This window comes from Thioalkalivibrio sp. ALJ12 (assembly GCF_000378305.1).
Taxonomy (GTDB): domain Bacteria; phylum Pseudomonadota; class Gammaproteobacteria; order Ectothiorhodospirales; family Ectothiorhodospiraceae; genus Thioalkalivibrio.
In genome coordinates, this window is sequence record NZ_KB899538.1 from 337,265 (window position 1) to 394,935 (window position 57,671).

Consider the following 57,671-nt stretch of genomic DNA (forward strand, 5'->3'; position numbering starts at 1 on the left):
GGGAGGACGCCGCGGTCGACCATGGCACCGCCCGCGAATATGGCCTGCGCTACCGCCTGACGCGAGAGCTGGAGACCTATGCCCTTAAGCGCGTGGGACATGTCACCACCATCTGCGAGGGACTGCGCCGCGACATCATCGCGCGCGGCATCCCGGCCGAGCGGGTCACCGTGATCCCCAATGCGGTGGACGCGGATGACTTCCACCTGGGCGGCCAGCCCGATCCCGCCCTGAAGGCCGAACTGGGTCTGGGTGACGCCCGTGTGCTCGGCTTTCTCGGGTCTTTTTATGCCTACGAGGGACTGGATACCCTGCTCGAGGCCTTTCCGCTTATCCAGGCCCGGGCGCCCGACGTGCGCATCCTGCTGGTCGGGGGCGGCCCGCAAGCCGAGCGCCTGAAGGCCCAGGCCGAACGCCTCGGCATCCAGGACCGCGTCATCTTCACCGGGCGCGTCCCGCATCACCAGGTGCAGCGCTACTACGACCTGGTCGACCTGCTCGTGTATCCACGCCATTCGATGCGCCTGACCGACCTGGTCACGCCGCTGAAACCACTGGAGGCAATGGCCCAGGGGCGCCTGCTGGTGGCATCGGACGTGGGCGGGCACCGGGAGCTGATCCGGGATGGCGAGACCGGCTGGCTGTTCCCGGCCGACAACCCCGAGGCCCTGGCCGCCCGGGTGCTGGAGACGCTCGAGCACCCCGAACACTGGCCACGGGTGCGGGAGAACGGACGGCGTTTCGTGGAACAGGAGCGCACCTGGGCGGCGAGTGTCGCACGCTACCAGTCGGTCTACGACGGGCTGCGCGCCCGCCCGGAGGTGCTGCGTGCCGGATGACGGGCGCCCACGTCTGGTGGTCTACACGCGCGTGTACCCGAACGCGGCGCAACCCAATCTGGGACTGTTCGTGCGCGAGCGCATGCGCCGTGTCGCCGAACATCTCGACCTGGTCGTCGTGGCCCCGGCGCCCTGGTTCCCGTTCCAGAACTGGCTGGGGCGCCTGCGTCCGCACGCCCGACCACCGCTGCCGGCCTTCGAGCGGCAGGGGTCGATTCACGTCTACCACCCCCGTTTCCTGTGTATCCCGGGCCTGTTCAAGTGGACCGACGGCTTCTTTCAGGCGCTCGGCAGTCTGCGCCTGATGCGTCGGCTGCAGCGCGAGTTCGGCTTCGACGTAATCGATGCCCATTTCATCTATCCCGACGGGGTCGCCGCGCGCTGGCTGTCACGCTGGTTGAACCGCCCCTGCACCATCACCCTGCGCGGCAGCCTGAACCGTTTCCGCGACCGGCCGCTGCACCGGACGCAGATTCGCCGGGCACTGGAGGATGCGGCGCGGGTGTTCTCGGTGGCCGGCGCGCTGAGGGACGAGGCGCTGGACTGGGGCATCGAGCCCGACCATGTGCAGGTCGTGGGGAACGGGGCCGATCTCGACCGCTTCAAGCCTGAGGACCGGGCCGAGGCCCGGCAGCGCCTGGGCCTTCCCGCCGAGGGGCGGTTCCTGATCTCCGTCGGGGGGCTGTCCGAGCGCAAGGGCTTCCACCGGGTGATCGCGACCCTGCCGGAACTACTGCAACAGCACCCGGACCTGCATCTGGTGATTGCCGGAGGCGGCACCCCCGAAGGCAACAACGAAGCCGAACTGCGCCAGCAGGTCCAGTCGCTGGGGCTGCAGGACCGGGTATGGTTCCTCGGGCCCGTCGCGCCCGACGAGCTGCGGTTCGTGTACTCCGCGGGGGACTTGTTCGTACTGGCCACGCGCTTTGAAGGCTGGGCGAATGTCTTCCTGGAGGCCTCGGCCTGCGGGCTGCCCATTGTCACCACGGATGTGGGGGGCAACGCCGAGGTCGTCGCCTCGGAGCAGGTGGGGCTGATCGTCCCGTACGGGGATCATGACGCACTGCGCGCGGCGATCCACGAGGCCCTGGGTCGCGAGTGGGACCGCGCGGCGATCCTGGCCCATGCGCGGGCGAATGACTGGCGGGTGCGGATCCCCGAACTGGTCGCGGCCTTCGAGACGATCGCCGGGCCCGTCGGACATCGCCTGCCACGGCGCGCCTGAAGATGGGACTGTACACCTCGCTGGTCGCGCATGGCGCGTTTCCCGTGCACGAACGGCTGAAGGGGCACCCGACGGTGCCCCTGCGCAAGGCGCTGGAGGCGACCCAGTGGTGGGCACCCGAGGCACTGGAGAACCTGCAGCTGACCCGCCTGCAGCTCCTGCTCGAACGCGTGGCCCAACAGATACCGTTCTACCGCCAGTGGTTCGCCGACCAGGGCTGGTCACCCCGCGCACTGACGAGCCTTGCGGATCTTGAACGCCTACCGGTCATCGACAAGGCCGTGCTGCGCCAGGCAGGCCATGAGTGGCGAGCGGACGGAGCACAACACCTGGTCGCGCAACGTACCAGCGGTTCGACCGGCGAACCGCTGGCCTTCTGGCTGGGGCGCGAGCGCATTGCGATGGACATCGCCGCCAAGTGGCGCGCGACCCGCTGGTGGGGCGTCGACATTGGCGATCGCGAGCTGGTCCTGTGGGGCGCACCGAACGAGACCGACGTACAGAATCGCCTGCGGTCCTGGCGCGACCGCGTGCTGCGGTCGCGCCTGGTCCCGGCCCGCGACCTCGACCGGGCACGGGTCGATGCCATCATTGACCAGACTCGCGAGTTCCGCCCGCGCATGATCTTCGGCTATCCCTCCGTACTGGCACGGGTCTGCGCGCACGCGCGGGAACAGGGCCGGCGCTTGGATGATCTGGGTATTCGGGTGGCCTTTACCACGTCGGAGGTCCTGCGCCCGGAGTGGCGGGCGATCATCACCGACGTACTGGGCTGTGGGGTCGCGAACGAGTATGGCGGCCGGGATGCCGGCCTGATCGCACGCGAGTGCCCGCATGGCGGGCTGCACCTGACGGCCGAGGCGCTGATCGTCGAGATCCTGGACGATGCCGGGCGACCGCTTCCGGCCGGCGAGACCGGGCAGATCGTGGTGACCAACCTGATGGGCCCGGAGTATCCCTTCATCCGCTACCGCACCGGTGATCGTGGCGCGCTGGACCCGGCGCCCTGCCCATGCGGGCGCGGCCTGCCGCTGCTGCGGGAGATCGAGGGGCGGGCCAACGACGGCCTGATCGCGCTCGATGGCCGCTGGGTGCACGGCAGTCATTTCAACTACTGCCTGCGCGAGATCGCGGGCCTGCGCTCGTACAAGATCATCCAGCACGCGCCGGACCGGGTCGAGCTGTTGCTGGTCCTCGACGAGCCCCTGGCCGAGACCGTGGAGCAGCGCCTGCGGCGTGCCTTCACACAGGCCCTGGGGGAATCCTTGACGGTGGAAATCCGCCAAGTCGAGGCGATCGCCCCGGAAGCCGGCGGCAAGCACCGGCACGTGGTCTGCCGGGTTCAGTAACCGCCCGCCTGGGCGCGCGCTTCGGCTGGCATCTCGCTCGGCGGGGCGTGCAGCCAGAGATCCAGCATCATCAGCACCCACACCATGTCGCCGTAATAGGCCGCGTGTCCGTCGCGGTGCAGAGAAATCAGTTCGTCGATGAACTGCGGCCGCAGAAAGCCCTGCCCCTTGAGCCGCAGCAGGCTGTCATAGGCCAGTTCGCGCAGCGGCGCGTGGTCGTGCATCCACACCCCGAAGGGCAGGCCAAAGCCATGTTTCTTCTTGTCGATGATGGCGTCGGGCAGAAAGCCCTGCATCGCCTCCTTGTAGAAGTGGCGCAGCCGCTGCCCGCGCAGTTTCTGGTCGGACGGGATGCCCAGGGAGAACTCCACCACGTCGTCGTCCAGCATCGGAAAGACGACATCCACGCCGGCCAGCTCGCACATGCGGGTCACCTTGCGCAGATCGTTGTCGGCCAGGGTCTGCTGCCAGTCCAGGTACATCATGCGATTGAGCGGCGAGGCGTGTGCCGGCTGGTCGTGGATCTCGCGCATCAGATCCCACGGGGCCTGGGTATCCACCGCCGAGAGAAAGTCCGGCTCGAACATCGCCGTGGGCGAGAGGTGATACAGGTAGTTGTAGGTCTGCAGCCGATCGGGCAGCGGGATGCGCGCCTGCTCCACGTAGCGGCGCGCCTTGCTCAACCAGCCGGCCCCCTGCGGGATGCGGGTCGCCAGGGGTTCCAGCATGCCCTGGCGCAAGGGGCGCGGCAGGCGCTGCCAGTGCTCGAACAGGCCCTGCTTGGCATAGCGTGCGTTGCCGGCAAACAGCTCGTCGCCACCATCGCCGGCCAGCATCCGTGTCACGCCCGCCTGTGCCGCCATGCGTGCACAGAAATAGGCAGGCAGCGCCGAGGAGTTGCCAAAGGGCTCGTCGTAACTGCCGGCAATCAGGGGGACAGCGGCGACGACATCGTCCGGCGTCACGTAGTACTCGTTCGCCTGGGTCGCAAAGTGCCGGGCCGCGATGCGGGCGTACTCCATCTCGTCGTAACCCGGGGCATCGAAACCGATGCTGAAGGTCGGCGGCGGCTCGGGGGTCGTCTCGGCCAGGAGCCCGGCCACGGTCGAGCTGTCCAGCCCACCGCTGAGAAAGGCCCCCGGCTTCGGCGTCTCCCGCTGCTGCTTGACGGCATTGCGCAGCTGATCCCGCAGGGCCGTCCCCATCTCGGCGGCATCGCCCATGCGCGCCTCGCGGAAATGCGGGAGCCAGTAGGGCTTCACGCGGATTGTGTCCGCCTGACCGTCCAGGTAATGCGCGGCGCGCAGCTTCTCGACGCCCGCGAACACACTGACCGGTGCGGGCAGCATGTGAAAGAAGAGATAGTGATAAAGCCCCGAGGGGGTCGGATCGCGGCTCAGACCGGGATAGCGAACTACACTGCCGGCCGTTGTCCCGAAGGCCACCCCGCCCGGCACCGCCGCCCAGTGCAGCGAGGCCTGCCCCATGCGGTCCACGCCCGCGAGCAGGCGCGGCCGCTGCGGGTCCAGGATCGCCACCACGAAATCCCCCGCCACCTGGCTGAACAGGGCATCGCCGAAACGCCGGTAGGCGTCGAGCAAGGCATGGGCGGGCGACTGCTCCAGCGCCAGGCGCTGCAGGCCGCGCTCCCGCCACCGGGGGTGGCCGGCGATGGCCGCGATCAGCCCATCCGGGGCCTGGGCCACCCAGCCGCCCTGGACCAGACACCCGCCCCGGGGGCCATCGCAGCGCGCGCTGGACTCACCCGGGACCGAAGGGAGCCCCGCCTCCTGCAGGCCGAGGATATCGCCCGCCTCCCCCCTGGGCGCTCCAAACCATCCACATAGTCCCGCCATTGGCCTTCCTGTCGCCTGAAGCGGCGTTCAAGGAAACAGCAGCAAGTGCCCGCCTGTGATGGCTCCCGTGGGCATGCCGATATTCAAGTTTCCGCGTTTACCTTCCAGCAAACCAAAAATCCCGGCAAAAGGTAAAACTCAATGATGGAGGGACTGCCGACCACTTTAAAGTATTGATTATTTGGTACCCGCAAGGTCTCCAGTTGTCGGCCACAAACTTTCACAATAGGGCTTCTGGAAGTATGTGGAATGCGCCACCAGGGAACAGGAGATCTGCATCATGTCGACGCTCGAGCACATCAAGGCCTTGCTTGACAGCGCCCTCGGCCTGAACGGCCGCGCCCAGCACTTTGACCGCTCCACCCCCCTGCTGGGCGGGGTCCCCGAACTGGACTCCATGGCGGTGGTTTCCTTGATCAACGAGATGGAAGAACAGTTCGACATCGTGATCGATGACGATGACGTCAGTGCGGAGACCTTCGAGACCGTCGGCGCCCTGGTCGATTTCGTTGAACACAAGAATGGTGCCTAGATGGACGCCAGTTTCCTGCCGGGCTGCGCCGGACCGATCTTTTATGTCCTGCACCCGGCCGCCCGGGCCCCTGCCCGCGGGCGGGTCCTGTTCGTACCCCCGTTTGCCGAGGAGCTGAACAAGGCCCGGCGCATGGTGGCGCTGCAGGCCCGGCGCATGGCCCGCGAGGGGTACACCGTCCTGCTGCCGGACCTGTACGGCTGCGGCGACAGCGGTGGCGATTTTGGCGATGCGCGCTGGGAGATCTGGCTCGACGACCTCTCGCGCTGCCTGGATCACCTGGAGGCGGCATCCGACGGCCAGGGCCCCCTGATCCTCTGGGGACTGCGCGCGGGCGCCCTGCTGATCAGCGACCTTCTGGCCACACGCGCCCCGTCGGTGGCGGCGACCGTGTTGTGGCAACCGGTTACCAACGGCGAACAGCACCTGACGCAGTTCCTCCGCCTGCGCATGGCCGCCGCCATGATGGGCGGGGAGAAGGAAAGCACGGGGCAGTTGCGCGGCCGACTGGAGGCGGGAGAAGCCATCGAGGTCGCGGGCTATACCCTGGCGCCGGCACTGGCAGAGGCACTGGCAAAGGCCCGCCTGGCACCACCTCCACACGTGCCGGTGTACTGGTTCGAGGTCAGCGACAGCGAGGGCGCTGCTCTGTCCCCGGGGAGCACCCGGACGCTGGATGCGTGGCGCGAGCAGGGGGTGGAAGCTCACGCCTCCGTTGTCCTCGGCGAACCCTTCTGGAATGCGCCGGACATCCTCGAGGTCCCGGCCCTGCTGGAACACACCATGGATTGCCTGGAACACACGGTATCCCTGGGGCAGGCGGCGTGAACGAGCGCGCGGTCGTCTTCCGGCTGGACAGGGATGAGCTGCTCGGCATCCTTCACCCTGGCGCCGCCGGGGCCGCACGGGGCGTCCTGATCGCCGTGGGCGGTCCGCAGTATCGCGTCGGCAGTCATCGCCAGTTTCTGCTCCTGGCCCGCGACCTGGCGGCTCGGGGGATCCCGGTGTTCCGCTTCGATTTTCGCGGCATGGGCGACGCGTCCGGCGCCCAGCGCGATTACGAAGAGGTGCACGATGACCTGCGCGCGGCGATGGATACCTTCTCGGCCGAGGTGCCGGGAATGCGCGAGGTCGTGATCTGGGGTCTGTGCGGTGCGGCCTCCGCTGCCTTGTTCTATGCCTGGCGCGACCCCCGGGTGGCGGGCCTGGTGCTGGCCAACCCGTGGGTCCGCACCGACGAAGGCCTGGCCCGCGCCTACCTGAAGACCTACTACCTCCAGCGGCTTGTTTCGCGCGACTTCTGGTCAGGCGCCCTGAAGGGGCGTTTCAACCCCTGGGCCTCCCTGCGCTCCCTGGGACGGATGGTCGGCACGGTACTGGGCCGTGGTACCGGGGCATCCCCGGCTGCGACCGACGAGGGCCGCGTCGATGTTTCGTCTGCGCCCCTGCCGGACCGGATGGCCGAGGGCTGGTGCCGCTTTCGCGGGCCGATCCTGCTGGTCCTGAGCGGAGAGGACCTGACGGCCGCCGAGTTTCGGGATGTGGCCAGCCATGCACCGGCCTGGGACGGCTTGCTGCGACAGCCTCGCGTGACCCTGCGCGAACTGCCGGACGCGAACCACACCTTTTCCCGTCGCGAATGGCGCGACCAGGTTGCGACATGGACGCATGACTGGCTGCGCCAGGCGCCAGGGCCCAGCCCGGGATGATGCCGCCCATGGAAGCTTCCCTGGCGCACAACGTACTCCCGGCCGAGCCGGAGAGGCTCCCCCGCAAGCCACTGGTGTCGGTGATCATGCCGGCCTTCAACACGGCGGCCTACATTGCCGAATCCGTCGACAGCGTCCTGGATCAGGACTACCCCGGCATCGAACTCATCGTGGTGGACGACGGCTCGACCGACGGGACGGTCGAGATCCTGCGCGGGTATGGCGATCGTCTGACGCTGCTGACCCAGCAGAACCAGGGGGCGGCCGTAGCCCGCAATACCGGCATCGCGGCTGCCCAGGGCGACTTCATCGCCTTTATCGATTCCGACGATGTCTGGCTGCCCGGCAAGCTGACCGCCCAGGTGCTGTACATGCAGCAGCACCCGGAGATCGGCCTGGTGCACACGGATTTTCTGGCGTGGAAGCCCGATGCCAGCGGACAGTTCGCCCCGCCCCATACCCTGGCCGATCCCCCGGTTCCGGTGACCGAGGTGCCGGAGATTGTCCCAGAGGGTTCGGGCTGGGTGTACAACCAGCTGTTAATGGAATCCCTGCCGCATACGATCACGGTGATGATGCGGCGCGAGCTGGTGGAACAGGTCGGCCCGTTCGACCCGCAGCTCAAGCGCGGCCAGGACTATGACTACTGGATTCGAGCCTCGCGACTGACCGAGTACCGCCAGCTGGACCGGGTCACCGCCCTTTATCGCCTGCACGGGCGTGGCTGCATGACCCGATACCCGGACGTGAACTACGAGGTCGAAGTGGTCCAGCGGGCGCTGGGTCGCTGGGGTCTGGTGGGGCCCAATGGCGAAAAGACCCCCTGGCCCCGGGTCCGCGAGCGCCTGGGTGATGCCTGTTTCACCTTCGGCTACCACCATTACTGGGAGGGAGACCCACGGATCGCCCGGCGCGCGTTCTTTCAGGCCCTGGTGCGCCGACCGGGACGCATGAAGACCTGGGGGTATCTGGGGGCCAGTACGGTGAAGGCCCTGTTCGCCCGGAGCTAATCTCGGCGGTTTCGATAAACCGCGACACGGCCGATCGGCATCTTTCGCAGCCGCCTGGTGCGGTACTCCCGGTAGGCCACGCGCTCCAGAAATGGGGCCTCGTCCAGCAGCCTTCGCTGGGTCGGGTTCTGGTACACGACCAGCACGTCCCGCTCTCCGTCGGCCTGCAGGGCGCTCTCGAGGTTCGCGAGCACGCGCTCCATGATCGCGGCCTTGAAGGGATTGAACAGGTAGATCAGCAGGTCGCCCGGCGGCAACCCGAACGCGCCGGCGTCGCCACAGACGGTCTCGATCCGGTGCATGCAGCGCTCGGGGTGCCGGTAGATCCGCGCATTCGCGGCGGCGATCGCGTCCAGGCGGGAGTTGTATTCGACCCCGATGATCCGGCGAAACGGATGATGCGATGCGAGCAGCAGCGCCTTTCCCTTGCCCGACCCCAGATCAATGAACGCATAGCGCGCGGGGGCGATGCCCAGGGAGCGGATGATCCTGTGGAACAGACGCGGCGGGGCCCCCTCGTATCCCTCGTGCTCCTGCGGCAGACCCGCGTCGTCCCCGGCCTGGATGCCCGTATTGGTGCCATGCTTGCGGTCGAAGTCCGTCAGCCGGAACAGGACGTTCCGCGGGATGAGGGCCAGGGTGCGCCACCAGCCATGCCGGTGCAGGGAGGAGCGCAACTGAACCAGCGCATCCATCATCTCGCTGCCCTCGCAGTGGCAGGGCCTGAAAGCGCTGGGTTATTCACGCTTCGGCCGCCTGCAGCATATCGACGAGCACCTTGCGATCGACCTTGCCATTCGCGTTCAGCGGCAGTTCGTCCAGAAGATGGATCTCCCGCGGCACCATTACGGTGGGGAGCCGCTGCCTCAGTCGTTCACGAATCGCCTCCACGTCCAGGTGTTCGGCGACCACAAAGGCGATGATGCCGGAGGCTCCACTTGCGGTACGCGGCCAGCCGACCGCAACGGCCTGGTCGGTCGCCGCAGCCTCGCGCAGGGCCTGCTCGACTTCTCCCAGCTCGATGCGCACGCCGCCAATCTTGATCTGGTGATCGAAGCGTCCGAGGAACTGCAGGGGCTCTCCGGGATACGGGCGCCGCACGAGATCGCCCGTGCGGTAATACAGGGTGCTGTCGTCCCCGAGCCGGATGAATGCGGCCGCGGTGCGCTCCGGGTCCTTCCAGTACCCGGCGCTGACCTGCGGCCCGCTGATCAGGAGTTCGCCCTCGCCCCCTTCCGGCACCTCGTGAAAGGCCTCGTCGACCACAAGAACCCCGACCTGGTTGCCCGGATAGCCGATGGGGGCCATCCCGTGGGTGCACTCGGCAGGCGAACGCGCCGGGTCCCAACGGTAGAAACAGGCATCGACGGTGCACTCGGTCGGCCCGTAGGCATTGTCGATCGTGGCGTTGGGGGCGGCGGCCGCCATGATCCTGGCCAGTTCCGCCGACAGGGCCTCGCCGCCAAAGCGACACAGCCGCAGCTGGGGGAAACGGCCGGGGGCCCAGCCGTTGCGGCGACTCATGCCGTGGCCGGCCGACGGCGTGATGTCGATGACGGTCAGGGTCTTGTCGGCGATGTAGCGGTTGGGGTTGAACCACTCGCGGGCGGAGGGGCAGCAAAGACACGCCCCGTAGGCCCATCCCACGTACAGGTCGAACATCGAGGAGTCGAAGGTAATGTCGTAGAACTGCGAGAAACGATCGTTCTCGCTCAGCCCCAGAGGGTCATAGCGCTCCCGCGACATGGCGACGAACCGGGCCGCATTGCGATGACGCACGGCCACGCCCTTGGGTACACCGGTACTGCCCGAGGTGAAGAACAGACAGGCGAGATCGTCGGGATTGACCCGTGCCGGCGACCATCCCTCGGGGGGCGAGGCCGCGTCCAGGGCATAAAAGGCATGCCCGGGCCAGCGGGACTGAAAGGCATCGCAGTCCTCCCGGGTCGGCAGCCAGATCGCACAGTCGGAATGCTCCGGCCCCAGCCAGCCATCCAGCGACTGCATCCCCGTGGCATCCACGACCAAGGCCCCCAAGCCGGCCAGATCGACCATCCGCCGTGTTCGCTCGGGGGGGAAGGACGGGTTCAGGGGTACCAGCGTGTGCCCGGCCATCAGCACCCCCAGAAGGCCCTGGTACAGGATGCGCGAGCGCTGGGCCAGGACGCCGATCGTCCGCGGCCCGTCGGCGGGCAGGACGGCCTGCAGGCCCGAAGCCAGGCTGGCACTGGCGGCGTAGAGATCCCGGTAGCGGATCTCGCCCCCCTCCACATCCAGCGCCGGGCGGTCCGCGAACTGCCTAGCCGCGCGCAGGAAACCGGCGTGCAAACCGAACTCGTCCATGGCCATCCGACCACTCCTTGAAGTCACAAATGTACGGGATGGAGGCCGCTCCTGCTGGCGGCAGTTTTTACTTGAATACTGGCCGAAAGCTGGCTGTCCACCCTCTTCTGGGAGAATCCGGAAACCGGTTAAATCACGCAATCCCGACCGCGGGGGATTTACCTGATATTCCGGTTTGGACGGCCGCATGAGTTTTGTAATTAACGGACCATTCCGCCCCGTCAGGCCTCACTTTCCCGTTTCCACGAGGGTAAAAAAACGCTATACGTCATAGGGGTCCCGATGCTGAAAACCGGTTGATTACATGTTCAGAACCTTGCGCAAGTTGAACGCCCTTTTGCACCCCCGGGATCGCCGCAAGGTCGGGCTGCTGGTGATCCTGATGATCGTCGCGGCGTTCATGCAGACCGTGGGCGTCGCCTCGGTGATGCCGTTTCTCGCGGTGCTGTCCGATCCGGACATGGTTCACGGCCACGCGCTGTTAAACGAGGCGTACAACACCCTCGGTTTCGAGTCGACCGGAGAGTTTCTCTACTTTCTGGGGGTAGCCGCGTTTGTAATGTTCATGCTCGGGACGCTGCTGCAGGCGCTGACGCAGTGGTCGATCACGCGCTTCTCCCACATGCAGCAGTACGAACTGTCGCGCCGCCTGATGGCCGACTATCTGCGACGGCCCTACACCTTCTTCCTGCACCGCAATTCGGGCGACCTGGCCAAGACGATCCTGCAGGAGACCACGCACGCGATCAGTGGCGCGGTGATGCCGGCCATGCGCCTGGTCAGCCAGGGTCTGCTGGCGGTCTCGATCATCGCCCTGCTCATCCTGGTCGAGCCGTGGCTCGCGCTCATCGTGGCCCTGGGTCTGGGCAGCGTCTATGCGGCCATCTACATCGTGGCCCGGATCTGGCTGAACCGGATCGGGCAGGACCGGGTGGAGGCCAACCGCGAGCGCTTCACGGCGGCGGCCGAGGCCTTCGCGGGCGCCAAGGAGATCCGCCTGCTAGGACGCGAGCGCGACTACCTGGAACGCTACCGCCACCCGTCCAGGCGCTACGCCCGGCACCAGGCGAACGCGGTGCTCCTGCAGGACACCCCGCAGTACGCGATCGAGGCGATCGCCTTTGGTGGTGTACTGCTGCTCGTGCTGTACCTGATGGCCGGCGACGGGGGGCTCGCCCAGGCCCTCCCCCTGCTCGGCCTGTATGCGCTGGCGGGCAAGCAACTGATTCCCGCCTTCCAGAAGATCTTCCAGAACGTGGCCGCCCTGCGCTTCAATTTTGCGGCGGTCGACAACATCCTGAAGGATCTGGGTGATCGCGGCGGCGACGTCTTGCCCCCGCGCGGCGAGGCCTCTGCTGCACTGGCGCCGCAGCAGGCCATTCGGGTCGAGGGCGTGACCTATCGCTACCCCCAGCATGACCGCGTTGCGCTGGATCACCTCTCGCTGGAGATCCCGGCCCGCACGACCATCGGGCTGGTGGGCTCGTCCGGGGCCGGCAAGAGCACACTGGTGGACGTCCTGCTCGGGCTGCTGGAACCCGACGAGGGAGCGATTCTGGTCGACGGGCAGCCACTCACCGCAGCGAACGTGCGGCAGTGGCAGGCGGCACTCGGCTATGTCCCGCAGCACATCTTCCTGGCCGACCAGAGTGTCGCCGCCAATATCGCCCTGGGCGTACCGGAGGCCGAGATCGATCATGCCGCGGTGGAGCGGGCCGCGCGCCTGGCCAACCTGCACGACTTCGTGATGAACGACCTCCCGCACGGCTACGACACCCTGATCGGGGAACGCGGGACCCGCCTGTCCGGCGGACAGCGTCAGCGCATCGGCATTGCCCGGGCCCTCTACCGCGACCCGGCGGTGCTGTTCTTCGACGAGGCCACCAGCGCCCTGGACAACGCCACCGAACGCGCCGTGATGGACGCCATTCACAACCTGAGCGGCGACAAGACGATCATCCTGGTCGCGCACCGGCTGAGCACCGTCAAACCCTGCGATCAGATCTACGTGCTCGATAGCGGGCGTCTGGTCGACCAGGGCCGCTGGGAGATGCTGGTCGACGGCAGCACGCACTTCCAGCAGCTGGCGGCCGGGCACGCCTGACAGCGGACCCCTCGCGTCAGACGAGGATCTCCGCCGGCTCCGGGTGGCTGAGGAAACCCCTGGGGCTGGCCGTGTAGCCATAGGCCCCGGACTGGAAGACCACCACCAGATCGCCGATCTCCGCGCGAGGCAGTTCCATCTGCTGACCCAGGACGTCCAGCGGGGTGCACAGCGGCCCGACGACGTCCACGACTTCGGTTTCCGTCTCCCCCATGCGGTTGCCGATGGCGACCGGGTAGTTCTTGCGGATCACCTGGCCAAAGTTGCCCGAAGCCGCCAGGTGATGATGGAGCCCTCCATTGGTGACGAGGAATACCCGGCCGCGCGAGACCTTGCGGTCCAGTATCTCGGCGACGTAAACGCCCGCCTCCCCCACCAGATAGCGGCCCAGCTCGAGGATGATCTCGGCCTGCGGCATCCGCGCGCGAACCTCCGGCAGGCGTTTCTCGAGCTGCTCGGCGATGGGGCCCAGGGTCAGCGGTTGATCGCCCGGGAAATAGGGGATCCCGAAACCGCCCCCGATGTTCAGCGTCTCCACCGGCCCCGGGGCATGGTCGGCCAGGCGCAATGCCAGGTCGAGGGTCAGGCCCTGGGCCTCCACCAGCGACTCGGCGCGCAGATTCTGCGAGCCGGCAAAGATGTGAAACCCGCGAAAGTGCAGCCCCAGCTCGCCAATGCGCCCCAGCATCTCGGGCACGCACTCGGCATCCACGCCGAATACCTTGGGGCCGCCACTCATCTTCATGCCCGAGGTCTTCAGCTCGAAGTCGGGGTTCACACGCACCGCGACGCAGGGCGCCCTGCCGGTGCGCTCGGCAATCGCCGCGACCCGCGTCAGTTCGGTATCGGACTCGAGGTGGATGGTGATCCCCGCGGCTACCGCCATCTCCAGCTCGGCCGGGGACTTGCCCGGCCCGGCGAAGCTGATATCGGCCGCGGACACCCCGGCGTCCAGGGCAATCTGCAGTTCGCGCCCGGAGGCGACATCCAGGCCATCGACCAGCGAGGCCATATGCCCCACGACCGCCGGCATCGGGTTCGCCTTGATCGCGTAGTGGATCGACAGGTCCCGGGGCAGGGCCTGGCGCAGGGCCTGGACGCGGCGCGTCATGACCTGTCGGTCATAGACATAGAACGGGGTCCGGCCCGCGCGGCGGGCGATCTCGGTCAGGGGGATCCCGCCGATCAGCAGCGAGTGGTCGCGCACCTCGAAGGCCGCCATCGCCGCATGACGGGGGGCGGACGTCATGGATACCTCCCGGTTCATGACAGGGCGACCGCCTGGAACAGGCCCTCGAACTCGGCCGCCAGCGCCTTGCGGTCAATCTTGCCATTGCCATTGCGGGGCAGGGACTGCGACCGCAGCTCCAGGTGGCTGGGCACCATGAAGGCCGGCAAGCGCTCGCGCAGCAGCGCCATCAGCTGGTCATGGGTCACCGAGGGTTCGGCGGGCAGCGCGACCAGGACGACCGCCTGGCCCAGCTGCGGATGCGCGATACCCAGCGCCGCCCCCTCGGTCACCAGCCCCGTGGCATAGGCGACCTCCTCGATCTCCACCGGGCTCACCCGGTACCCCGAGGTCTTGATCATCTCGTCGCGCCGGCCGACGAAGTACAGATATCCGTCCTCGTCCATCCGCACCGTGTCCCCGGACCACACGGCCATCTCCTGGCCCGGCAGGCCTTCGGGTTGTCCCGGCGCGGGACGGAAGCGCTGGGCCGTGCGCGCGGCATCGTTCCAGTAGCCCATCGCGACCAGGGCCCCGCGATGGACCAGTTCCCCGGGCTCTCCGGGGGCGCAGCGGCTGCCGTCCTCGCGCACGACCATGACCTCGGCATTGGGTATGGCCCGCCCCATGGAGTCGGGGCGACGATCGACCTCCTCGGGCGGCAGATAGGTCGAACGGAAGGCCTCCGTGAGGCCGTACATCAGATAGACCTGGGTGCGCGGCAGGTGCGCCCGCAGGCGCTTCAGGGTCTTCAGGGGCATCGCGCCGCCCGAGTTCGTGATGTAGCGCAGGGATCGCCGCGCGGCCTCCGGCCACTCCATCTCGGCCAGCTGGATCCACAGCGGTGGCACCGCCGCCAGCCCGGTGATCCCGCCCTGCCCAACAGCCTTCAGAACGTCGCGGGGCAGGAGGTAATTGAGCAGGGTGGCATGGGCCCCGGTCAGGAACGCGGTGGTCAACTGACTGAAGCCGTAATCGAAGCTGAACGGCAGCACGCAGAGGATGCGGTCCTCCGCACGATTGTGCAGATAGTGCGCGACGCTTTGCGCACCGGCCACCAGGTTGCGGTGCGACAGCACCACGCCCTTGGGTCGCCCGGTGCTGCCGGAGGTGTAGAGGATCGCCGCCATGTCCGTGTCGATGACCCGATGGGCCGGCCTGCCCAGCCCGAAATCCGCCGCCGACTGCCAGGCCTCGAGCCGCGGCCCGCCCGATGTTTCGGCGTCAGGCGGTGTGTCCACGAACAGGATGGTGTCCAGTTCCGGACATTGCGCCAGGGCATCGCGCAGCGCGGCATAGCGCACTGCGGACGTGACCAGGATTCGCACCCGGCAGTCCTGAAGGATGTGCGCGACCTGCGAGGCCTTCAGCAGCGGGTTGACGGGGACCATCACCCCTCCCGCCCGCGAGGCCCCGAACATCGCATGGACCGCCTCCGGACATTTGTCCAGATACACCGCAACCCGGTCCTGTCGCTGAAGCCCGGTGGCGAGCAGCCGTCGGGCTGCGTTCTCGATGTCGCTGGCGGCCGCCTCGTATGACTGCGTGACCCCCCGATGGGTGATGGCCGAGGCCATTGGGTTTCGCTCGGCGCTGTGCAAAACGCCTTCGTGCAGCAGGGTGGTGTGACGCATGATCAGAACGGACTCCGTCAAGGTGGATTCGGCACGCAGCCGAGTACGAATCTTTTACAACCCCATACCCACTCGCTCGGTAAATAGGCTACTCTTCGAGTGGGCCGAACACTATCGCCGTTTTCATGTGTCGAAACTCGAATCGACACGCACGTACTGCTGTATAGCGGAATTCTCTGCGATGCGCGACTACCTGCTGTTTTTTATAATAATGGTGTTGATCCCGGTGATCCTGGCAAGGCCCTGGGTCGGCATCCCCGCCTGGTTCTGGGTCGGCCTGATGGCCCCGCATGGCCTCACCTGGTCGTTCATGCGCAGCTTCCCCGTAGCCGCCGTCATTGGCATGACAACGCTGGCCGCGCTGTTTCTGGCCAAGGATCGACGGCCGATGCCGATGACGCGCGAGATGGTGATGTTATGGGTGTTTCTCGGCTACATCACCATGACTTCGTATTTTGCGGTAAATTCCAGCGGTGCATGGGACTTCTGGCAGCACGTTTTTAAGATCCTCTTGATTACATTTATCACACCCATGCTGATATTCGGTCAGCTTCGCATCGTCTGGCTGTTATTAGTTATTACATTCTCCATCGCATTTTTCGGGTTCAAGGGCGGCCTGTTCACGCTGTCCACGGGCGGGCAGTACATGGTGCTGGGCCCTCCGGGCTCCTATCTGTCCGGGAACACGTACATCGGGCTGGCAATGGTGATGGTGCTGCCGCTGATCCTGATCAGCGCGCGGCTGTTCCGCGAGCGCTGGGTGGATCTCGAGATCCCGGGCCTGGAGCGCTTCTACCGGCCGATCAGCTGGGGCGTATACGGCGTGTTCTGGCTGACTGCCATCGCGATCCTCGCGACCTATTCCCGCGGGGCCCTGCTGGGGATCCTGGTGGTCGCGCCGTTCCTGTTCTGGCACATGCGCCACAAGCTGGCGATGGTGATGGCCGGCGTGCTGGTCTTCGGGGTGATTGGAGTGACCGCGCCGGATCGTCTTCTGGATCGCTGGGGCACGATCGAGACCTACGAGGAAGACCGTTCCGCCATGCAGCGCATCCAGGCGTGGGGCGTGAACTGGAACATGGCCACCGAGCGACCGCTTACCGGGATGGGCTTTCGCAACCACCACCTCGGCTATGACTGGTGGGTCGGCTACGCGAATTTCGAGGGGGACTGGCGCCACGTGCTGTCGCCGCACAGCATCTATTTCGGCCTGATGGGCGAACATGGCTTTGGTGGACTCGCCACCTTCCTGCTGCTGGTCGGCTTCACGTTCTTTTCGCTGAACCGGATCCGCAAGCGAGCCCGGCTCGAGACGGGGCAGATCTGGCTGGCGGAATACGCCTGGGCCATCCAGGTGGGGTTGCTCGGCTACCTGGCTGCCGGGGCCTTCCTCGACGTGATCTACTTCAACCTGCTGTTCGCGTTCATCGCCCTGGCCGTCATCATGCGCCGCGAACTGGAAGAAGCACCCCGCGTGGCCGAGGCGCCCGTGTCCGCACCAGTCCAGGCGAACACGTTCCCGACGCGAGCCGAGCCCGACAGCGCCGCCGGGGCGCCCGGCATCTCGCGCTAGGGAAACACGGATTCATGTACACGCACGCTCATGGGTAAGGTCGTCACCTTGGGCGCCTCCACGCTCCAGCCGTGGGCCGAGCGCCTTGCCCAGGCGGTCGCAGCCCATGTGCGACCGGACACCGGGCTCTGGGACCCCATCGAGCAGGCGCCGAGCCCCGCGGACCATTACGGCCAGACCAGTGCGACCCTGGCGCTGTACCTGCAGGGTGGCCCCGAGATGGAACAGTGGGGCTGGCCATTGCGGGCCTGGCTCACGCGCTGTGGCCGCCACGCCGGGCACGCACCGTTCAACCGCCTGTTGCTGCTGTTGTTGCGGGAACGGGTCATCGCGGGGGTACAACCTGTCACGCCCGCACTGGAAACGATGCTCGACGAGGCGCTGCAACGGTGCCATCCGAGTCGACACTATCCGTCGAATAACTGGACCCTGCTGGCCCAGCTTTGCCGTCTGGTTGAGGCCCGGCCCGGCCGCCCACGCGACCATGCGGCGGCTCGGCTGGCCGCATTGCTGGAACGCTGGACGACCGCCAGCGGCGGTTTTATCGACTATCCGGCCCGCCCGGGGCCACGGGGCGTGGCCACCCCGATGGCGTACCACCACAAGGCTTTGCTGATCGCCTCGATTGCGCTGTGTTACGCACCCACGCCCGCGCTGGCAACGCTCACCCAGCGCCTATATGGCTGGGTCGCGCTGACCTGGGACGGCGGAGAGTACGCGGGAGGTCTTGGCCGCAGCACCCACTCCCTGTTCGGCGACGCCTGCCTGGTGGGCAGCCTGGATCTGCTCGGGCTGGCCGGGGCACAGCAGACGGACGCCCCGGCCGGGCAGATGCTGCGTGGCGTGCTGGCGCGATGGGAGCGGCAACGCAGAGGCGACGGTCTGCTGGGTCTGACGCCCGCGGATCGTGCCTCCACACCCGGGAACCGTCCCGCGGGATGGGACAACTACATGCACCTGTCGGTCTACAACGCCTGGGCCGCTGCGGTCCTGGCATGGGCCGGCGACCGGCGGCGCCGCGAGGGGACGCCGGAGATCGTCGAGGATCTTCAATGGGCAGGAGGGCGGACCGGCGCCTGCCAGCAGGATCTGCAGGCGGGCGTACTGTGCGCCCGGGCCGGGCCGGACCTGTGTGCCCTGATCAGCACCCGCGGGCAGGCGCCACAGGCGTTCAGCCGCGACGTGGCCGAGCTGCGCTATGCCGGTGGTCAGCCCTTTCACATTCGCCACCGCGACCGGATCCTGTGCCCGCCGGCGGTACGGGTCGAGGCCGAAGCGCTGCTGCGCAACCCCGCCCTGGCCGGCTGGGTACCTTTGTTTCAGATCGGCGACCAACTCTGGGCGCTGGCCGATTTTCGCTCGGTGACGGTGGATACGCCGGGGGCCACCGTGCGGGTACGGCTGGAAGATGGCCACGCGGTCCCCGTACTTCGGGCAGCGGCCCGCACCCTCTGGAGGCGCGGCCTGGCCGCGCTGGACTGGCGCTGGTTCGGCGGGGCCGTCGGACGCGGGGAGGCCCTGCGGCGCCCGCGCTCGTCCGTCCTGTTCGGCCGCATCACGTTCTGGCTGGACCCCGCCGGGCCCACACTGCGCCAGGAGGTCGCGCTGGAATGCCGAGGCGAGGTCCCGGTCCACTACCTGAACCCGGGCGGCCATGCGCTGGTGGTCGACAACGGCCCGAGTGTGCGGCGCTTTCAGCAGCAGGATCCGGTGACCGGTCAGTGGACCGAAGTGCTCTTTCCCGCATCCGGACGCTCGATCGTCCAGATCCCCCTGCCCTCGACCATCCCCGGCCTGGGCTGCGCACTACCGCCGAAACCGCTGCCCCCGGGCCCCTATGCCCACCGACTGACGCTTGGCTGGAGCGACTGAATACCCGCCCCCGGAACGTGAGGGAGACGCGGGATTCAATCCGCGTCTCCTAGTCGCCTTCGGGCAAGCGCTGCAGGATGATCCCGCGGCGCAGGTCGGACCAGATCAGCACATCCGTCCCGGGCAGTGGGGTGACGCGATGCCAGTTCTCGTAGCGGTCAAACGGGCGATCGGCAAAGTCCACCTGCTGCCAGTTGTACATCAGCCGCCAGGGTTTGCCGCGGGGCGGATCGCCGATGTACATCTGCCGGGCATTGTTCTGCAGCAGGATGTAGTCCCCGGTCTTCGGGTGATAGGTCAGCCGGCTGCCGCCGGCAACATAGGCCTGTCCGGAGGCCCCGTGCCGCTGGAATCGGCCCTCGCGGTCGATGGTGGCCGTGGCCTCGGCGCCGCGGCGGTGGTTGCCGCCGTACTGGGTCATGCCCCCATAGATCAGCACCTCGCGATGCACCGGGTTGTAGAGCATGGTTCCGCCATACCCGGAGGACTGGGTGCGGCCCTCGGGGCCTCGATAATCCGGGTGATTCCGGGGATAGGTCCACGCCCGATCGCCATGCCCCCAGACACGGACCTGCCCCATCGTGTGGGCCTCGATGCCGTCACCCGGTATAAGGTCGTAGCTGGCGGAGCCCAGCGTATAGAGGACGAATTTCTCGATGTCGGGATGCCACACGGTCGAGTGATCGCCGACTGCATGCGCATTGCCCTGGCCGGCACCCAGGCCGACCTCCTCCCAGGCCGTCGGGTCGGTGTACGGGGCGCGCACCAGGCGGCCAATGTCGGAGCGGCGCGGCTCGCTCGGCGAGAAGTACAGGTAGCCATCACCGCCATCCATCAGGCGGTTGTACGGGCGCCGTTCGCCCCCGTCATAATCGAGCCCCGGCGGGGCCACGACGCCGGCCCAGGTCAGATCCGGCTCCAGCCAGGTCACCGAGCGGACGGAATTGTCGCGCATCAGGATATTGAACAGCCGCCCGGTCTCCGGATCGAAGATGTGGCGGTCGGTCCAGCCCACCCCGAAGGTGCCGCGCTTGTCCGGGTCATGCCACTGGGTGTTGTTCATGCGCGCCATGTCCGGGACTCCGTCCGGCAGCTGGGTCTCCACGCGGCGGAACTCGCCCGGTTCCAAGGTCTCGGCGATGTCGTACAGCTGTGAACGTCGCTCCGGCGCGGGTTCGCTCGCCGAGATCCAGAGGAACTCCGCTCGCCCATCGGCCGGTGGTGGCAACGTGACCCCCGTGCGCTCCTGCCCGAACGCGGACTGATGGCGGTGCAGCAGCGGGCCGGCCTGGTTGAGCCAGAGGATGACACCGTGGTCGTCTATCGGCACCGGCACGATCCCGCCATAACGATCAAAGGGCCAGCGCTGCCCCCCCCAATCGGCGGCCTTGCGCCATTCGTCCCGATCCGGATCGAGCTCCCACAACTCCCGCGCCCGCCCGGCCCGCAGCACCAAGTAGTTCCCCGTTTGCGGATCGTAGGTCAGGCTTCCGTTCATGATGCCGAACACGAACGGCGCATCGCCAAGATCGCGCACTGCGCCATTCGCATCGAGCAGGGAGACCTTGTTGCGCGACTTGTTGCCGCCGATGAACAGCATCTCGTCGCGCACGCGGTTGTACTGGGCCGAAGAGTGATAGCCATCGACCGCGACCTTGCCGTGTTCAGTCCAGCGACCATCGCGGAGGCCGTAAACCTGGTTCTCGCGGATGTAGATCAGCTGGTCCAGTGCGTCGTGCCACTCGATCGGATCGGTGTGCTCCCACCCCCCGCCGGGCCCGGGCAGACTGCGCGTCGCGAGTTCCCAGCGATCCTCCGCAATGGAATAGCGATGCAGAGTGCGCTGCGAGCGGCCGGCACTGATCTTGTAGTAATGGCCCCGCTCGGGGTCGAGCGCCACACCACCATAGACATGCGCGAAGGGGGGCGGGCCCTCGGCAGACAGATACCGCCACTCATGTTGATCCTCGCTATAGGTAATGAACACCGGCGTGGATCCTCGGTCACCAAACATGAAGGCCTGGCGTCGCTCGGGGTCCCAGTGAGCGCTGTCGTTCCAGGTATCCGGATCAATCGAGTAGGCGCGCAGAAAGTCATGATAGCGCTGGAACCCCTCGGGCAAACCGGCATCAAGGGGGGCCAGTTCCCCCGGCTGCAGGCTCGCCGCCATCCGCCCCAACGCGCTTTCACTGGCCGCTGCCTGGCTGGTCGCAAGCGCCAGCGCGAGGATGGCCGGCAACCAGACGGTGCTTCGACGCGCGAGCCGGCGCATCAGGCAGCCTTTCCGGTTGGGTGGGCAGCCGCCTGGTGGCGGTGAGGGTCGACCCCCAGCTCCTGAACCGCCTGGAGGAGCGGCATCACCTTGACGAAGGTCGGCGTGAGCGGGCGGATATGGCCCGTGCGCAGAGCCTCGAGGGTGTACCCGACGACCCGCTCCGGGCGCGTAAAGGCATTGAACAACGGCCGCGCCAGATGCGAAACCCTGCGGCTGAGACTCGCCCACTCGACCCGTGGCGGTGACCCCGTGGCCTTCTGGCTGTACGGGATATGCGCGGCGTGGGGATAACGGCTCCGGATCACCTCATCGTGGAACGCGCGCGTCGCGAACGACTGCCACGGCAGGCTCAGCAGGAACTCCAGCACGTCCGGGTCTGGATAGGGCAGGCAGACGGCCTGCTGCTGTCCGGCCATGGCGATCGGCAACAGGGCGATCTCGCGGCGGATCCGGTTCCAAAACAGGAACGACTTAACCGGGTCGGGCGCGCCGGCGTGCATGGCCAACTCGCGGATGATCGCATCATGAGCGACCTGCAGGCGCCAGCGGTCCTGAAACGGCCGCTTCAGAAACGATGTGTAACTGCCCGCCATCAGCACACGATTCGCCGCCCCTTCGAGATCACCGGCATCCAGGCACTCGGCCGTTCGCGGGTCGAAATAGTTGCCGTTGCTCAAGGCGTCACCGGCCAGGCCATCGAATACCGGGCCGTCCAGATGCGGCATCAACGCGAGGTACCAGCTGTTCTCGTCGGTGGAGTAGTGGTTCAGGCGGTTTTTCTGTCGCTCCGCGGCGATACAATCCTGGGGATTGTCGATCACCTGACATTCAATCCCCAGGTGCTGGGACAGCGCACACGCCACGCCACTCTCGTCCCCTCTCTTCGCCCGCAGGACCAGGGTTCGGGGTGGTGGGGTGTCCTGTTGCGCCAGCTCCAGACAGATATGGCGCGAGTCGCGGCCCCCGGACAGCGGCAGGCGCCCCACACCGCCAGCGGCACGCCGCTCGATCGCCCGCGCAAAGAGTTCCGCGAACCGTGTCCGCGCCTCGTGCGGGTCTCCGGGGAAAGCGGCCATCAGGGGGATGGCGGGGCGCTCGCCGGAGAGCACACCCTCACGCCACAGCAGGGTCTCCCCGGGCATCAGAACCTTCACGCCCGCCAGCGGAGTCTGGTCACCCACGAGATAACCCAGCGCCATGAAGACCGCGATGGCCTCGTCGTCAAAGGCGGGGGCCGACAAGCGCGCCGCGGCCTCCCGCAGGGAGTCGGCCACGATCAGGCGACGGCCCTCACGGGCATAGAACAACGGAATAAACCCGAGCCGATCGGCTGAGACGGACAGACTCGCCCCGTCGAATGACCAGCCCGCGACGAGCGTCGGGCCTCCGGCTACCCAGTCGAAGTCCAGGTGATGGGACGCCTGCCCCAGGCACTGGCGACCAATGACCTCTACGAAAGCCATCGCTTCCCCCGCCAGGGCCACGGGTGGTCCTGAATGCGGTCTCGCTGGTTCACATGCTTGTTGCGACATAGCGGCGCATGCGACGAATTGACAGCGAACTGGAACCCTTGCACGCGCTCATCGCCAGCATTGGCCAACCGCTCGTGCATCGGAACACGCTTGTTCCGCAGCCCTCGAAACAGCACCTCACCAGACAGAAAGCGGGCGGCCCCGTACAACCGCAGCACCCTCCGGGCGATGACCGGGACCGACGGACCATAGTGGTCGGCGACCGCCTGAAACTGTCCCCAGACATCGGAACGGAAAAAGTGCCCAACGATATGATTGGAACGATAGAGCGCGGATACCATCAACCCGAACACTTTACCCACGATACCCTCCCCAAACAAAAACAAACGCGCGACCGCACCCGGCCTCTTCGTTGCAAGAACGCCCTATTTGTCCCGCCTGATTGAGTGATCTCATTGCCCCTGAACAAACCTGATCCGGACATTTCAGCCTAGCAGCTTGAAACGGCGCCGAAAGGGCTTTCGCGTACCAAAAAAACCGTACCGACAATCGCAACGTGGCGATATATGCTAGGGAGACACTGATTAATGATCGCTTCCTGTCGAAATATGAAATCACAGCCAGAACCGGCCTCCAGGATCGATTTATCAAAACCGCATCGTCAAACTGCACTTGCGTCATGGCGTGCGTCGAAAGCCAGGGCGGCCATATCGGGTGATTGCCTGGGTCGCGAAGGGCGTAATAGGGGAAGCGTGTGGCCACCGTCAATGTTTATAGTCCGCGCAGCCTTTTAAAGGAGGCCCTGCACCTGGGGCTGGGCGATTACCAGTACTGGAAGGTCTTTTATATCGATCTCCCGCAACCCGCGGCCGAACTGCCCGAAGGTATCCGGGTCGAGCCGATCACCCCCGAGGACCTGGACGGCGTGGTGGATGAAGGGATGCTCCAGCGTCGGGAATTCGGCGGCGAAGGGGCCCAGGGGTTCGGCCTTTTTCGCGACGATGAGCTCGTGGCAGTGCAATGGTACTGGTGGGGGGCGCGTTACGAGGCCGAACGCCAGGGGCGCAGTTGGAGACTGCCCGAGGGGGCGGCGAAATCGACCGGGCTGTACACCCTGCCCCAGCATCGCGGGCAGGGGTATGCGGCCCTGCTGAAAAGGCAGACGGCCTACCTGATGTCGCAACGGGGCTTCACCCGCCTGTACAGCCGGATCTGGCACAGCCACAAGAGTTCGATCCGGGTGAGCGAAAAAACCGGCTGGCGGGTCGCCGGCTCCTATATCGAGATCTGCCCGTTCTCCCGGCGCATTCAACTTCGCCTGCCGGTATGACCGAAAGCCCCATGCCGCAGCGCGTCGCGGTGCTCTCCGACGGTTCGCCGCTTGCCCTGAAAGTGCTGTACTGCCTGCAGCGCATCGCCGCCGAGATCCACCTGCTGGAGCTCAAGTCCCCGGGGGCCGCCCGTCACTCCCGGTACCGCGATCGCTACCAGCGCATGCCCCTGCCGGACACCCAGCCGGAAACCCTGGAAGCCTTTGGCGACCACCTGCGCGACTACTGCACACAAAACCGGATCGACGGGATGGTCGGGGCCGACATCCTGGGGGCCGGCGTAGTCCACGCGCTTGCACCGCGCCTGCCGGGCGTGACGGCCTTTCCCTCCAGCAGCCTGGAGGTGCTGGGCATGCTGGACGACAAATGGACCTTTCAACGTTTCATGGAGACCCATGGAATCCCGTGTCCAAGGGCACTGCGCCTGGAAGGCCCCGAAGACCTGGAGCACCTGCAGGATGCCGGGATGGCGTTCCCAGTCGTGGTCAAACCGCTGTACGGCGAATCCAGCCATGGAATCCTTCAGGCGAAGCGGCTCGATGACATCGAGGCCCACCTGGAGAGAGGTGGACGCCATGCCCAATTCCCACTGGTGGTGCAGGAATATGTGCCCGGATTCGACGCGGACCTGAGCCTGTTGGCCCGGAATGGGGACGTGGTCTGCCATCTCCTGCAATCGCGCCGGAATCCCTGTTCACTGGAATTCTTCACCGACGAGCGGCTGCTGGAGATCGGTCGCCGGATCGTCCGGGCGGCGCACTATACCGGCGTGGCGAATATCGACCTGCGCGTGGACGAATCGACCGGGGAGGTTCGCGTACTCGAGTGCAATCCGCGCTTCTGGTACACCCTGCAGGCCTCGCTGTGGGCAGGGATCAATTTCGTCGAGGCGGGTTTTGCGCTCGCCGCGGGTGGCTCGGCTGTACAGCCCTCCCCCGTAGCCGGCGCCTACCACCTGCACAGCCACCTGATTAAACACCTGCTCTGGAAACCCGGCCAGTGGCGAGGAATCGCCCCGTACAACCTGCGCGGCCTGTGGCAGGCGATGAGCGACCCCCGACCTTTTCTAATGCGTTGACGGCGCATGCTGAACATGTCTGAGACGAATCAAATTTAATGGGCAAGGCGGAGCCAACCGACAAGACTTGAACATTCTGACTGGGCCCAGCGCACGCTGCCCGGACAGTTAATGGAGATAGCCCTGTGAACATAGATAAAACACGGATATTGGGTAGCGGATTCACCCGCCGGGAATACTCCTTGTACGGGTTTGAGAACCTTGGAAATCCCCAGCTGGCCATGCGCTACCTGTCATTTGAGGAGAATCACCGCCGTTACCACCCCTGCATCAATATTGGCTACGAGAAGCACCTCCTTGACGACAAGTGGATGACGCATCAGGTCCTTTCCGCGCTGGCGGTACCCGTGCCGCAGACCCTGGGGCTCTACCATCCGGTTGTAGGCCTAACTGCCAGCGGTGACCCATTGCGGAACCCAGAGGACCTGGGTGCGTTGCTGCGCGCTAGCGATGTAGCAGAACTGATCTTCAAGCCGCGCGGCGGATGGCGCGGGGACAGCATTATGAAAGCGACCATCCGGAGGCGGGCGGATGGCATGCAGGATGTTGAGTATGATGGTCGGACCGTACTGGTTACGGAATTTGCCGCCGGTCTCGCCGAAGATGTGTTCGACGTCCATACGAACCGCTATCCCGGCTGGATTATTCAAGAGTTCTTGCGGCAACACCCGTTTCTGGCTGAACTCAATCCCAGCAGCGTCAATACCTTGCGGATCGTGACCTTCATGGATACCGAAGGCAACGTCCACATACACCATTCCATTCTAAGGGTCGGTTGCGGCGACAACGCGACCGATAACTGGGACAAGGGTGGGCTGTCGATCCGGGTTGACCCCAGCACGGGGCAGCTTGGCAAGGGTGTTCGGAAGGCCGAGTTCGGGGGCGAATGGAGCGCGTCCCATCCAGAAACAGGAGCTCCGTTCGAAGGCCTTCGGATTCCCGAGTGGAATGCCACCCTGGAACTATGTGAACACGCGGCGCGGATATTCTCCGGGGCACGGTCGATTGGTTGGGATATCGCTCTGACTGTCGACGGACCGGTCATTGTGGAGGCTAATGCCGACTGGGGCCTCCCTTCCGTCCAGGTTCACGGAGATGGATATCTCTCCGACGCAATCCGCGACCAACTGAGGGCCTATGGGGCCGCCTTCCCCACGAGGTTGAGACCACTGCCGCTGGCAGTGCTACACCTGGTACGCAGACGATGGGGGCGTTCCCGAGGGCCACGCCTCCTTTCGTCTCTGCGCCGCAGCATCTCGCGTGGGAGCGGGAGACTTTGAACGGATTTGCTCGCGCCGCCGTAGGCATAGGCAAGGCACTATCGAGTGCCCACCCACCCTCTAACCGCCCACGTTCAGCAAGGGTGGCATCGTTATCAGTCGGAAGAACCGAGGCTACTTGCGCCCCACAAAGGACGTGTCAGTCGGTACTTGTTACCACCTCATGGCGCATACGTGTGGGCCTTGCGGAGGATATGGCTTTCAACGTCATTTCTTGATCAGCTCCCGATCTTGATCGGGCGGAAGAATGTTACCCACGAAAGATCTGCTCCATTTCCTGCTTGAACCCGCGCTGGTGCGCGACCTGAAGACTGGCCAGCCCATAGGTCGTATTGCCCTCGACGATCATTGGTCCCTCGGGAGTGATCGCGATATCCCAGCCAATCGTCTTGACCTTGGGCAGGCTGCGCTGGGCCTGCAGCGCGAGTGACTTGACGTCCTCCCACAACGGCAACCGGGTACCTTCGATGCGCCTGCCCGTGTCCGGATGCTCGGACACCGGCTGAATGACCGGCCAGGCAGGACTGCGCGAGGCATAGCCAACCGACATTCGACCACTATCAATGTCCACTGCCGCAACTACATTGCCAGTGGTCCCCAGCATGAAGTTGTCGATATCTCCCTCCCCTGCGGTCAGCTTGATCTCCGAACGAAAGACATGGGCCTCGCCATCCTTCATGTAGGTCACGATCCGCACACAGCCCACGGCCGTGGGCGACATCAGATGCCGGAGCCCGTGATGGATATGGATGCGTGACTGGGCGATGTAGGGGCTGCGCCTCTGGTTGGCGCGCTCCCTGATGTAATGGAACAGGCCGCTGAGCGGCGTGGCCCTACCGCAGTATTCCCAGCGATCGCCCCGCCGAGTGGCTAACAACGCCCCATCACCATACGAGCCGTCATCGGTCTTGATAAACAGGTCATCGTTGCAATCGCCAAGGCACTCCAGCCAGTGCTGGACAGTTGGCGTAACCGGCCCGGAAGTATCGAGACCATCAGCTCCCGGCATGGCTGCACTCGTCGGGATAATGGCCCGCAACGCCGGGGTGAGCAGACCATGGCGCTGGCAGTGTTCAGAAAACAGGCTCTTGTGGTTGAGGATGCGCCGGTACTGTTCAGCGCTACAAGCGCGGAAGCGGTCTCGATAGTGATCGTTGTCGATCACGTAGTCGTCCCACCGCGCGGGATCGACTGCTGCCAGGCGGAAGACGGAGTAATAGCGCGGACTGATTCCGTGCCAGAGGCGAGCCTTGAGGACACCGTGCAGCCGGGTCGTGACGCGCGGGGCGTCCGGGGTTGGTTGCGATACCGCCAGGTAGTAACGCCTGGCGCAGATATAGACCTCGCGCAAATGACGTTTCAGGGTCATTTCTTGATCACCTCCCGATTGCGCTCCGTGGGCCGGCCGGAACCGCCGCGGCGCAGGAAACGCTTCAGCGATTGCTTGAGGCCGAGCCGGGACAGAGCCGCGGAGACGGCGTCCGAACCCAGCGTGGTAGCGGCATGGGCAAGACCCAGGGCGAGCGGGCGCGGGCGACGCCGCAGGTAATAGACATCCGCACACAGCTGGTGGGCGGAGCCGAACAGGGCCTTGTGCGGACTGTCGCCCGGGGCGAAATCGAAATAGCGAAACCGACCCTCCTGGAACAGGGATTCCAGCATCAGCCATTGCAGTACCGTGCCCGGCGACAGGGCGGCCACCTTCGGGTGGTAGCCCAGGTAGGCGTAGAGCAGGGCCGAGTCGCGGGCCGGGCAATACAGATAGGCCACCGGCTCGTCATTCAGGAACAGGAGGTAGGCCCGCACCTGGTCGGCGGCGGCCAGCCGCGCGCTGCGCTCGGCGAACGCGTCATCGTCCGGGAGGCCGGCGTTCAGCAGGCGCTCCTGGTAGGTCAGCCGCGAGACCTCGCGCGCGAGGCTGCGAAAGGTCTCGATCTCCTCCGGTGTGCGATAGGTGCGCCAGTCGATCGTGCCCCCGGAGGCATCGGCGAACTTGCGCACCTTGCGCCGCATCGTCTGGCGGGACTTGGAGGAGAACTTCGCCTGATAACCCGCCCAGCCCATGTCGAGATCGATGTAGTGGCGCATGTACTGGCTGGGGACGTAGCGCAGATAGCCCGCCACCCACGACAGCCGCGGCAACGGCCCCTCGACGGGCTGCGAGCGGGCCAGGTGGCCATCGGCGACGGCATCCCCGGCGTACGGTGCCTGGGCCGCCGGGCGCTGCAGGAAATGGCGGTTGTCGACCGACATTCGCAGCGAGACGTCGCCCAGCGTGATCTCGCCGATGCGCAGGGCGAGACGGACCCGCTCGACCGGATAGCGGGCCACCGAATGTCCGGCCATTGGATGGTCGGCTTTCATCCCCAGAACACCCGCTGACTGGTCCAGTTCTCCAGGGCGCGCAGTGCCGCCTGGGCTGCGGGGACGGTGAGCATGGGCGTCGCCTCCCGAGGCGTGGGCGTGGCCAGCACGTCAGCCATGCAGGCCGGGGTGAATCCTGGTTCCGACCGCAGGAATCGGCACAGTCGCCCCAGGCGGCGGCGGGTCAGCGGATTGATGCCGGGTGTCGGCTGATCGTCCCGATAGCGCACGAACTCGAACGGGTGGGTCAGCACGACCACGTCGCTAAGCCCCTGGCGCCGGGCCTGGAACAGCAGCCTGCGCATCTCCGGCCAGGAGGTGCCGGTAATGGTGAGCGACTTCAGATGGGTCCGCGGCCCCCACTGGAAATCGGTGTAGGTGGTCACCGGGAACTCGAGTACCCCGTCGATCACATGGCAGCCGCCCCGCAACTGCAGCTCCGGCTCGGCCGGCGGATAGATCGCGAGCCCGATATTGGAGGCCCGGGGGAGCCCGGCCTGCCGCATGGCAGCGTAGACCTTCAGGTCGACCTTGAGCCCGCCGGTACGCAGCACGCTGGGGGCATCCAGCCCCCAGCGGCGGAACGTCGCCCTTCCCTGTTCGATCAGGTCGGCCAGTTCCTCGACGCTGCGCCGGGTGACATTGTCGTTCGGCGGGTCGGTTTGCAGCCGCTGAACCCAGTCCGGGTGTCCGAAGTACGTCCAGCAGGGGTGCAGGTGGAGCTGGATATCGTGCCCGCGGCCGGCGATCGCGTGGGCGATCTCGCCCATCGGCTCGTCGCCGAAATAAATCGTGTTCAGCGTCTCGACAAAGAAGGTGGCACGAATCGCATACCGGTCGAGGGTGTCCAGCAGATAACCAAGACCCTCCGAGCGCCCGTTACGATGGCAGTAGACCGACGGCGGCCCGACCGGTTGGTGGGTTTGCGGCTCGCGAAAGGCCCCGGCGATGCTGAACTCGGTATCAACGGTCAAATGGACGCGGGTCGTCATCGTGTTCGCACCTTCAGTGGGCTGAAGCCAGATTGCGCGCAAGCCGCAGGCCAAAGCGCAGAGGTGTTCGATCCCAGGGGGTAAAACGCGGGAGTTGCAGCGGATCCGTGTCGCGGCCGGCGGCACCGGCCATGGTTGATACGGCGGCGTCGAACCCACTGGCACGCACCATCTCGACATGCTCCGGCGCATAGTCCTTGCCGGGACGACCGTTGGGATAGGCAAACAGGCGCACGGGACGCCCCACCAGGGCCTCGAGTTCGGCCTTGCCCTCCGCAATTTCCTGCTGCGCGGTCTCCGCATCGGTCTCCGCCAGAATCGGGTGCAGGACCGTGTGCCCGCCGATCCCCATGCCGGCATCGGCCAGCTCGCGAACCTGGTCATCGGTCATCATCAGGTCGCCGGGGGGCATGATGTGGAAGCGCGCGCCCAACGCCTCGGCGCGACGGCTGCGTTCGGCCAGCGGCCGATATTTGAGGGCCCCGATCAGGGCGTGGATCGTGGCGCGGCGCTGCGCCATGGACTCCAGTGGACGCGTGCCCAGTCCCTCCGGGGCCAGGTCCACTGCCATGGAGGGAATCCGGCGAACCGTTTCGATCAGCATGTCGTTGAACATGCAGCCGCCATTCAGATAGCCGGTGGCGACAAAGAACGTTGCCGGCACCCCCTCCTCGCGCAGGATCGGCAACGCGATCTCCGCGTTGTCGGCATAACCATCGTCGAAGGTGACCGCTACGGCCCGGGCGGGGAGCCGGCCTTCCTGCAGGCGCTCGATGGCCTCGTCCAGCGGCAGCGGGTTCATCTCCCTTGCCAGCAGGCGCATCTGCCAGCGAAAGGTCTCGGCCACCGGGTCTTCCGGTCGCAGCGGGTCGGGGTCCGCCAGCACGCGGTGATAGGCGAGGATCGTCAGGCGTGCGCGCCGGCCTTGCGGCGACAGCATGGACAGCGGTACTCGCAGCATGCGCACGATCTCCTGAACCCGCTCGGGGCGTCGGTCGGGGGAGCGCGAACGTACCGGTCAGGATTTTCTTGCGTGATTCAGCCAGTCAGCCACGACGGCCACGATGCGTTCTGCGGCATTGCCGTCCCAGTACTCCGGGATGCGCCCCTGTTTGCCCCCATGGTCCATGACCTCGCGGAAAGACTCCATCAGTCGTTGCGGATCATTGCCTACTAAAATATTGGTACCTTCATCGATCGTGATCGGCCGTTCCGTGTTCTCGCGCAGGGTGATGCAGGGCACCCCGAGGGCGGTGGTCTCCTCCTGCATACCGCCGGAGTCGGTGAGCACGACACGGGCATCCTTCATCAGTCCCAGCATCTCCAGATAGCCGGCCGGCGGCAGCACGGCGATCGGTGCCTCGCGCAGCGCAGACTCCAGCCCGAAACCTTGCAGACGGGCCTGGGTGCGGGGGTGCAGCGGGAATACCAGCGGGAGCTCCCGGGCGATGGTCACCAGGCTGTCGACCAGACGCTCCATCACCGGTGCATGATCGACGTTGGAGGGGCGGTGCAGGGTCAGCACGCCGTAGGCCCCGCTGTCGGAAAACGTATCGGCCTCCATCCCGGCCGCCCGCAGGGTCTCCTGCCACGGTACGGCACGGTCCAGGTTGTACAGCTGGGTATCGATCATCACGTTGCCGACAAAGTGCACCCGATCGGGGGCGATACCCTCGCGCGCCAGGTTGTCGCGGGCGTGGCGTTCGGTGATGAACAGCAGATCCGAGATCTGGTCGGTGAGCACCCGGTTCACCTCCTCCGGCATGCTGCGATCGAAGCTGCGCAACCCCGCCTCCACGTGGATGACCCCGACCCCCTTCTTGGCCGCCACCAGGGCACAGGCAATCGTGGAGTTCACATCGCCCACCACGAGAATGGCGCGAGGCTGCACACGGTCCAGCACGCCCTCGAAACGCATCATCACCTCGGCCGTTTGCACGGCATGCGAGCAGGAACCCACCTCGAGGTTGATATCGGGATACGGGATTTGCAGATCGGTAAAGAAGCGCTCGTTCATCGCCGGGTCGTAATGCTGCCCCGTGTGCACAAGCTGCGCCGGTATCTCGGCTTGCTGCAGGGCCCGCATCACCGGGCCGATCTTCATGAAGTTGGGGCGCGCGCCCACCACGCACAGGATGTCGCATTGCGAATCTGTAGACATATAGAGATCCCGTCGACCCCCCGACACGCCGGTTTGGCTGGGGCATTAGCGCCCAATGTAGTTCGAATTGAGGGAAATGGGCATAGGACGAAAGGACGAAATTTGTGCAGATTTTTCATCATTGTCCCGCCATCCATGTTGTGCCTAAGCTCGCAATACCGTGGCTTCCCAGGCGCAAAAGGCACTGACCTGGTGAGACGCCCTGCCACTCAACTCGCTGCACGGAAGAGCCCTCACTCATGCATGCACTCCCCTCATCGGAAGAGATTCGCCTCGGGGTTATCGGACTGGGTTATGTCGGGCTGCCGCTGGCGGTCGAGTTCGGCCGGGTCTGGCCGACCCTGGGATTCGACATCCAGCCCGGCCGCATCCAGGACCTGAAGAACGGCATCGACCGCACCCGCGAGGTCGAGCCGGAAGATCTCGCTGCCGCGACGCAGCTGGACTACACCACGGAACTCGGGGCGCTGCGCGCGTGCAATGTGTTCGTGGTGACCGTGCCGACGCCGATCGATGCCCACCGCCGACCGGACCTGCGCCCCCTGCTCGGGGCCACCCATACCGTGGGCCAGGTGCTCAAGCGCGGTGACGTGGTGATCTACGAGTCGACGGTCTATCCGGGGGCGACGGAGGAAGACTGCGTCCCGATCCTGGAACGGGAATCCGGGCTGACCCACAACGAGGATTTCTTCACCGGCTACAGCCCCGAGCGGATCAACCCCGGGGACAAGGCGCATCGGGTCACCTCCATCAAGAAGGTCACCTCGGGCTCGCTACCGGAGGTGGCGGACTTCGTCGACGCCCTGTATGCGCGCGTCATCACCGCCGGTACGCACAAGGCCGAGAGCATCCGTGTCGCCGAGGCCGCCAAGGTGATCGAGAACACCCAGCGCGACGTGAACATCGCCCTGATCAACGAGCTGGCGCTGCTGTTCGAGCGCCTGGGCCTCGATACGGAAGCGGTCCTGCAGGCCGCCGGGACCAAATGGAACTTCCTGCCGTTCCGGCCCGGCCTGGTGGGCGGGCACTGCATCGGGGTGGACCCGTACTACCTGACCCACAAGGCCCAGGCCGTCGGGCACCACCCGGAGATGATCCTGGCCGGGCGCCGCGTGAATGACGCGATGGGGGCGCACATCGCGGACGCGACCATCCGGGCGCTGGTGCGCAAGGGGATCAATCCGGTGGGGGCGCGCATCCTGCTGATGGGCCTGACCTTCAAGGAAAACTGCCCGGACCTGCGCAATACGCGCGTGATGGACATCTACCATACGCTGAGCGGGTACAACACGGAGGTCGTCGTGTTTGATCCCTGGGTCGACCCGGAGGAGGCCGAGCACGAATACGGCATCACCCCGATCACCGCGCCTCCCGAGGCGGACTCGTTTGACGCCATCATCGTGGCGGTGCCCCACCAGGCGTTCCTGGACATGGGAGTGGAAGCGATCCGTGCACTCGCGCACCCGCAAGCGGTCCTGTTCGATGTGAAATCGGTCTTCCCTCGCGAGGCCAGCGACCTGCGCCTGTGACCGCGCGGGCCGCTACCGGGCTGCCGGCCCGACGCCTTCGCGCCGCCCCGGATTGGCCTCGTAGCCGCCCGCGTAGGCCCCGAATCGGGGCTGACTGCGATCGCGGTCGTTGTAGTCGCGACCCAGACCGGGAGGTAGAGGACTTTGGAACTCGGGCAAACCTTCGTACCCCGGCATCCCTTCCAGCGGGAACAGATCGAGCTCCGCAAGCGGCCCGCGCGGGCGCACCAGGTAGGCCGAAGCCCGTTCGAAGCCGGCCTCGTGGTTGATTTCCGTTTGCGCCGTGCGCGCGGCATCAATCGCGGGGTCGGCGAAGACCGCATTCCCGGCAATGACCTGTTCATAGCGCCGATCGCCGGGAACCAGTCGTATCCCGAACTCTCGTGCGACCACGGTGTTGTGGACGATCAGGACATCCTTCGGGATGTGGTTGTGCGGCTGCACGATCAGGGCACTGCCGGCATCGTTGAAAAACAGGTTGTTGTACAGGGCCAGACGGCCTTCGCCCTGAAAGAGGCGCTGGTGGGGGTTCTGGTAGAAGAGGTTGCCGTAGATCCAGTACCAGTCGTGCTGCCCGGGTCCTTCGGGCGGGAAGTGCCCTACCAGCAGGTTGGGCCGCGCGCGATGGCCGCTGCTCGCGCGCTCCGCCTTGCTGAACACATTGTGACGGATGATGGTGGCATGGGGTTCGGTCGGCATCCCCGCACGCGGGGCTCGCGGACGCTGGTGCTTGATCTGCATGTTGTAGCCCAGGGTACGGCCAATGAAGTTGTGCTCGATCAGGCCCGCGACAAACGGCCCCGTACCATCCGGCCGACCGAGATACATGCCGGTGCCGACATCGCGAATGTCGTTGTGGCGGATGGTCCAGTTCCAGGCGGCGGCACGGGTGGTGATGCCGCTGTTGCCCTGCGAACGGTCGTAGCCGCGTATGGTCAGGTGCTCCAGCGTGATGTCGTGGGCGTATTCACTGTCGTGCTCGACCACGACCCCGGCAATGTTGTGCCCGCCCCCCTCCAGGGTCAGGTGCCGGATCACCAGGTGCGCGGCATTGATCAGGCGAATGGTATTGCTGCCCGAACGACCGCGGAGGATGGCCGGGTCTCCAGAATCCGGGCCGGTGATCACGATTGGCCGCTCGGCCGTCCCGCTAACGCCTCGCAGCACCAGCGGCTCCGGGTATTCGCCCGGGGCGAGCTGAAGATGATCGCCAGGGCGCAGCTGGCGCACGGCACGGCGCAATCCCTCCGGGTCGGTCTGCAGCACGCGGGTCGCGGCTGCGGGGGCCTCGGACGCCCCGCCCGGTCGTGGCATGTCGGCGCCCGCCGTCATCATGGCCAGCAACATCACGCCCGCCAGCACCCATGTCCGGGACACAAGCGAGTGGAACATTGACCGCCCTGCCGTCATCACCGCACTCCCTGCCCGGGGCCTGCGAAACCAGCCCGCGCTCTGGCGATTGGAGGGGCCATACTCCGGTGTATGCCCCCTTGTCAGGTTAGACCATGTGCGAGCGCGGCAACCCATGACACGCAGACGCGAACCACTGGCCCTGTGGACCTGTGTCATCGGGGCGTGGCTGTCCCTGGGATTTGCCCTCTACCTGACGTTGCTGCCGTTCGAGTTCGGCGGGATGGGTCTGGAGGAGGCGTGGTCACTCTACCGCGACATGAGCCTGCAGGGACCCGGCGCCAGCGGGCGCGCCCAGTTCATGGCCAATGCCATGATGTTCATGCCGCTGGGCTTTTTCTGGATGGCCTGGCTCACCTATGGCCGCAGTCACCTTGTATGGCACCTGGGTGCCCTCGCGCTGGTCGCCCTTCTGGGGCTGGCGGCCACGGCAACGGTGGAGTTCCTGCAGATCTGGCTGCCCTATCGCTATCCGGCCGGGGCGGACATCGCGGGCAATTTCCTCGGTGCGGTGGTCGGGGCCCTGATGTGGTGGGGACTGCGCCGGCCGCTGCTGCGCTGGCGAGGCCAGCTCGCAGGCCCAAACCGTGTCACCGTGCCTGCCGTCCTGATCGCCTATGCGATCCTGTACGTCGCGATCGGCCTGGCCCCATTCGACCTGGTCCTGTCCACCGCCGAGTGGAGTCAGCGCCTCGACTCCGACACCTGGGGCCTGTGGGTCGCAGCCGGGGCCTGTACGTCCGGTCTTCGCTGTATCTCCGAGCTGGGCCTGACACTGGTAGCCAGTGTGCCCGTCGGGATCCTGCTCGCGTACGGACTCGGACGGCGCCCGTCCGCGAACGGGACCGTGCTGGTGACCCTGGCCGCGCTCCTGGCCATCCTGCTGGAGGCCCTGAATCTTGCCACGCTCTCGGGGATCGCGGAGGGCCGATCGGCCGTGCTGCGGGGCGCCGGATTTGCCACAGGCATGCTCCTGTACGAGTACCTCTCGCCGCCGCAGGTGATGCAGACCCTGCGGCGTGCCGCGATCCCGCTCCTGGTCGTTGCGACGCCACTCTACGGGGTCGCGCTGCTCGCCCTGAACCACGACCTGGGCCCCTACCAGTGGGACCGGGCGGCCATCTCGGCGCAATGGGCCCAGCTCAATCTCTGGCCGTTCTATTACCACTACTTCGTCGGCGAGACCGTGGCCCTGCGTAGTGCGGCACTGCATGTGGCCATGTACCTGCCGCTGGGCGCGCTGATATGGCTGGCGCAGATCCGGCGCCCGCTGCATCCGCGCCAGTTGCAGTGGCTGGCCGCCCTCGGCGGGCTGCTCGCGGCTCTGCTGATGGAAGGTGGCAAGCTGCTGGTCGTGGGGCTGCGGCCCGACCCGGCCAGCCTGGTCCTGGCCACATTGGCCGCCTGGGGCATGGCGACCGCGCTGCACTTCCTGACGCGCCTTGCTACCGAAGCCAGTACCACGAGCCACACCCGGGCCCGGCCACCCGGTTCGGCGCCAGTCACGGCCGAGCGGTCTACAGTCATCAGCGAACCATCCAGGCGGGAACACGAGCGTGACGAACTCCAGTTTTGAGCAGCGCTGGCGCCAGCGCTTTACCCAGCGGGGCAGCCAGTGCGACGACGACGCTGCAATCGCGGGCTGGACGCCCACCGGGCTGGCCAGCCGGGTGCGGCAGTTCCAGTCGCTCTGGCAGCAGGCCCGTCCCGAAGGGACGCGATGGCTCGATATCGGCTGCGGTGCCGGCACCTATACCCGGCTGCTGCAGGCCGAAGGGCGCAGCCCGATCGGGCTGGACTACTCCGCCCCGTCGTTGCACAAGGCGCGACAGCGCAGCCCCGCGTCGATCGACTGGCTGGCGGCGGATGTCCACCACCTGCCGTTCGCCGATGGCGAGTTCGATGGCGTGCTCTGTTTCGGGGTAATGCAGGCGCTGGCCGACTCACGCCCAGCACTCGCGGAGATGCATCGCGTGCTGCGCCCCGGCGGCGAGATCTGGGTGGATGCGCTGAACGCCAGGACCTGGCCCACCGTGCTGCAGGAACGCCGACGGGTCCGGGCCGGAAAGGCACCCCATTTGCGCTACGAGGCCACCGACTCGCTGCAGGCAGCCGCGCGGGCCGCCGGCCTGCAGCCTCTGGCGTGTTACTGGCTGCCCCTGGTTCCGGGCCGGCTGCACGGGCTCCAGGGCCCGGCCGAGAGCCGCTGGGCGAGGGCCCTTTGGCAGGCATCGCCGTGGATCGCGGAGCGGTTGTGTCACTCGTTCATCCTGCGTACACGCAAAGGGCAAATGTAAAAGGAGGTGACACTCCTTCATGCCACCGGGCGTGCCGGCATTGGCGAACGACCACAAGTGTCAGCGCCTTTTACAAATCACTTCTCAGAAAAGCCCACGCCGGACCCTTGGTATGAGAAAAAGCCTTCCAAACAGCCGATTACATCGTTGTTGATTTGGGGTATAGATATTGCTCTGTGTTTTGGTTGTCGCGGCGAATACGTGCGGCAATAAAAAATATCGCGACGGAATGCGAGGACCCGGGTAACCCGGACTAGTATCAAACCAGGAGTCTGGATTGTCCGCGTCTCCCTGGACGCGATACCGATCCAACCAACGCCCGGTCCCGAAAATTCTGGAGGGACACGATGGAACAAAACGACAACCAGGACTCAAGCCGGCGCCAGGAGGGGCTGGGTACACACGGCCACAATCGGCGGCGTCTGAGCCGGGCGATGCTCGGGGCCACCCCTCTGCTGATGACCCTGCATGCCTCGCCATTGAAGGCGGCCGGTGCGAACTGCATGCCCTCGGGCTGGGCGTCCGGCAATGTGTCGCGCCACGATGGTCCCCAGGACTGCGGCGGCCACTCCCCCGACTACTGGAGCGGGGGCTATGACCCGACGCATGCCAGTCTTTCGCGCAATGTAAGTGCCCAGGGCCGTGGCGGCGGTCAGCTGTTCAACAGCGCCTCCTTCCACAGCCATCCGGAATGGCGGCTGGCGGTGGAGTCCGGCGTCCTGTTCGACTCGAACTACGGCTTCCCGGGCGTGAGCCGGGGCTTCCAGGAAGAGGAGGGGGATCTCACCATGATCGGGGCCGTCTCCGCTTCGGTGTTCGTGCTGGATGTGCAGGGGGCCGCCGAACGCGAAGTGATCCGCTACGGGACCGCCGCACTGTTGAATGCCCGATACACCAACGGGTACCCGCTCTCCGAACGCCTGGTCCGGGACATCGTCACCGACACCCTGGAGCATGGCCACTACGAGACCGATGGCGGCGACCGCCTGTACCCCGAGCAGGTGTATCGGTTCCTGGAGAACACCATGGGCCTCCCGAGCTGGGGGTCCGCCTGAGCCATTCATTCCGTAATGGCCGCCGTAATGACCGGAACCCAGGGGGAACAATATGTCGCGCCGCAGGTGGCAACGGACTGACGGGCTGCAGCAGCGCACCCTGGGGCAGGAGTGCGTGGTGTTTCACCCCGGGGCCGGTACCACCCACCTGCTGACACCCGCGGCCGCCGCACTGATGGACGGTCTGGCCGAGGGCGCGGCGATGGACGAGGCCACCCTGGCTCGGCACCTGGGCCTGTCGGAGAAGGACGCGGTGGCCGAACTGGGGCGCTGGCTGTCCAACCTGCAAACGGCCGATCTGATCCGGGAACACCCCTGATGCGGATCGCAGATCTGGGACAGGCCCGGCTCCAGCGCAGCCTGACGGGCCGTGGCCTTTATCTGCGCACTGGCCCCTTCACCAGCCGCATCCAGAGCCCGATCGCCAGCGTGGTCCGGGGTATCGAGTCGCTGTACCGGGACTTCGAAGTAGCCGACCACTCGAGTTTCTACGACTTCCACTGCGAGCTGCGCGCGCCGCGTTCCCACCGCCGCTTCTATCGGCCCCAGGTCCTGTTTCTCGCCGACCGTCGCAGCGTCTTCAAGCCCCTGGCCTACCACCAGGCCTATCCGATGCTCGAATGGGGACTGAACTGGTGCATCGCCAACCAGGTGCCGCATCGACTGGTGCTGCACGCGGCCGCCCTGGAACGCGACGGGAAGGCCCTGATCCTGCCCGCGCCGCCGGGCTCCGGGAAAAGCACCCTCTGCGCAGCCCTGGCCCATCACGGATGGCGCCTGCTGACGGACGAGTCCGTACTGGTGGACCTGGCCTCCAGTGAGGTTTCCGGACCCGCGCGGCCGGTCAGCCTGAAAAACGACTCGATCCGCGTAATCCGCGATGCCTGCCCCTCGGCGGTTCTCAGCACACCGATCGCGGACACGCTGAAGGGCGCCGTGGCACACATGCGCCCGCCGACGGATGCCGTGCGCCGCAGTCACGAGACCGCCCGGCCCGGGTGGATCGTGTTCCCGCACTACCAGCCAGGAGCCTCTACCCAGCTGAAACCGCGCACGGCGGGTTCCGGGTTCATGCAGCTGATCGCCAATGCCTTCAATTACGCCGCCCTCGGTGCACGAGGCTTTCACAGCGCCGGACGACTGGTCGAACAGTCCGCATGCTTCGACTTTTCCTACAGCCGTCTGGACGAGGCTATAGAGCAGTTCAACAGGCTGGCCGATGGACGCTGACACCGCACTGCGCCTGGCCCTGGCACGGCCGGAGAGCATGGCCGAGCGCACGACGGCCGAATGGGCCCCGCTACTAGCGGCCGCGCGCGAGAGCGCCCTGCTGGGTACGCTCTGGCACCTCGCGGACGACGCGGGCCTGGCGGACGGCCTGCCGGAACCGGTGGCCAGCCACCTCTGGGGCGCCGCCCTGATCGCCGAGCACCGCTCGCAGGCCCTGGCCTGGGAACTGCGCCGCCTGGACAACGGGCTGCTCTCGCGGATGAGTCCGGGTGTCGCGCTGAAAGGGGCGGCCTACCTGGCCGCCGGGCTGCCGAATGCGCGTGGACGGCTGGCCAACGACATCGACCTGCTCTTTCCCCGCAGCGAGGTCGAACGCGCCGAGAAGCTCCTGTTCTTCGAGGGCTGGTCGGGCACGCATCACAATGTCTACGACCAGCGCTACTACCGCGAGTGGATGCACGAACTGCCTCCACTGGTGCACCAGCACCGGGGCACCACGCTGGACCTGCACCACAACATCCTGCCGGAGACCTTCCGCGGCCATCCCGATCCCGCCCGCCTGCGGCAGCAAAGCGAGGCGCTCCCGGAACCCTTCCGCTTCCGGATCCTGTGTCCGGCGCACCTGGTACTCCACGCAATCGTGCACCTGTTCTCGGAGACGGAATGGGACCGGGGCCTGCGCGACCTCTACGACATCCATGTGCTGCTCGGCCACTTCAGCGCCCGTGACGGCGACGCCTTCTGGGAGCATTTCGTTGCGGAGGCCGAGGCCCTGAACATTGCCTGGATGGCGGAACGCGCGCTGTGGACCACGAACCGACTACTGCTGACCGAGATCCCGGCCGAACCCGTGAAACGACTGGCCCGGGCGCGCGCGGGCATTGCCCTGCGGGGCCTTGGCCGCTGGGCGTTCGCGCACGGGCTGCATACACGCGCCGGCTCGATGACCCCCCGCCGCGATGCGGTCGCGCGGGGCATGCTGTTTCTGCGTGGGCACTGGCTCAAGATGCCGGCCGGCCTGCTGGCGCGACACCTGTTTCACAAGGCCTTCCTGGCCGAGAAACCGGAGACGGCCACAGCCCAGCCGCAGCCGGAACAGCACGGTTAGGGAAACACTGATCAATCGCCCGCCCGCGAGCGGTACTGTTCCAGCAGGGGACGAATGCGGTCCGAGGGGATGGCGTAGGTGATCCCGCTCGGATTGCGCACGGCCGCTTCCCGCCCGCCCTGGACATAGACCTGGTTGATCACCCCGATCACCTCGCCGGTGTCCTTGCGGTACAGGGGACTGCCGCTGTTGCCCGGGTAGGCCGTGGCATCCAGCTGGAAGACCATCGGCGGGGCATTGCGCAGGGCACGTATGCGGCTGTCATCCAGCTCCGCGGCACGGCGCGCCGGGATCGCCATCGGGGTCATCGCCGAGATGCCCGCGCGATGCGTGGCCGGGTACAGCCCCAGGATCATGCCGATGGGGTAGCCGGTGAACGCGACCTCTTCTCCGACCCGCACCCGACTGGAATTGCCGAGTTGCAGCGCGGGAAGGGAGGGTGCGGCGATGCGCAGCAGGACCAGGTCATCGCTCGCGGCGCGGGCCACGACCTCGGCATGATGGATCGTGTTGTCCCGACCCTGGCCACTGACCACCACCAGCCTTTCGCGGTTGCCCTGGTCCAGACTCCCGGGCAGGACATGATCGTTGGTGACCACCAGACGGCCATCGTCGATCACAAAGCCGGTCCCGAGGTACTGGGCGCGCGGGCTGCGGGTGGGCTGATAGGTCGCGATACTCACCACCGAGGCCTTCACCCGCTCGGCCGTATCGGGCAGCGGATCGGCGAGCGCGGGGCCCGGCCCAACTACCAGGGCGAGCAGCGCAAGCGGTATCGCCATCCACAACGGGGCCCGCGGGCGCCGGTAACGAACGGGCCATCGAAGGCCCCCAAGAAGGTGTCCCCATCCCCACATGCCGCGCCCTCCAGCCCTGTTGCCAACCCTCTAGAGAATAGCGCGCAGAGCACGGCCCGACGGGCCTTCCGGGCATGCAATAACTCAGCCGTGCGGCGGCAAGAAGGAGGGCCAGACTCAGCCCCGACTAGGCGGTCAGTCGAAGACGACGGTCTTGTTGCCGTGGGTGAGGACGCGGCCCTCGAGGTGATAACGCAGGCCGCGGGCGGGGGCCCAGCGTTCCACGTCGCGGCCCACACCACTGGGTCGTTCGGCGTGGGCCTTACCGGTTGCGGAAGGCTGATGCCGGCAAGCTGGAGTGGTCCGTCTGGTGCTGTCTCCCGTGCCAGGATTTCGATGGCACTGGCCCGGGGCGCCGGTGCCATAAGCGAAGCCAGGTCCGCACCGAGGATGTGCGCCCCGGCTTCCGCTTAGTCGAAGTCTTTGCGATCCAGCAGGCTGGCATGCTCCTCGAACAGACGATCACGATTGGCGGCATCCAGGTGCGTCTCCACAGGGAGCGTCCTTTACCGAGGAGGTCCCGTTCTCGGCAAGGATGAACGGGGTTGGCGGGTGTCGGAGCGCCAAGAGCGGTGCCACCACGGACGGAAAAAGTGATCCCGTTCAAAAGCGCTGAATAAGCCTTGGTTTTGTCGGTGCATTGACACATGGCACTACGAGTACCATTTGGAGCCCGAACCAATATGCCGCAACCCAAGCGGTGCTGAAACGACAACTGAAAGGGACTTCGAATGCAGTACCGTTATGCCCTGCCCGTGCTGTGCGCAGGTCTGCTCGCCGCGTGTAATCCCTTCGATGATGACAAGGTCCGCTTCCAGCCGGATGCCGGCGACGAGCGTACCTTCCAGGTGGTCCAGCTGGTCGAAGCCGACGTCGAGTCACCGTTCGGTAACCAGACTGAGCAGTTAACGACCGAGATGCTGGTGAGATACCGGGTCGAGGAAGGTGACGCCGGTCTGGTCATCCGCACGATCCCGCTCTACTTCATGGCCGGGGACGGCCGTGGCCCTCTGTTCAGTAGTGTTGAGGTGGGCTCCCGCGACCTGTCGGTGCTTGGGGACATCATGTCTGCAGGCTTCCTGGCGGATCTAGACCCCGAAGAAGGGCGAATGACCGGGTTCCGGGCCGCCGACGGTGAGCTCTGGGCCCAGTTCGAGGAGGAGCATCCCCATATCTCCGAGGTCATGGGTGATCTGGAGGAGCAGCTTGGGCAGCCCGGGCTCCTTACCGCCTTGCCGGCGGAGGAGGGTGCCGAACTCACCATGGACGGATGGGGCGAATGGCCTGAACTGGGCGTCACGGTTGCGGAGGTGTCCGACAGTCACGTCACCGTGTTGGTGGAGGCGGAGCGACAGGGTGACAGGGTCTTTGGCGTGATGGTGCTCGACCGGGAGACCGGATGGATGGAGCGCCTGTTCGCCGTGTCCGAGACGGACATGGAAGAGGACCGGTTCAGCGGACGTGTCAGGCAAAGCCTGGCCATGGTGCCGGAGGGCTGGGAGCATGACTTGCCAGGAATGTTTGACCTGGCCCGACACAATGCCGGCCTCGAGCCGGAGTTGGCAGAGCTATGGGAGCCTTATGGCGCTGCCACAGAGGACGCAGCGGCCAGTGCCGATGAAGTTTGGCCCTCCGATATCGGCGTGCTCGACCGCGACAACGGTCGCGAGCTTCAGCTGAAGCTCGAACACCTGATCAACCCGGAAAGCGTCCAGACGTTCGGTCAGATGCGGGTTTCCGGCCTGCGGTTGCTGGACAAGCACGGAGACGAGGTGGATCTGGCGGTTCATTCCTCGCCGCCGACGATGCAGTACGGGTTCGATGATTCTCGGCGAATGAGCACCGTGCATACCCTCCATCCGCTGGGCTGGCAGGATATGACCGACCGGCTTCAGGCGGTCGAGGCAATCCAGGCGGAGGCCGCCTGGCACCCGGTCACAGTACATGAAGTTGAAATAAGCCTTGATGACGAGGCCGAAACCCGCGAGGTCGAGACAGGCGGAGCGCGGTTCAAGGTGACGGCCCTGGATGCCGCCGGCGAGTACCGGGTGGACTACTGGGGTGGGCCGGGGCAGCTCTATCCCTGGTGGATCAGCCCGGCTCCGGGTGCAAGAGGAATGCTGCTGAGGACCGAGCCCGATGCCTTGCCAGAATGGTTCGGGTTCGAGGAGGCTGTGATGCTGGATTCGATACGCCATGAATACCAGCGGGTCAGCTTCCATCTCGCCTTCGACGAACCGCCGGAGCAGCTGACCTTGCCCGTTTACAGCCATGCGGATGAGCCGGCCTTCACCCGTTCGCTGCGTTACATGACCCGGGAGCAGCGCCTGGCAGACCTGGATGTCCCACCCCCCGGCTCCAGGCCTCTCTTCCACCAGACCGAAGAGGACTTCGGTTCGGCAGACGGGCGGCTGTCGGACCCGGGCGGTAAGCCGGTGCCTTTCGGAGAAGAAAGCAATCAGCTGCATGTGGTGCTCAGCGGCGATCAGCAGCTCCGTTGTCGGCTCACCGTGGAGAACGATGCGCAGGGTCAGGGACGCGCCCTGGTCTGGACGCCGGAGAGGAGCACCTGGTGGTCCGGTGATGAGGGCGTGCAGTTGCCGCACAGGCAGCGTTACATCCTGCGCACCGAAGATGGACATCACCAGTACTTCTACGACCTGGAGGTCGAGTCGAGGTTGCGTTGCCGCGGCGGCGACGAATGGGTGCCTGTCCGGCACGCTCTGGATGACCGCCCCTGGATGGTGGACCTGCGCGCGCTTCTTGGTGACGAGTTCGATGAGGATCTCGCCATGCGCACACTCCTCACCGATTACCGTTTCCTGGACGCCCAGGGGGAGGCCCTGGGGGTGTTGCCCAATGGCCGGGAAGAGCTGGCGGGCGGATTGGCAGAGGCCAGCCTGTCAGCCTACCTGGAGGAGGAGCATTACATCAGGGTGATGGGAGAGGCCGTGGGTGTCGAACAGCGCGTGGCCCGCGATGAAACCCTCGACCGTCGCTGGACCAGCGAGCTGCCGCCGCTTCCGTGAACAAGCAGGCGAAGGGAACCCTGATCATGAAACATGGCATCCAAACCCGGCTGGGCGCCGTCCTGCTTGCCGCCGTCCTTCTTGCCGGTGCCCCGTCCCTCGCCGTTGCCGATGACCAGCCCGCTGCTCAAAACGAGGGTCACCACCATGAGGCCGAGCGCCTGCCCCAGAGCCATTATCAGGCGAGAGACAGGGAGGGCAAGCACCAGCGTTTCCATGACAATGGCGTACTCGCCGAGGAGGGGCAGTACGAGGCGGACCAACGTGTAGGTGAGTGGCGAAGCTATAACGAAGACGGTGACAAGGTGGCCTTCCGGCTTTACGACCAGGGCCGTCTTGTGGTGGAGCGCCGTTATGACGATAGCGGTGAATTGACCCGTAAGGTGGAACCCTGGGATACGCCCCATGGCCCGGGCAGCCGCATTCGCCGGTTTAGCGAGCAGGAACTGGTGGAAGAGGTGATCGAGACCTACACCGGCAACTGGGCTTCGATCAGGCTGTTCGATGGCGAAGGAGCCGTTAAAACCCGGGGAGAGCGGCTGGACGGACAGCGGGTGGGGACCTGGCAGAAGCCGAAAGAAGGGGGCGTGTTGACCCGCCGCTACGACGATCAGGGGCATCGGCATGGCCAGTGGGTTCTCGAAAGCAAATCGGGCGAACGCCTGCAGTGGGGGGCCTACGATCGCGGTGTTTCGGTGGGCGAGTGGCGCTACAGAGACGGTTGGGCCCAGGAGCTTAGCGAGGGTCGGTTTGATGATGCGGGTAACCGGGTTGGTGAATGGCGGGTCTTGAACGAGCACGGTTACGTTCGGCGAAAAGAGTCCTATCGGGAGGGTCGCATTGAGGGTCGGCGGTATCACTTCCGTGACGATGGCAGCCTGGAGCGATATGCGGACTACTCGGGCGGCGAGCAGGTCGGGCCATACACCCACTTCGAACCGGGTGATCGCGATGGCCGTAAGGGCTACTGGTGATCATCCTGGCCGAAGGTCAGTGCTCAGTGGCAATAGCGACCGATGCTGTCGGAATTGAAACAGTCTTCTTTCGATCCATAATGCTATGAGCATTGAGCCGCATTTCGCCGAGCCGGCCGGCGGGGCTCTCTTTTGCAGCGCTTCAATTTGACTATACGCGGGGGCAAGTAGACCACCTTCATGGCCGGTTTACCTCGCGACCAAGGGCGGTTCTCATTTGCTGTTAAGGAGGTGCACCGGTTGATCGGTTCCGATGTGCCCCGGGCCGGGACACCCAGTTGCGTAACGAACCGACCCTGACGGCGGGCGCCGAGCAGATCGGGCGCTTTTGGGAGATGCGCCGCCAACGTTGAACGCGATCGCCGCACCCGCGAAGCGCCGCTGAATGCCGGCTGGGGGATCCTCTTGCTCTGGGAGTGCGGGCTCAAGGGCCGGACAGTCGAGCACGACCTTCAGTGGGTTGCCGGACTGGATACGGCTTGCCGGGCGCTATTGTGCATGACCAGCCTCCGCGCGGGACGCCGGCGACCATGCTTCCAGTGCCTCCGGCCCGGCTCCCTGATGAGCATGGTGCCAAGTTTTGCAGTGCTTCCGGGCCGTTTCGGTCGGTGGGAAGGCCCGCACGGCTTCCGGCCGCGCGCGAGGTTTCCACCCGGCGTCGCGCCGGGGGCGCTGCGGTGCAGAGGACGGCGTTGGGTCTGTTCAATCTTCGTGAACAAGCCGCTGGATTGAACAGCCGGATACCGGCACAGGAAGGGTCCGGCCGGCGGTCGTCAGTCGAAGACGACGGTCTTGTTGCCGTGGGTGAGGACGCGGCCCTCGAGGTGATAACGCAGGCCGCGCGCGAGGACCCAGCGTTCGACGTCGCGTCCCTTGCGGATCAGGTCCTGCACGCCGTCGTCGTGGCGGATGCGGGTGACGTCCTGCTCGATGATGGGGCCGGCGTCCAGCTCGTCGGTCACATAGTGGCAGGTCGCGCCGATCAGCTTGACCCCGCGGGCGAAGGCCTGGTGATAGGGGCGGGCGCCGACGAATGAGGGCAGGAAGCTGTGGTGGATGTTGAGGATGCGCTCGGGGTATTCCGCGCACAGTCCCGGCGGGAGGATCTGCATATAGCGGGCGAGCACGATGGTCTCCGGTGCCAGGGCCGCCAGGCGTTCCTGGAGCGCAGCGAAGGCGGCCTCGCGATCGACCTTCGGCACCGGGATGTGCTCGAACGGGATGCCGTGGCAGGTGGCCAGCGGCTCCAGGTCGCGGTGGTTGGAGAGGATCGCGGGGATCTCCATCGCCAGCTCACCCGCGCTCCAGCGCGCGAGCAGGTCACTCAGGCAATGCGGCTCGCGCGAGGCCAGCAGCACGACCCGTGGGCGCGTGTCGGCGTTGTTCAGCCACCAGTCCATGCGCAGCTCGGGTGCCAGGGAGGCCAGCCGCTGCTCGAGCAGGGCCTCGCCTTCGGCCGGCAGCGAGAATACCCAGCGCATGAAGAACCAGCCCGCCTCGTCGTCGGTGTGCTGCGCAGCCTCGGTGATCCAGCCATCGGTATCGGCAATGGCCGCCGCGATGCGCGAGACGATCCCGTGCTGGTCAGGACAGCGAATGCTGAGGCGAAAGCGGGGGCGTTCCATCATGCGTGTCTCGGGATCACGAAGGGTAGCGGGGTGCAGCGCCGAGCATAGCCGATCCGGCACTGGGACCCCATGCGGAAATCGCCACGGCGCGGCACGCCCCGCGATAACGGTCCCGGGTCAGGCGGATTCGCGGCGCAGGGCGGAGGGAATGGAGAAGGTGATGGTCTCCTCGCGACCGGACAGCTCGGAGACCGCCTCGACCCCCTGGGCACGCAGAAAGTCCAGCACCTCGTTGACCAGGACCTCGGGGGCGGAGGCGCCGGCGGTCACGCCGATACGCTGCTTGCCCTGAAGCCAGTCGGTGTCGATGTCCGACGCGCCGTCGACCAGATGGGACTCGATGCCGAGGCGGGCGCCGATTTCGGCCAGGCGATTGGAGTTCGAACTGTTCTTCGAGCCGACGACCAGCAGCAGGTCGCACTGTTTCGCCAGATCCTTCACGGCATCCTGGCGGTTCTGGGTCGCGTAGCAGATGTCCATCTTGCGCGGACCCTCGATCTTCGGGAAGCGCGCGGTCAGGGCGTCGATAATCTCGGCGGTGTCGTCCATCGACAGCGTGGTCTGGCTGACGAAGGCGAGGCGGTCGGGGTGGGCGACCTCGAGGCTGGCGACATCCTTGACGGTCTCGACCAGCATCATGCGCCCGCCCTGGGAGTCATCGAACTGGCCGAGCGTCCCCTCGACCTCGGGGTGGCCGGCGTGGCCGATCAGCACCACTTCTCGACCCTCGCGGGCATAGCGCGCCACCTCGAGGTGGACCTTGGTCACCAGCGGGCAGGTCGCGTCGAACACCGTCAGGCCGCGGTTTTCCGCCTCCTGCTGCACGCGCTTGGGCACGCCGTGGGCGGAGAAAATCACCACCTGGCCGTCAGGGACCTCGTCCAGCTCCTCGACGAACTTCACGCCGGCCCCTTCCAGGCGCCCGACCACGTGTCGGTTGTGCACCACCTCGTGACGGACATAGAGCGGGGCGCCGTAGATCTCCAGCGCGCGCTCGACGATCTCGATGGCGCGCTCGACCCCGGCGCAGAAACCGCGCGGATTGGCGAGCTGGACCTGCATACTCATGTTGGCTCCCGCGAACTACTGAGGTTCGCTAACCGATACCACGTCCACCTCGAAGGTGAACGACTGCCCGGCCAGGGGGTGGTTGAAGTCCACGGTGACGCTCTCGTCGCCGACCTCTTCGATGCGGCCCGGGACCGCATCCCCCGACGGGCTGGTGAATTCGTAAATGTAGTCTTTCTGCAGCGGCATGTCCGCCGGAAACTGTGAACGGGGCATCGTCTGCACCGCCGCATTGTCCCGCAACGGGAACATGGCCCCGGCCTCGATCGCAAATTCCCGGTGATCGCCGGGCTCCAGACCCACCAGCAGGTCCTCCAGCCCCGGCAGGATCTCGCCCGCCCCGACCTCGAGGCGGATGGTCTCCTCATCGGTGCCATCCACGACAAAGCCGCTGTCCAGGATCAGGCGGTAGTGCATCTCCACCGTCGCGCCCTTGGTTACCGTTGTCATGCCTTACCCCCGCGAATCCGTCGGCGAGCCGCTGTGGTCGCCTTCAATAAAAGTTGCCACGATCAGGGTGATCGCGCCGACGACGATGGCCATATCGGCCACATTGAACGCCGGCCAGTGATAACCGGCCCAGTGGAAATCGAGAAAATCAATCACCCGGCCATGGGCGATGCGATCGATCAGGTTGCCGACCGCGCCGCCCAGCACCAGCCCCAGGGCGGTGACCGACCAGCGCGCCTGGCGCGGCAGCCGTGCCAGCCACCAGAGGATCAGCAACCCGATCACGACCGCCACGCCGGACAGGAACCAGCGCCCCCAGTCCCCTGCACCGGCCAGGAAACTGAACGCAGCGCCCGGGTTATAGACCAGGGAGAGATTGAAAAACGAGGTCACCTCGACCGGCGCGTACAGGGTCAGGGCATTCTCCGCCCACCACTTGGTGACCTGGTCCAGCAGCGCAACCACGACCGCAATCAACAGCCCCGGTCGCAGACCCGATTGCGCCAGCCCCATCAGGCGAAGCGCCGGGTCTCGCCCGGGCCCTCCACATTGGTTACACAGCGCCCGCACAACTCGGGGTGGGCGTCATGCTGGCCGACGTCCGGCCGGCGGTGCCAGCAGCGTACGCACTTGGCGTGTTCGCTCTTGTGGACGACCACGCCAATCGCGGTGCCATCCTCCAGCTCGGCGGTATGCGCCCCCTCGGGGGCGGCTCCGTCCACCAGCCGGGCCTCGGAGGTGATCAGCACAAAGCGCAGTTCGTCCTCCAGACGCGCGAGGCGCCCATGGGCGGCGGAACCCGCCGGCAGGTAGACCTCGATCGCGGCATTCAGCGAGGCCCCGATGCCGTGCTCGTTGCGCGCAATCTCCAGCGCGCGGGCGACATGCGTGCGCACCTCGAGGATGCCGTCCCAGTCCGCGCTGGAGAACTCGGCACCCTCTGGCAACGGGGCGAGGCCCTCGTACCAGGTGGCGAACAGCACGCTGTCCGGACGCTCGCCCGGCAGCAGCTGCCAGATCTCCTCGGCGGTGAAGGTGAGGATCGGGGCGACCCAGCGGGTCAGGGCCTCGGCCACGTGGTACAGCGCGGTCTGCGCGGAGCGCCGCGCGCGCGAGTCCGCCTGCGTGGTGTACTGGCGGTCCTTGATCACGTCCAGGTAGAACGACCCCAGCTCCACCGAGCAGAAGTTGTGCACGCGCTGGTAGATCTGGTGGAACAGGTAGTCGTCGTAGGCCTTCGTCACCTGCTCCTGCACCTGCAGGGCCCGCGCCACAATCCAGCGATCCAGCGGCAGCAACTCGTCCAGCTCCAGCGCATGCTCGGCGGGATCGAAGCCGTTCAGGTTGCCCAGCAGGAAGCGCGTGGTGTTGCGGATACGGCGGTAGGCGTCGGCCGTGCGGTCGAGGATGTCCTTGGAGATCGCCATCTCGCCGGAGAAGTCGGTCGCGGCGACCCACAAGCGCAGGATGTCCGCGCCCAGGGTGGAGACGACCTCCTGCGGCGCGACCACATTGCCGCGCGACTTGGACATCTTCTCGCCCTTCTCGTCCACGGTGAAGCCGTGGGTGAGCACTGCCCGGTACGGGGCCTCGCCACGCATCGCGACACTGGTCAGCAGGCTCGACTGGAACCAGCCGCGGTGCTGATCCGAGCCCTCCAGGAACAGGTCCACCGGCAACCCGCCCAGTTCCGGGCGCTTCTCCACCACCGTGCTGTGCAGCACACCGGAGTCGAACCAGACATCCAGGGTGTCGTTCAGCTTGATGTAGTCATCGGCCTTGTCGCCCAGGAGCTCCTTCGGATCGAGCTGGAACCAGGCCTCGATACCCGCCTGTTCGATGCGCTGCGCCACCATCTCGATCAGTTCCGGGGTGTGCGGGTGGAGCCGTCCGGTCTCGCGGTGAACGAAAAACGGGATCGGCACACCCCAGTTGCGCTGGCGCGAGATGCACCAGTCCGGGCGGTTCACCACCATGCCGTGGATGCGGGCCTCGCCCCAGTTCGGCATCCATCGGGTCTCGGCGATCGCCTTCAGCGCGTCCGCGCGCAGCTCGGCGCGCTCCATGCTGATGAACCACTGCGGGGTGGCACGAAAGATGATCGGCGTCTTGTGCCGCCAGCAGTGCGGATAGCTGTGCTCGAACTTCACCGCCACGACCAGCGCGCCGTGCTCTTTCAGCACGTCAATCACATGGCCGTTCGCCTGGTGCACGTTCTCGCCGGCGAACAGCGGGGTATCCGGCAGGAAGCGGCCATCCGGACCGACCGGGTTGTGCACGGGCAGGCTGTACTTCAGGCCGACCGCGTAGTCCTCCTGGCCGTGTCCGGGGGCGGTGTGCACCGCGCCCGTACCCGTCTCGGTGGTTACGTGGTCACCCAGGATCAGCGGCACCTCGCGCTCCAGGAACGGGTGCTGCAGCATCAGGCCCTCCAGGGCCTGACCCTTGACCCGCGCGACCACGGCCCCCTCGCCCAGCGAGTAGCGCGCCAGGCAGTCCTCGACCAGGGCCTCGGCCAGCAACAGGCGCTCGTTGTCCAGCTGCACCAGCGCGTAGTCCAGCTCCGGGTGCAGGGCCACGGCCTGGTTGGCCGGCAGCGTCCAGGGCGTGGTGGTCCAGATGACCACGCTGATCGGGCCGCGCGAGTCCTTGGCCCCCTCGAAGCGGCGCAGGAAGTCGATGTCGTCGACCACGCGGAAGCGCACATCGATCGCCTGCGAGATCTTGTCCTCGTACTCCACCTCGGCCTCGGCCAGGGCCGAGCCGCAGTCCACGCACCAGTGCACCGGCTTCTCGCCCATCTGCACATGGCCGCGCTTGAAGATGCGACCCAGCGCGCGGACGGTGTCCGCCTCGACCTGGTAGTCCATCGTCAGGTAGGGATGGTCCCAGTCGCCCAGCACGCCGAGGCGCTGGAAGTCCGTGCTCTGGCCGTCGACCTGCTCCTGCGCATACTCGCGGCAGGCCTTGCGGAAGGTCGCGGCGTCCACGTCGCGGCCGGCCTTGCCCAGATTCTGCTCGACCTTCAGCTCGATCGGCAGGCCGTGGCAGTCCCAGCCCGGCACGTAGGGGGCGTCGAAGCCCGACAGGGTGCGGCTCTTGACGATAATGTCCTTGAGGACCTTGTTGACCGCGTGACCGACATGGATCGAACCGTTCGCATAGGGCGGGCCATCGGCCAGCACGAAGCGGGGGCGCCCGGCGCAGTGCTCGCGCAGACGGTGGTAGCGATCCTCCGCCTTCCACGCCTCCAGCCACTCCGGCTCGCGCTGGGCGAGGCCGGCGCGCATCGGAAAGGCGGTCTCGGGCAGGTTGAGGGTGTCCTTGTAGGGATTCGGCGGTGCCGGTTTGCGTGCCATGATGTTTTCCGGATCGGCCCTGCGGGCCGGTTTCAGTCGTGTTCGGAGAGTTGCGCGCGGGCGGTCTCGACATCGAGTGCGATCTGCGCGCACAGGGCGTCCAGCCCCTCGAAGCGCTGTTCGCCGCGGACCCGCGCGATCGGTTCGAAGCACACGGCCTCGCCGTAGAGGTCGGGGCTGCCCTCAAGCACATGCGCCTCCAGACGCTGCTCGGTGCCCGCCACCGTCGGACGCCAGCCAATATTGGCGACCGCCGGCAGGGCCTCGCCCGAGGCACGGCGCAGCAAGCCGGAGTAGACCCCGCGCAGCGCCAGAGGCCAGGGCCCCATGCGCAGGTTCGCGGTGGGGAAACCGATCGTGCGGCCGCGCTTGTCGCCATGTGCGACCCGCCCGTGCAACCGGTAGGGCCGCCCCAGCAGTTCGGCCATGTGCGCGAAGTCGCCGTCCAGCGCCGCCGCGCGTACCCGGGTGCTGCTGATCCGGCCCTCGGCATCCGCGACCGTCGGGGTGCCCTCGACACTGAAGCCGAGGCGCTCGCCCTCGCGGCGCAGCAGGGCCTGGTCCCCCTCGCGGCCGCGGCCGAAGCGAAAGTCGTCCCCAACGAGTACATGCTGCGCGCCGAGGCGCTGGTGCAGCACCTCCTCGATGAAGGCGGTCGCCGACAGGCCGGCCAGTTTCGCATCGAAGCGCAGGATCCAGACGGCCTCGAGCGCGGTATCCCCCAGCGTGATCAGGCGGTCGCGCAGGCGCTGCAGGCGCCCGGGCGGGTCCGGGGCCTCGGGCCGGCTGCCGAAGTACTCGCGCGGCAGCGGCTCGAAGGTCATCAGGACTGACGGCGCCTGGCGATCCTGCGCCGCCTCGAGCAGGCGCCCCAGAACAGCCTGATGGCCACGATGCAGACCATCAAAGTTGCCAATGGTCACCACCGCGCCATGCACGGCCGCTGCCGTGGAAGCCCTGCTGTCGGACGGCCCCAGGCCGCGAATCAGCCGCATCGCCCCGATCCCGAGCAAAACCGCAAGTATAACCCGCCAGGCAAAGTCCCGGCATCATTCGCTCGCCTCCCGTAACAGGAAGTGTCGGGGCCGAAGCCCTGCGGCCAGCAGCGTCAGGATCAGCGCGCCGGCCCCGGCGGTGATCAAGCCGGTCAGTGCGAACAGGCGCGTGCTCACCGTCCAGTCCGTCCACTGCCCGAATGATGGCGAGAGAACAGCCAGCACCAGGACCATCACCCCGAGCGCGACGGGCAGCCCCGCACGCAGACGCCTCAGCGCGGGCCCCGGCTGATAGATCCCCTCGCGGATCAACCCGCGATAGAGCAGACCCGCATTAATGTAGGCGGAGGCCGAGGTAGCCAGCGCCAGTCCGGCGTGCGCGCCCGGGATACCGGACAGGTACCAGGGCAGCACAAATGCACCGTTGAGGACGATGTTGGCGAGCATCGCGATGATCGCGATCTTCACCGGGGTCTTGGTGTCCTGGCGGGCGAAGAACCCCGGGGCGAGCACCTTGATCAGGATGAAGCCCGGCAGACCCAGCGCATACGCGGCCAGCGCCATCGCGGCCATGTAGGTGTCCCACTGGGTAAAGGCCTGATACTGGATCAAGGTGGCCAGGATCGGGACGGCGAGCACGATCAGGCCGACCATCGAGGGCAGGGCCACCAGCATCGCCAGGCGCAGCGCCCAGTCCAGCGTGCGCCCGAACGCGGCCGGATCGGCCTGGTTGTACTGCCGCGCCAGGCGCGGAAGGATCACGGTACCGATCGCGATGCCGAACAGCGCGAGCGGCAGCTCCACGAAGCGGTCGCCGAAATACAGCCAGGAGATCGACCCGGCCACCAGGAACGAGGCCACCAGGGTGTCCACCAGCAGGTTGATCTGCACGACCGAGGTCCCGAGGATGGCCGGCAGCATCAACTTGACGATGCGCCGCACCCCCTCGTGTGCACGACGGAAACGCGGCCGCGGCAACAGCCCCGCGCGCAAAAGGAACGGGATCTGGAAGGCGAGCTGCAAGGCACCCGCGATGAACACGCCCCAGGCCAGCGCGACGATCGGCTCCGCGAACATCGGCGCCAGCCACAGTGCGGCGACAATCAGCGCCAGGTTCAGGAACACCGGGGTAAAGGCGGGGACCGCGAAGCGCCCGATGCTGTTCAGGATCCCCGCAGCCATCGCGGTCAGCGATATAAACAGCAGGTAGGGGAAGGTGATGCGAAGCATCTGCCCGGCGAGATCCTGGCGCCCCTCTTCCTGCGTGGCGAGCCCCGGGGCGAACACCCAGATGAGCAGCGGCGCGGCCAGGATGCCGATCAGCGTGACCACCGAAACCACAGCCATCAGCGTGCCGGCGGTGTGATCCAGCAAGTCGCGCAGGGCCTCGCGACCGCGCTTCTCGCGAAACTCCGCGAACACCGGTACAAAGGCCTGGTTGAACGCGCCTTCCGCGAACAGCCGGCGCAGGAAGTTGGGGATGCGGAAGGCGACGAAGAAGGCGTCGGTCGCGGCCCCGGCGCCGAAGGTAACCGCCAGCACCATGTCGCGCAGATAGCCCATGATCCGCGAGATCATGGTCATGCCACTGACAACGGCGGTGGAGCGGAACAGGCGGTTCATCGCGGGCAGCGCGGGTCCATGCACAAAGGCCGGCAGTGTACTGCACATCGAATACGCCCGGCCGTGCGCAGCGTTCAAAAGGGCGTGCGCCGGCCCTGTTTGGGAGTTATTCGACGCCTCGCAATAACGGAAACGCAGACACAAAAAAGGCCGCCCGGAGGCGACCTTTCCTGGACGACCCGCGAGGGGTCGTCAGCCTTGGGAAGTGCGCCTTACAGGGCGGTCACTTCACCGGCGGCCAGGCCCTTGGCGGTTTCCTGGATTTCGAAGGAGACCTTCTGGCCTTCGGCCAGGGTCTTGAAACCCGAACCGCTGATCGCGGAGAAGTGCACAAACACGTCCTTGCCGCCATCATCGGGGGTGATGAAACCGAAACCCTTGCTCTCGTTGAACCACTTAACAACACCAGTATTCACAACTTGTAACCTCTTAAATGTAACTAACAAATGTGGTCGCGGGATGCTGCCAACAGATCAACGGGAGCACTGGTTCAGAAACTAGAAACTTCCTAGTGTTGCCGTTCATCCGCAGACCACGATCACGACTATACGCCTGCATTCCGGCAAAAGCCAACCACCCTCCGAGAAATTTACGTGACATTCAGGAGGTTCGGCTGGAATACCTCCTGCCAGGGAGACGCTGACTGAACCGCGCGCACGGCGTTGCGGCTACCTCAGTCCAGCTGCCGGATGTCCACAAAACTCCCGCGCGTCGTCTGGCGCAGGCGCGGCAGCACCGCCAGCACGGCCTCGGCGGCCTTCTCCGGCGTTGGCATGGTCTCGGTGCCACGCGCTGCCTTCAACCGCTGGAGCACCGGGAAGGCTTCGCGGTCGGCCTCATCGCATAGATAGTCCTGCATCGCGGTGTCGATCAGCCCGGGGGCCAGAGCGTTGATCGCGGTGTCCTCGGGAAACTCGTGGACGTACAACTGCATCATCATGTTCAGCGCGGCCTTGGACAGCGAGTAGCCGCTCCAGCCCGCGTGGCCCGACACCGAGGCCCCGGACGAGATTGCCACGATCTGCCCCACGCGCACGTTGCGACGCAGCAGGGCGTCCAGAATGATCTTGTTGGCGAACGTGTTCACATCCATCAGCAGGCGCAGCTCGTCCATCGAGGCGTCCTGCATGCGCTGCATATGGCCAAGCAGCCCGGCGTTCAGGATCACCAGATCCAGCTCGTCGACCCCTTCGAGCAGACGCTCCATCGCAGCGGCGGCGGCATCGAAATCGGACAGATCCGCTCGCTCGTCAGCCGCCACACCCGATTCCGGACATCCCCTGCGGCTCATCCCGCGCACGCTCGCGCCGCGCTGCATCAGGACACGCGTCAGGCCAAGACCAAAACCACTGGAATTACCGGTGATCAGGGCGGATCGAATGGGGTTGGTCTCGTTCATGCTCCCGTCTCCTCGAATACGCTGCAGGGCCGTCCCGTGTGGATGCCGACGGGACCGAAAACGGCCCGAAGATTACCAGCAGTATTCGGCCTCGACGAGGTTGCCGCGGCCAACGTGCCGCACGCGGGTGCAGAGCCGGTGCACGAGATTCAGGCCGCGGCCCCACAGCCGCTCGGCCCCCGCGCCCTCGATCGCGGCGCGAACGGCCTCGTGGTCGAAGCCCGCACCGCTGTCGCGGACGCGGATACGCATGCAGTGGGCATCGCCCTGCCGACGATAATGCAGCGAAATCCCGATCCGGCCACGCGGGCAGGCCAGGCCCTCGCTGCGGGCACGGTAATAGGCCTCGAAGCCCTCCACGGTGGTCTTCATCGAGGAATCCAGGCCCAGCACACCATGCTCGAACGCGTTGTTGCACAACTCCGCGATCACCGTATGCAGGGCTTCGGCGTGTTCGCCCAGATCCGGGAACCAGTGCCGCAACTGGTTCCGGGCCTCCTGGGTCAGGTCGGCCCGAGCGAGCTGTGGACCGCCGAGCTCGAGCGACCAGCGCAGGTTTCCGGTGTTCTCGGCACCCGTTGTGACCGGGCTGTCGAGCAGAACCTCCGAGGTACAAGGGATGCAGACGAGGGTCATGTCGTCATCCGGCGTGGTGCCCTCGGCATGCCGCTGCACGACACCCCAGACGGTGTCGTATATCGAATCGGCGCGCTGGCCGCAGCAGGCCCGGTCGAGGGCCTCGTCACCCAGCGCCTCGCCCGCGGCATTCACCGCCTCGATCACCCCGTCGCTGCTGGCGATGATGGTGTCGTCCGGCCCGACAGCATGTTCCTCCGGCAGCAGCCCGCGCTCCAGACGCGGCAGGATCCCGAGCGGCATGGCCTGAGAGGCCACGTGGCGCACCTCCCGAGCGGAACAAATACGCACATCCGGCATGCCTCCATTCCAGATGCGCGCCTGGCGTCCATCCGGGCTGAAGCCGATCAGCACCGCCCCCATGAACATGGTCGGCGGCAGAAAGGTATGCAGGGTGTGGTTCAGCTGATGGATCAGCTCGGCGTCTGCGGCGCCCTCCCGGGTCAGGGTGTGAAAGGTCTCGCTGACCGGATAGGCGCCGATCGCGGCCGACAGCCCGTGGCCGGTGAAATCCCCGAGCAGGACGCGCAGACTGCCCTCCGGGGTGTAGTCCGACAGCACGACGTCACCGCTGAAGGTGGCCGCGGACAGGTGGCCAACCCCCAGGCGCTCGTGCCCGCGATTGCGGCGTGTAATGGCCCGCGAGAACAGGCTTTCGGCGGTCTCCTCTTCCCAGGCCTGACGCGCCGAAGCGCGTAGCAGCTGGTCGTTGCGGCTTCGCAGGTCGGCCTGCAGATCGCGCAGGCGCTCCATGGCGTGGATCTTGGCCTTGAGTACGGAAAGATTGAGTGGCTTGG

Annotated in this window: 47 protein-coding genes and 1 pseudogene (2 of these 48 running past the window's edge); 22 read left to right on the forward strand and 26 right to left on the reverse strand. The window is 66.3% G+C overall.

Annotation, left to right across the window (positions count from 1 at the left end):
- The 3 genes in view from F467_RS0101675 to F467_RS0101685 are tightly spaced (at most 2 nt apart) and all read left to right on the forward strand, a layout consistent with a single transcriptional unit that may run on beyond the window.
- A protein-coding gene (locus F467_RS0101675; RefSeq protein WP_018139509.1) for a TIGR04063 family PEP-CTERM/XrtA system glycosyltransferase crosses the window boundary here: on the forward strand, window positions 1–839 show its 3' portion. Its footprint begins 379 nt before the window's first position; only the last 839 of its 1,218 coding nucleotides appear in the window; its start codon lies beyond the left edge, outside the window; the stop codon is at window positions 837–839.
- Window positions 829–2,064 carry a glycosyltransferase gene (locus F467_RS0101680; protein ID WP_018139510.1) on the forward strand — a complete coding sequence of 412 codons (1,236 nt, stop codon included), beginning with the start codon at window positions 829–831 and terminating at the stop codon, window positions 2,062–2,064. Before F467_RS0101675 ends, F467_RS0101680 begins: the two co-directional genes overlap by 11 nt.
- Before the next feature lie 2 nt (window positions 2,065–2,066).
- Window positions 2,067–3,413: a phenylacetate--CoA ligase family protein gene (locus F467_RS0101685; protein ID WP_018139511.1), complete on the forward strand. Its 1,347-nt coding sequence runs from the start codon at window positions 2,067–2,069 to the stop codon at window positions 3,411–3,413.
- Here the strand turns inward: F467_RS0101685 and F467_RS0101690 are convergent.
- A complete protein-coding gene (locus F467_RS0101690) occupies window positions 3,407–5,119 on the reverse strand; it encodes an asparagine synthetase B (protein WP_018139512.1) in 1,713 nt (570 codons plus the stop codon). The two genes, F467_RS0101685 and F467_RS0101690, sit on opposite strands and share 7 nt — an antisense overlap.
- A 430-nt stretch (window positions 5,120–5,549) precedes the next feature.
- On the opposite strand from F467_RS0101690, the gene F467_RS0101695 reads away from it, so the two are divergent.
- From F467_RS0101695 to F467_RS0101710, 4 genes are read left to right on the forward strand one after another with little or no spacing between them, the layout of a single operon-like run.
- The gene (locus F467_RS0101695) at window positions 5,550–5,801 is read left to right on the forward strand and encodes an acyl carrier protein (protein WP_012983883.1); all 252 of its coding nucleotides are present in this window, start codon (window positions 5,550–5,552) and stop codon (window positions 5,799–5,801) included.
- The gene (locus F467_RS0101700; protein WP_018139513.1) at window positions 5,802–6,629 is read left to right on the forward strand and encodes a hydrolase 2, exosortase A system-associated; all 828 of its coding nucleotides are present in this window, start codon (window positions 5,802–5,804) and stop codon (window positions 6,627–6,629) included.
- Window positions 6,626–7,510 (forward strand): hydrolase 1, exosortase A system-associated, encoded by an 885-nt coding sequence (locus tag F467_RS0101705; RefSeq protein ID WP_018139514.1) that lies wholly within the window; start codon window positions 6,626–6,628, stop codon window positions 7,508–7,510. The genes F467_RS0101700 and F467_RS0101705 overlap by 4 nt, the downstream gene beginning before the upstream one ends.
- A gap of 8 nt (window positions 7,511–7,518) precedes the next feature.
- Entirely contained in the window at window positions 7,519–8,520 is a 1,002-nt protein-coding gene (locus F467_RS0101710; protein WP_018139515.1) for a glycosyltransferase, read from the forward strand.
- Here the strand turns inward: F467_RS0101710 and F467_RS0101715 are convergent.
- A complete protein-coding gene (locus tag F467_RS0101715; protein WP_018139516.1) occupies window positions 8,517–9,218 on the reverse strand; it encodes a class I SAM-dependent methyltransferase in 702 nt (233 codons plus the stop codon). The two genes, F467_RS0101710 and F467_RS0101715, sit on opposite strands and share 4 nt — an antisense overlap.
- Window positions 9,219–9,261: 43 nt before the next feature.
- Window positions 9,262–10,869, reverse strand: a complete 1,608-nt coding sequence (locus F467_RS0101720; RefSeq protein WP_018139517.1) for an amino acid adenylation domain-containing protein — start codon at window positions 10,867–10,869, stop codon at window positions 9,262–9,264.
- A 298-nt stretch (window positions 10,870–11,167) separates the two neighbouring features.
- Here F467_RS0101720 and F467_RS0101725 point away from each other — a divergent pair, with 298 nt between their 5' ends.
- Window positions 11,168–12,967 (forward strand): ABC transporter ATP-binding protein, encoded by a 1,800-nt coding sequence (locus F467_RS0101725; RefSeq protein WP_018139518.1) that lies wholly within the window; start codon window positions 11,168–11,170, stop codon window positions 12,965–12,967.
- A 16-nt stretch (window positions 12,968–12,983) separates the two neighbouring features.
- Here F467_RS0101725 and F467_RS0101730 read toward each other — a convergent pair whose 3' ends face one another.
- Window positions 12,984–14,189: a pyridoxal-dependent decarboxylase, exosortase A system-associated gene (locus tag F467_RS0101730; protein ID WP_020610533.1), complete on the reverse strand. Its 1,206-nt coding sequence runs from the start codon at window positions 14,187–14,189 to the stop codon at window positions 12,984–12,986.
- Window positions 14,190–14,230: 41 nt separating this feature from the next.
- Window positions 14,231–15,829: an acyl-CoA ligase (AMP-forming), exosortase A system-associated gene (locus tag F467_RS0101735; protein ID WP_018139520.1), complete on the reverse strand. Its 1,599-nt coding sequence runs from the start codon at window positions 15,827–15,829 to the stop codon at window positions 14,231–14,233.
- A gap of 181 nt (window positions 15,830–16,010) precedes the next feature.
- Between F467_RS0101735 and F467_RS0101740 the strand changes: the two genes are divergently transcribed.
- Both F467_RS0101740 and F467_RS0101745 read left to right on the forward strand, forming a co-directional pair.
- Entirely contained in the window at window positions 16,011–17,402 is a 1,392-nt protein-coding gene (locus tag F467_RS0101740) for a putative O-glycosylation ligase, exosortase A system-associated (RefSeq protein ID WP_018139521.1), read from the forward strand.
- Window positions 17,403–17,432: 30 nt separating this feature from the next.
- Complete coding sequence (locus tag F467_RS0101745) at window positions 17,433–19,274, forward strand: hypothetical protein (protein WP_018139522.1); 1,842 nt, start codon at window positions 17,433–17,435, stop codon at window positions 19,272–19,274.
- Window positions 19,275–19,323: 49 nt separating this feature from the next.
- Here the strand turns inward: F467_RS0101745 and F467_RS0101750 are convergent, their stop codons facing one another.
- The 3 genes from F467_RS0101750 to F467_RS0101760 are packed head-to-tail and all read right to left on the reverse strand — an operon-like array spanning window position 19,324 to window position 23,383.
- On the reverse strand, window positions 19,324–21,546 hold the full coding sequence (locus F467_RS0101750; protein WP_018139523.1) for a hypothetical protein: 2,223 nt from the start codon (window positions 21,544–21,546) through the stop codon (window positions 19,324–19,326).
- Complete coding sequence (locus F467_RS0101755; RefSeq protein ID WP_026182232.1) at window positions 21,546–23,012, reverse strand: hypothetical protein; 1,467 nt, start codon at window positions 23,010–23,012, stop codon at window positions 21,546–21,548. Before F467_RS0101755 ends, F467_RS0101750 begins: the two co-directional genes overlap by 1 nt.
- On the reverse strand, window positions 23,000–23,383 hold the full coding sequence (locus F467_RS0101760; RefSeq protein WP_038049765.1) for a hypothetical protein: 384 nt from the start codon (window positions 23,381–23,383) through the stop codon (window positions 23,000–23,002). Before F467_RS0101760 ends, F467_RS0101755 begins: the two co-directional genes overlap by 13 nt.
- A gap of 392 nt (window positions 23,384–23,775) precedes the next feature.
- Between F467_RS0101760 and F467_RS0101765 the strand changes: the two genes are divergently transcribed.
- From F467_RS0101765 to F467_RS0101775, 3 genes are all read left to right on the forward strand, one after another.
- A complete protein-coding gene (locus F467_RS0101765; RefSeq protein WP_018139526.1) occupies window positions 23,776–24,351 on the forward strand; it encodes a GNAT family N-acetyltransferase in 576 nt (191 codons plus the stop codon).
- Between the two features lie 11 nt (window positions 24,352–24,362).
- A complete protein-coding gene (locus tag F467_RS0101770; protein ID WP_018139527.1) occupies window positions 24,363–25,430 on the forward strand; it encodes an ATP-grasp domain-containing protein in 1,068 nt (355 codons plus the stop codon).
- 125 nt (window positions 25,431–25,555) lie between these two features.
- A complete protein-coding gene (locus F467_RS0101775; RefSeq protein ID WP_018139528.1) occupies window positions 25,556–26,710 on the forward strand; it encodes a sugar-transfer associated ATP-grasp domain-containing protein in 1,155 nt (384 codons plus the stop codon).
- A 250-nt stretch (window positions 26,711–26,960) separates the two neighbouring features.
- On the opposite strand, the gene F467_RS0101780 is transcribed toward F467_RS0101775, so the two are convergent.
- From F467_RS0101780 to wecB, 5 genes are read right to left on the reverse strand one after another with little or no spacing between them, the layout of a single operon-like run.
- On the reverse strand, window positions 26,961–28,079 hold the full coding sequence (locus F467_RS0101780; RefSeq protein WP_018139529.1) for a sugar-transfer associated ATP-grasp domain-containing protein: 1,119 nt from the start codon (window positions 28,077–28,079) through the stop codon (window positions 26,961–26,963).
- Window positions 28,076–29,074, reverse strand: a complete 999-nt coding sequence (locus tag F467_RS0101785) for a GNAT family N-acetyltransferase (RefSeq protein WP_018139530.1) — start codon at window positions 29,072–29,074, stop codon at window positions 28,076–28,078. The genes F467_RS0101780 and F467_RS0101785 overlap by 4 nt, the downstream gene beginning before the upstream one ends.
- Window positions 29,071–30,066 carry a polysaccharide deacetylase family protein gene (locus F467_RS0101790; protein ID WP_018139531.1) on the reverse strand — a complete coding sequence of 332 codons (996 nt, stop codon included), beginning with the start codon at window positions 30,064–30,066 and terminating at the stop codon, window positions 29,071–29,073. Before F467_RS0101790 ends, F467_RS0101785 begins: the two co-directional genes overlap by 4 nt.
- Before the next feature lie 13 nt (window positions 30,067–30,079).
- On the reverse strand, window positions 30,080–31,027 hold the full coding sequence (locus F467_RS0101795; RefSeq protein WP_018139532.1) for a polysaccharide deacetylase family protein: 948 nt from the start codon (window positions 31,025–31,027) through the stop codon (window positions 30,080–30,082).
- Between the two features lie 57 nt (window positions 31,028–31,084).
- On the reverse strand, window positions 31,085–32,227 hold the full coding sequence (wecB, locus tag F467_RS0101800; RefSeq protein WP_018139533.1) for a non-hydrolyzing UDP-N-acetylglucosamine 2-epimerase: 1,143 nt from the start codon (window positions 32,225–32,227) through the stop codon (window positions 31,085–31,087).
- 239 nt (window positions 32,228–32,466) lie between these two features.
- On the opposite strand from wecB, the gene tviB reads away from it, so the two are divergent.
- Window positions 32,467–33,756, forward strand: coding sequence for a Vi polysaccharide biosynthesis UDP-N-acetylglucosamine C-6 dehydrogenase TviB (gene tviB, locus F467_RS0101805; RefSeq protein ID WP_018139534.1), 1,290 nt, complete (start codon window positions 32,467–32,469; stop codon window positions 33,754–33,756).
- Window positions 33,757–33,768: 12 nt separating this feature from the next.
- Here tviB and F467_RS0101810 read toward each other — a convergent pair whose 3' ends face one another.
- A complete protein-coding gene (locus tag F467_RS0101810) occupies window positions 33,769–35,148 on the reverse strand; it encodes a hypothetical protein (RefSeq protein WP_018139535.1) in 1,380 nt (459 codons plus the stop codon).
- Window positions 35,149–35,281: 133 nt separating this feature from the next.
- Between F467_RS0101810 and F467_RS0101815 the strand changes: the two genes are divergently transcribed.
- From F467_RS0101815 to F467_RS0101840, 6 genes are all read left to right on the forward strand, one after another.
- Window positions 35,282–36,742 carry a VanZ family protein gene (locus F467_RS0101815; RefSeq protein WP_018139536.1) on the forward strand — a complete coding sequence of 487 codons (1,461 nt, stop codon included), beginning with the start codon at window positions 35,282–35,284 and terminating at the stop codon, window positions 36,740–36,742.
- Window positions 36,723–37,463 carry a class I SAM-dependent methyltransferase gene (locus tag F467_RS0101820; RefSeq protein WP_018139537.1) on the forward strand — a complete coding sequence of 247 codons (741 nt, stop codon included), beginning with the start codon at window positions 36,723–36,725 and terminating at the stop codon, window positions 37,461–37,463. The genes F467_RS0101815 and F467_RS0101820 overlap by 20 nt, the downstream gene beginning before the upstream one ends.
- 347 nt (window positions 37,464–37,810) lie before the next feature.
- Window positions 37,811–38,518, forward strand: a complete 708-nt coding sequence (locus tag F467_RS0101825; protein WP_018139538.1) for a hypothetical protein — start codon at window positions 37,811–37,813, stop codon at window positions 38,516–38,518.
- 52 nt (window positions 38,519–38,570) lie between these two features.
- Window positions 38,571–38,837, forward strand: a complete 267-nt coding sequence (locus F467_RS0101830) for an HPr-rel-A system PqqD family peptide chaperone (protein WP_018139539.1) — start codon at window positions 38,571–38,573, stop codon at window positions 38,835–38,837.
- Window positions 38,837–39,748 carry an HprK-related kinase A gene (locus tag F467_RS0101835; RefSeq protein ID WP_018139540.1) on the forward strand — a complete coding sequence of 304 codons (912 nt, stop codon included), beginning with the start codon at window positions 38,837–38,839 and terminating at the stop codon, window positions 39,746–39,748. The genes F467_RS0101830 and F467_RS0101835 overlap by 1 nt, the downstream gene beginning before the upstream one ends.
- Window positions 39,738–40,856, forward strand: a complete 1,119-nt coding sequence (locus tag F467_RS0101840) for a nucleotidyltransferase family protein (protein WP_018139541.1) — start codon at window positions 39,738–39,740, stop codon at window positions 40,854–40,856. The genes F467_RS0101835 and F467_RS0101840 overlap by 11 nt, the downstream gene beginning before the upstream one ends.
- Window positions 40,857–40,867: 11 nt before the next feature.
- Here F467_RS0101840 and F467_RS0101845 read toward each other — a convergent pair whose 3' ends face one another.
- Entirely contained in the window at window positions 40,868–41,638 is a 771-nt protein-coding gene (locus F467_RS0101845; protein WP_018139542.1) for a S1C family serine protease, read from the reverse strand.
- Window positions 41,639–41,848: 210 nt separating this feature from the next.
- A pseudogene (locus tag F467_RS13655) lies at window positions 41,849–41,947 on the reverse strand (formyltetrahydrofolate deformylase); the annotation flags it as partial.
- A 497-nt stretch (window positions 41,948–42,444) separates the two neighbouring features.
- On the opposite strand from F467_RS13655, the gene F467_RS0101860 reads away from it, so the two are divergent.
- The gene (locus tag F467_RS0101860) at window positions 42,445–44,742 is read left to right on the forward strand and encodes a hypothetical protein (protein WP_018139544.1); all 2,298 of its coding nucleotides are present in this window, start codon (window positions 42,445–42,447) and stop codon (window positions 44,740–44,742) included.
- On the forward strand, window positions 44,739–45,716 hold the full coding sequence (locus F467_RS0101865; RefSeq protein ID WP_018139545.1) for a toxin-antitoxin system YwqK family antitoxin: 978 nt from the start codon (window positions 44,739–44,741) through the stop codon (window positions 45,714–45,716). Before F467_RS0101860 ends, F467_RS0101865 begins: the two co-directional genes overlap by 4 nt.
- A 773-nt stretch (window positions 45,717–46,489) precedes the next feature.
- On the opposite strand, the gene purU is transcribed toward F467_RS0101865, so the two are convergent.
- The 10 genes from purU to F467_RS0101915 all read right to left on the reverse strand — a co-directional run.
- Window positions 46,490–47,344 carry a formyltetrahydrofolate deformylase gene (gene purU / locus F467_RS0101870; RefSeq protein WP_018139546.1) on the reverse strand — a complete coding sequence of 285 codons (855 nt, stop codon included), beginning with the start codon at window positions 47,342–47,344 and terminating at the stop codon, window positions 46,490–46,492.
- Window positions 47,345–47,461: 117 nt separating this feature from the next.
- A complete protein-coding gene (ispH, locus tag F467_RS0101875; RefSeq protein ID WP_020404940.1) occupies window positions 47,462–48,412 on the reverse strand; it encodes a 4-hydroxy-3-methylbut-2-enyl diphosphate reductase in 951 nt (316 codons plus the stop codon).
- 15 nt (window positions 48,413–48,427) lie between these two features.
- Window positions 48,428–48,862, reverse strand: a complete 435-nt coding sequence (locus F467_RS0101880) for a peptidylprolyl isomerase (protein ID WP_018139548.1) — start codon at window positions 48,860–48,862, stop codon at window positions 48,428–48,430.
- A gap of 3 nt (window positions 48,863–48,865) precedes the next feature.
- Window positions 48,866–49,375, reverse strand: a complete 510-nt coding sequence (gene lspA, locus F467_RS0101885) for a signal peptidase II (protein WP_018139549.1) — start codon at window positions 49,373–49,375, stop codon at window positions 48,866–48,868.
- Window positions 49,375–52,221 (reverse strand): isoleucine--tRNA ligase, encoded by a 2,847-nt coding sequence (gene ileS / locus F467_RS0101890; RefSeq protein ID WP_018139550.1) that lies wholly within the window; start codon window positions 52,219–52,221, stop codon window positions 49,375–49,377. Before ileS ends, lspA begins: the two co-directional genes overlap by 1 nt.
- A gap of 32 nt (window positions 52,222–52,253) precedes the next feature.
- Window positions 52,254–53,216, reverse strand: a complete 963-nt coding sequence (gene ribF / locus F467_RS0101895; RefSeq protein ID WP_018139551.1) for a bifunctional riboflavin kinase/FAD synthetase — start codon at window positions 53,214–53,216, stop codon at window positions 52,254–52,256.
- A 54-nt stretch (window positions 53,217–53,270) separates the two neighbouring features.
- Complete coding sequence (murJ, locus tag F467_RS0101900) at window positions 53,271–54,839, reverse strand: murein biosynthesis integral membrane protein MurJ (RefSeq protein ID WP_018139552.1); 1,569 nt, start codon at window positions 54,837–54,839, stop codon at window positions 53,271–53,273.
- A 212-nt stretch (window positions 54,840–55,051) separates the two neighbouring features.
- Window positions 55,052–55,255: a cold-shock protein gene (locus F467_RS0101905; RefSeq protein ID WP_012983920.1), complete on the reverse strand. Its 204-nt coding sequence runs from the start codon at window positions 55,253–55,255 to the stop codon at window positions 55,052–55,054.
- Between the two features lie 257 nt (window positions 55,256–55,512).
- Window positions 55,513–56,238: an SDR family NAD(P)-dependent oxidoreductase gene (locus F467_RS0101910; protein ID WP_018139553.1), complete on the reverse strand. Its 726-nt coding sequence runs from the start codon at window positions 56,236–56,238 to the stop codon at window positions 55,513–55,515.
- 72 nt (window positions 56,239–56,310) lie between these two features.
- Window positions 56,311–57,671: the 3' portion of a SpoIIE family protein phosphatase gene (locus F467_RS0101915; protein WP_018139554.1), read on the reverse strand. It continues 367 nt past the right edge of the window; the window shows 1,361 of its 1,728 coding nt (coding positions 368–1,728); the start codon falls outside the window, past its right edge; the stop codon is at window positions 56,311–56,313.

Bases quoted from the DNA above. Each gene is read 5' to 3' on its own strand.
- F467_RS0101685 (WP_018139511.1), top strand. From the start codon at position 2,067: ATGGGACTGTACACCTCGCTGGTCGCGCATGGCGCGTTTCCCGTGCAC.
- F467_RS0101695 (WP_012983883.1), top strand. From the start codon at position 5,550: ATGTCGACGCTCGAGCACATCAAGGCCTTGCTTGACAGCGCCCTCGGC.
- F467_RS0101700 (WP_018139513.1), top strand. From the start codon at position 5,802: ATGGACGCCAGTTTCCTGCCGGGCTGCGCCGGACCGATCTTTTATGTC.
- F467_RS0101710 (WP_018139515.1), top strand. From the start codon at position 7,519: ATGGAAGCTTCCCTGGCGCACAACGTACTCCCGGCCGAGCCGGAGAGG.
- F467_RS0101715 (WP_018139516.1), bottom strand. From the start codon at position 9,218: ATGATGGATGCGCTGGTTCAGTTGCGCTCCTCCCTGCACCGGCATGGC.
- F467_RS0101720 (WP_018139517.1), bottom strand. From the start codon at position 10,869: ATGGCCATGGACGAGTTCGGTTTGCACGCCGGTTTCCTGCGCGCGGCT.
- F467_RS0101725 (WP_018139518.1), top strand. From the start codon at position 11,168: ATGTTCAGAACCTTGCGCAAGTTGAACGCCCTTTTGCACCCCCGGGAT.
- F467_RS0101730 (WP_020610533.1), bottom strand. From the start codon at position 14,189: ATGGCGGCCTTCGAGGTGCGCGACCACTCGCTGCTGATCGGCGGGATC.
- F467_RS0101735 (WP_018139520.1), bottom strand. From the start codon at position 15,829: ATGCGTCACACCACCCTGCTGCACGAAGGCGTTTTGCACAGCGCCGAG.
- F467_RS0101740 (WP_018139521.1), top strand. From the start codon at position 16,011: ATGCGCGACTACCTGCTGTTTTTTATAATAATGGTGTTGATCCCGGTG.
- F467_RS0101745 (WP_018139522.1), top strand. From the start codon at position 17,433: ATGGGTAAGGTCGTCACCTTGGGCGCCTCCACGCTCCAGCCGTGGGCC.
- F467_RS0101750 (WP_018139523.1), bottom strand. From the start codon at position 21,546: ATGCGCCGGCTCGCGCGTCGAAGCACCGTCTGGTTGCCGGCCATCCTC.
- F467_RS0101755 (WP_026182232.1), bottom strand. From the start codon at position 23,012: ATGGCTTTCGTAGAGGTCATTGGTCGCCAGTGCCTGGGGCAGGCGTCC.
- F467_RS0101770 (WP_018139527.1), top strand. From the start codon at position 24,363: ATGCCGCAGCGCGTCGCGGTGCTCTCCGACGGTTCGCCGCTTGCCCTG.
- F467_RS0101780 (WP_018139529.1), bottom strand. From the start codon at position 28,079: ATGACCCTGAAACGTCATTTGCGCGAGGTCTATATCTGCGCCAGGCGT.
- F467_RS0101785 (WP_018139530.1), bottom strand. From the start codon at position 29,074: ATGAAAGCCGACCATCCAATGGCCGGACATTCGGTGGCCCGCTATCCG.
- F467_RS0101790 (WP_018139531.1), bottom strand. From the start codon at position 30,066: ATGACGACCCGCGTCCATTTGACCGTTGATACCGAGTTCAGCATCGCC.
- F467_RS0101795 (WP_018139532.1), bottom strand. From the start codon at position 31,027: ATGCTGCGAGTACCGCTGTCCATGCTGTCGCCGCAAGGCCGGCGCGCA.
- wecB (WP_018139533.1), bottom strand. From the start codon at position 32,227: ATGTCTACAGATTCGCAATGCGACATCCTGTGCGTGGTGGGCGCGCGC.
- tviB (WP_018139534.1), top strand. From the start codon at position 32,467: ATGCATGCACTCCCCTCATCGGAAGAGATTCGCCTCGGGGTTATCGGA.
- F467_RS0101810 (WP_018139535.1), bottom strand. From the start codon at position 35,148: ATGTTCCACTCGCTTGTGTCCCGGACATGGGTGCTGGCGGGCGTGATG.
- F467_RS0101815 (WP_018139536.1), top strand. From the start codon at position 35,282: ATGACACGCAGACGCGAACCACTGGCCCTGTGGACCTGTGTCATCGGG.
- F467_RS0101825 (WP_018139538.1), top strand. From the start codon at position 37,811: ATGGAACAAAACGACAACCAGGACTCAAGCCGGCGCCAGGAGGGGCTG.
- F467_RS0101830 (WP_018139539.1), top strand. From the start codon at position 38,571: ATGTCGCGCCGCAGGTGGCAACGGACTGACGGGCTGCAGCAGCGCACC.
- F467_RS0101835 (WP_018139540.1), top strand. From the start codon at position 38,837: ATGCGGATCGCAGATCTGGGACAGGCCCGGCTCCAGCGCAGCCTGACG.
- F467_RS0101840 (WP_018139541.1), top strand. From the start codon at position 39,738: ATGGACGCTGACACCGCACTGCGCCTGGCCCTGGCACGGCCGGAGAGC.
- F467_RS0101845 (WP_018139542.1), bottom strand. From the start codon at position 41,638: ATGGCGATACCGCTTGCGCTGCTCGCCCTGGTAGTTGGGCCGGGCCCC.
- F467_RS0101860 (WP_018139544.1), top strand. From the start codon at position 42,445: ATGCAGTACCGTTATGCCCTGCCCGTGCTGTGCGCAGGTCTGCTCGCC.
- purU (WP_018139546.1), bottom strand. From the start codon at position 47,344: ATGATGGAACGCCCCCGCTTTCGCCTCAGCATTCGCTGTCCTGACCAG.
- ispH (WP_020404940.1), bottom strand. From the start codon at position 48,412: ATGAGTATGCAGGTCCAGCTCGCCAATCCGCGCGGTTTCTGCGCCGGG.
- F467_RS0101880 (WP_018139548.1), bottom strand. From the start codon at position 48,862: ATGACAACGGTAACCAAGGGCGCGACGGTGGAGATGCACTACCGCCTG.
- lspA (WP_018139549.1), bottom strand. From the start codon at position 49,375: ATGGGGCTGGCGCAATCGGGTCTGCGACCGGGGCTGTTGATTGCGGTC.
- ileS (WP_018139550.1), bottom strand. From the start codon at position 52,221: ATGGCACGCAAACCGGCACCGCCGAATCCCTACAAGGACACCCTCAAC.
- ribF (WP_018139551.1), bottom strand. From the start codon at position 53,216: ATGCGGCTGATTCGCGGCCTGGGGCCGTCCGACAGCAGGGCTTCCACG.
- murJ (WP_018139552.1), bottom strand. From the start codon at position 54,839: ATGAACCGCCTGTTCCGCTCCACCGCCGTTGTCAGTGGCATGACCATG.
- F467_RS0101910 (WP_018139553.1), bottom strand. From the start codon at position 56,238: ATGAACGAGACCAACCCCATTCGATCCGCCCTGATCACCGGTAATTCC.